The following is a 57,671-nucleotide window of genomic DNA, read 5'->3' as shown; positions in this document are numbered from 1 at the left end:
CACCCCCGCCGGGCTCCGCCGCCAGCAGGGTCAGGCGCAGCAGCCCCGGCCGGTGCAGCGCGAACCCCCGCGCCCGGTCCCGCCGCAGCAGCTGGGGCCAGGTGACGGCGGCCGGGGACCACACGGCGACGTCCGCCTCGGCCCGGGCGTGCAGCACCAGACGCGGCGCGGCGACCCAGTCGAAACAGGCCCGCAGCACACACTCCCGGTCGACGACGGACTGCCACGCCGCGGCGAACCGCGCCACGTCGAGAGGCCCGGACCAGTCCCAGTACAACTGCTCGACCCCACCACCGTCACCGCTGCGGCCCCCGTCACCGCTGCTGCCGCTGCTGCCGCTGTTGTCACCGGTACCAGTACCGGTGCCGGCGGGGGCGGGGGTGAGGGCGGCGCGCAGCAGGGTCTGCTGGTGTCCGGTGACCGGGAGGACCTCCCCGCCCGGCGGGGGCGGCGCCAGCAGGTCGGCCAGCAGGTCCGCGGGCAGCGCAGCATGCGCGCCCGCGGCGGGCGGGGTCAGGCGCAGCGTGTGGTGACCGGGCCGGTGACTGTCCAGCGCGACACCGAAGGCACGGTGGCGCTGCGCGAGCCGGGCGGCGACCGTCTCGGCGTCCGCCGGGCCCAGCGGGCCGCGCAGTTCCAGGACCAGCGGACCGCCCGGCGACAGCGCCACCGGCTCGTGGACCACGGCAAGAACAGCGCCCTGCGGCACATCCTGGCTGCTCATCCGCCCTCCCGGACCCCAAAACCCGCCCCCGCGGCACGGCGGGCCGGCCCCCCGCACCCCTTACCCGGCCAGCAGGACCAGCACGGCCGGCAAAACCGGCAGGACCGGCAAGGACCGCAGGAGCGGCAAGGACCGCAGAGGCGGCAAGGACCGCAGGAGCGGCAGGGGCATGGGAGGCACGGGAAGGACAGGCACGGCGGGCACGGCCACTGCAGGCACAGCCGCTGCGGGTGCGTCCGCTGCGGGTGCGTCCGCTGCGGGTGCCGCGGGTGCGGGCGGGACGGCATCGGGCGGGGTGACGGCGGACGGGCCGGCCGGGCGGTGGGCGCGGGCCGCGGCGCCCGGCCCGCGACGGGCCGGGCGGCGGCGAAAGCTGCCGCCGGGACGTCCCGCGGCGGCGCCCCGCACGGGAACAGACCGCACGGAGGCGGGCCGGGCGGGGGCGGGCCGGGCCGGGTGCGGTGGGGTGGCTGCACGGTGGTTCACGACGCCCGCCTCTCGTCATGTCGGCTGTGCGCCGGAGCTGCCCGGCAGCTGCCAGCCTAACGTCGCCGCAGGTGGGAGGCCTGATTCCTCGAGCGGGTATGGAGCGGGCCGCGAAGCGGTCTCGATTTCCCGCGGCGGACGGCGGGCACTGCTGACCAGATACCGGCCGTGGACGAGATGAGTGGCCAGAACCCACCGCGCCGCGTCGTCCGGCTCGCCGGCCAGGACCGTACGGCCCTGCTCGTCGCGGCGGAACCCGACCGCCGAGAAACGGCGCCGCATGCCGTGCCCGAGCGCCTTGGTGTAGGCCTCCTTGAGGGTCCACAGGTGCAGCAGCCGCAGCGCCCGCTCGTCCTCGCCCAGCGCGGCGAGCTCCGCGGCCTCCTCCGGGGTGCACACGTAGGGGCGCAGCAGCTCGAAAGAGGGCCGGCGGGTGACGGGCTCGGCGTCCACCCCGATCGGCCCGCTGCGGCTGATGCCGACCACGATCAGCTCGTCGGTGTGGGCCAGGCTCACCTCGGCCTCGGCCAGGCCGCGCAGATGCGGGCGGCCGCCCGGCCGGTAGGCGAGGTCGAGGGCGTCCGCGGGGACCTCGAGCGCGGCGGCCGCGGTGTGCTTGAGGACCATCCGGGAAACGGCGAACCGCAGCCGTCCCGCCGGGGCGGCCGTCTGCCGGTAACGCGGCCAGTCACGGCCGAGCAGAGACCGCAGCCCGGGATCCAGCAGCGCCGCCGTCAGCCACTGCCCCCAGGTGGTGTGCACCAGGGCATGGCCCTGCCCGGCAAGCTGGTCGTGCACCTGCTCCCACGGCCCGTCCGGCCCCGCCACGTGCAACAACGACCCCGCCGACAGCCCCGACAGCCCCCCGGACCCCCACCCGTCCGGCACACCCGGCGGCGCACCCGGCGGCGCGCTGGACGGCGCACCGGCCGACAACAGCCCGGCCTGCAGACCGCGCGGCACACCGGACGGCGCACCGGGCAGCGGAACAGGCGAGGTCCCCGGCGGCGGGCCGGACGGCAGTACGGGCAGCAGCGGACCGGGCACCCGCTCTCCCCCGCCCTCCCCCGCCCCGTTCCGCCCCGGCCCCCCAAAACCCGCCCCGGCGGACACGGACCCAGCAGGAACGGCGCCGGGGGGCACGGCGCCGGGGGGCACGGCGCCGGGGGGCACGGCCCCGGGAGATGCGGCCTCCGGGGGCGCGGCCCCGACGGACACAGTCCCGGGAGATGCGGTCCCGGGAGATGCGGTCCCAGGAGGCGTGATCCCGGGAGATGCGGTCCCAGGAGGCGTGATCCCGGGGGGTGCGGTCCCGGGGGGTGCGGTCCCGGGGGGTGTGGTGCTGCCCGGGCCGTCGGCCGGGCTGTGCCCGCTCACCACAGCAGCCGGGTGGCGTACACGTCGCAGTCCACGCCGCGGCGGACGCGGCCGGCCAGTTCCGCCCAGACGGGTCCGCGCGGGTCGGGGGCATCGCCGGGCAGCGGCACGCCCAGCCGTCCCGCGATGCCCGACAGCGCGAGCAGCGCCCAGTGCGTACCGCCCAGAAACAGGCCACGGCCGTCGTCGGCGGCCTCCCTGACACCGAGCACGGCGGCGGCCAGCCACAGCAGGGCCTGCCGGTCCGCCAGCGCCCGCGCCGCCACAGCGCCGGGATCCGCGCCCGCCGTACGGCACGGCCGGCGCAGCGCGCGCTGCTCGGTCAGCAGCCGCCGCGCCAGCGCCCCCAGCGCGACACGGCCCGCACCGTCCGCACCGTCCGCGCGGGCGGCACCGGCGCGCAGCAGACCGGACAGCACCACACGGTCCCCGCCCACGCCGTACCCGCCCGGCTGCGCCCCGACCGGCTCATGCCCGCCCGGGGTGCGCCCGCCCGGGGTGCGCCCGCCCGGGGTGTGCCCGCCCGGGGTAAAGCGGCCGGACTCGTGCCCGTCCGGGGTGTGCCCGCCCCCGCCCCCGGCAGCGGCAGCGGCAGCGGCAGCTGCGACGCCGGGGGCGGGGGCGGGCGGGCCGGCGAGCCGGAAGGGAGCGGGGACCGGGCCGCGGTGCGCGGCGCGGGGCTCTTCGGCCGCCAGCGCCGGCAGGGCCCTGACCAGGCAGGCCTGCCAGTACGCGGCGCCCGCCGCGTCCACCCCGGCCAGGGGAAGGTCACGGGTCAGTTTCGCGAGCATCCCGCCCCCGGTACTGGACGGCCCGTGGCCGCATTCGGCAAGGACCAGTCCCAGCTGCGCCAGTACGTCGGCCAGCACGGTCGGCACCACATAGCCGGCCACCGCACCCAGCAGCCCCGCCCCCAGGTCCGCCCCCAAGTCCGCCTCCGGACCGGTGGCCGGGGCGGCCGGGCGGCGCAGCGCCACACAGGTCAGGCTCTCGCAGGCCAGCAGGTCGGCGAAGGCGGCGGCGAGCACGGGCTGCCACTGCCGCAGGGCCGGCTCACCGCCACCGCGGCCGGCCACGGTGAGCGCGGCCTGGCGCAGCACGCTGCCGGCGGCGGCCACCAGGGCCGCCGGGCCGAGCAGCGCGGCAGGCACCGAAGAGGACACCGGGTGCGCGGGCCACCTCTGCCCGGCCTGCCCTGGGGCATGCCGGGCGGACAACATACCCGGCCCGCCCCACCTGCCCGCGGCATGTCCCAGGGCCAAATCCCGGCGCAGGAGCGGGCGCAGGGCACGTACCCGCTGGTCGGCGGCGCGTACCTGGCCCAGACCGGCCGCCGCAAGAAGCGCGCCCGCCCGCCCGGCCCACCCCTCCTCCACCCCCGCCCCGGCAGACCCTGCAGAGGCGACGGAGGCGACGGAGGCGGAGGACCCGACAGAGGCGGCGGAGGCGGCGGAGAGGGGAGCGGCGGGGGCGGCGAGGGCGGGCAGGCTGTAGGGGTTGGCCGCGTCGAGGGGATCACCCAGCAGCACCTCCAGCCGCAGCGCGGCGAGCGCCACCGGGAGCGGCGGCGCCAGCGCGGCATACCGGTGCGCCAGCGCTCCCGGGACCGGCCCGGCCCGGCGGACAACGCCCCCGCCCCCGCTCCCCGCCTCCTTCCCTGCCGCCGGCACCGCCGGCCCGGACGCCGCGGCGGGCGGCCGAGCGGTGGAAACAGCCGCGGGCGGCAGAGCCGCCGGGGCGGTACGGGCAGGGGCGGGCACGCCGGGCGCGGCGGGCTGGGTGACGGCCATGACCGGCCTCCTGTTCATCTGGTCATCTGGTCATCTGGTCGGCTGGTCGGCTGGTCGGCTGTTCATCGCAGGTCATCCGTTCACCGCAGACGGCGCACGGTGCTCTCCGCATGCCACTTGGCCAGGCCCAGCGTTTCGGTACTGGCGCGCGACAGCCAGGCCCGGACATGGTCACGGGCCTCGAGCAGGCCGGTGCCCGCACCGAGCACCGCGGGGACGGCCTCCTGCCGGAGCATCACCTGGTGGGCCGCGACGACCGTGACCCCGGACGCGTCCGGCAGCAGCGACCACTCGCCGCTGTGGGCGGCGATCAGCTCGGGCGTGCGCGTCTGCTTGTAGACGATCCGCCCGGCGTGCGGGAAACACAGCCGCACCTCCCGCGTGCTCACCGTCCGCCCGCCCGGCACGGCACACATGTCCAGGGACACCACCTGGATCCCCGGCACGTCCTCACGCACACCGGCCCGCTCCACGTGCGGGAGCCGCCCCGGCCAGCGGCCGATCCGGTAGAGGAAGTCGTAGACCAGCTCCGCGGGGCCCCCGATCCGCACCCGGTCCTCGAACGACAGCAGCAGCTCGTCCAGCTGCTCCCACCGCCCGGCCGCCCGCCGTACCGCCGCGAGCCGGCGGTACACATCCGCCTCCGCCTCCCGGCGGGCGCCGTCCGCGGCCGCCACCGGCAGCCCGCGCTCCTGACGCAGGCCCAGCACACACTCCGCCTCACCCGCCGGCCGCACACTCCACACACCCGAGACCACACTGCCCGGCCAGGCGGCGTCCTCCTGCTCGAACACGACCGCCCGGGCACCGGGATGCAGCACCCGCCGGGCATACCAGGAACCAACCCGGCCCCCCAGCACACCCACACCCGCACCCGCGACGTCACCGGCACCCGCACCCGCGACGTCACCGGCACCCGCACCGGCGGCGTCACCGGCACCGGCACCCGCACCCGCACCCGCACCCGCACCCGCACCGGCACCGGCACCGGCACCGGCGGTGTCATCGGCGTCGGCGGTGTCATCCGCCAGCTCCCACATCCGCAGCCGCTCCTGGACCCCGTCGAAATCGAGACGCTCGACATGCACGACCGAGGGCAAGAACACCGGCCAGCGCGCGGCATCGGCCAGCATCCCGTACACGACACCGGCCGGAGCGGCCACCCCCACCGTGTGCTCACAGGCGTGCACGCGCGACGACATGCCGGCCCCACCTCCTCCAGGCGCACCCCCACCCTGCCCCCCACCACTCGAGCCCGCCTCGCGCCCGCCCGGACCCCCACCCCACCCGCCACCCCCCGCCCCGCCGACCGGGCGACAGCGCCCACACCACCCGAACGCCATCCACCGCAGCCGCCACAGCCCACACAGCCGGCCCCAGCAACCCGCACACCACGCACACCCCGGACCGCCCGCACACCACGCACAGCCCGGACCACACGGACGGAACAGGCGGGATGAGCAGCCCAGACAAGACGGGCAGGACGGGCGGCACGGGCGGCACGGGCGGCACGGGCGGCACGGGCGGCACCAGCAGCCCGTACAGCCCGGGTGGCACAGGCCGGACGCGGCGGAGTGAGAACCGGACGGGCGGCACGGGCCGGACAGGCCGGACGGGCCGGACGGGCGGGCGGGGTGAGTAGCCGGACGGCGGGCCACGGACGCAGACCCGGGCGTACGGGGGCCTGCCGGGGGCGGACCGGGACCGGGGCATGCGCCAGGTCCCGGCGGACGGGACCGGGACCTGGACAGAAGCGGAGCCAGAAGAAGGGTCAGCCGGCCGGGGCACGAGGGGCCGGCCGGCCGGGACGAGAGGCGGTCAGCCGACCGGAGCGAGGCGGCCGGTCCCGGCGGGGCCGCTGCCCGGGGAGCCCGGCCCGGCGGAACCGGGAGCAGTAGCGGTGGCGGGTGAGCCGTCCGGCCGGGCCATCAGGATGGAACGCTGCAGCTTGCTCAGCGCCGCCGACGGTTCCAGGCCCAGACTGCGCACCAGGGTCGCACGCAGCCGCTGGTAGGCGTCCAGGGCCTCGCCCCGGCGCCCGGAACGGTACAGGGCCAGCATGTACTGCCCGCACAGGCTCTCGTGGGTGGGATAGCGGCTGACCAGCACGGTCAGCTCCGCCAGCAGCTCACGGTGGCGGCCCAGCCGCAGATCGGCCTCGATACGCTGGTCCAGCGCACACAGCCGGCTCTCCTCCAGCCGTTTGACCTGGGTGACCAGGTGCATCCCGGCATGCACATCAGCCAGCGGCGGCCCGGACCACAGCGCGAGCGCGGCCCGCAGATGCCGGGCCGCCTCGGGGAAGTCGGCAGCGTCCATCGCCCGGTAGCCCAGCCCGGCCAGCCGCTCGAACTCCCGCACATCACTGCCGCCCCCGCCGCTCTTGAGGAGATAACCGCCCGGCACGGTCAGCAGCACGTCCTTGGCCGTACGGGCATCAGCCGCATCCGGCCCGAGCGCCGCGGTGATCAGCTCCCGCAGCTGCAGAATGTACGTCTGCAGCGTGGGCCGCGCACTGCGCGGCGGCCTGCTGCCCCACAACTCCTCACTCAGCATGCCCACCGGCACCATCTGGTCGGCCTGCACCACCAGCAGGGCCAGCACCTGCCGCGGCTTGGGAGCAGTCGGAGTAATCGAAACGCCCTTCTCCCGCACAGCAAGAGTGCCGAGTATGTCGGTATCCACGCCGTCTCCCCTGTCCGTCCACTGCGCCCTGCCCAACCCCTCGGACCCCGCCAACACCCAAACCCCAAACCCAAGCCCCAAACCCAGCCCCAGACACGGCCGGAACCCGCACAGCCCCGGCCCCAAACTCCCGGACCACCAGACCACCGGCACAACCAGACCCCGGACCGACCACCAGGCCCCGGACCGCAGGACCCCAACGCCGCCAAACCCCGGACCACCGGACCCCAACGCCGCCAGACCCGGACCGCCAGACCCCGGACCACCGGGCCGCCGGGTCCGGACCGCCAGACCCCGGACCACCGGACCGCGACACTGCCGGGCCCTGGTCCGCCGGGACCGGGACTGCCGGGCCCTGGTCCGCCGGAGGGCCGGCGGCGGGTGAGCCGCGCCCGCCGTCCGGGATCCACCCGACACACCGAGTAAAAAACAGCATGGACGGTATGTCAATCTCAAACCGGTCGTCTTGTTTTCTCTCCGCCGGTGCTCGAGATCCCCTCGAGAGAACCCGGCTTACCGCACATAAGCCGACCAACCGGGCGTGATTCCGGTGGCCGCGGCCGTCCGGCCAGCGGTTTGACTTCCCCATTGCCGGACCATGCGGTCTGTTTACCTGGGGGTGCGGTCGGTCCCGGCAGCCCGGGGACCGGGCAGCACCGGCAGCCGGCGCGAGGGCGCCACGAGGCCGGGCAGCAGCAGCGCCCAGAACTCCTCCACCAGACGGGGCGAGGAACCCACACGGTGACCGGCGGCCAGCCGGCCGAACCCGGCGACCGAGGCCACCACAGCCACCGCGGCCGCCTCCGGGGACACCCCCCGCGCCAGCTCCCCCGCACCCTGCGCCTCACACAGCAGCGCATACACCCACTCACTCCACCACCGCCCCGGCCCCTCCGCACTCTTGCGCGAAGGATCACCCCCCAGCTCAAACCCCGCCCGCAGCACCGGATCCACCCCCAGAGCCGCCACCAGATCACCACTCACATCCACCAGCAACTGCACCCCCCCGCCCCCCGCCGCCACACCCTCCCGCACCACCAGCCGCTGCACCGCAGCCGTCGCCACCGCCTCCACCTCACGCGCCAGCAGATCCTTGCTCGGAAAATGAAAATGCAACGCCCCCGTACTCACACCCGCCCGCCTGCTGATCACCGGCAACGAAGCAAGCGCATACCCGTCCTCCGCAAACACCTCCGCCGCCGCACGCACCAGAGCCCGACGCGTCCGCACCGCCCGCACCTGCCTGACCACCCCCACCCCTCCTCCCCAGCCCACCACCTACCACCGCCACCCCCGGACACACCCGGACCACCCACCCTACCAAACCGCACGCGCGGTATGTTTACCGGTCCGCAACCCACCCCGGACCACCCCGCCACCGGACCCCACCCACCGGGAAAGAGACCCGCCCCCGCCACACCCCCACACCAGGCCCCGCCACCGGGCCCCGCTGCTACCAGGACACACCACCAGACCGCACCACCGGGGACCCCGCCCGCCGGAAGGGACCCGCCCCACCCGCCCTACCCGGCCGCCCCGCACACCCCGACACCCCGACACCCCGGCCGTGCACACAGCCCCCCACACCACAGACCAGGCACAGCCGCGAAAAACACACGACACCACACGAAGGGCCCCCGCAGGCCCGCCCCACCATCAGCGCCCGCACTCGACACCCACTCGCACCCCGCCGGAACCCCCACCCCACACCCACCCAGACCAGGCCCACACCACAGCCAGACCCAGACCCAGACCCAGACCCAGGGCCAGGGCCAGGGCCAGGGCCAGGGCCAGGCACACAGAAGCAACACCGGCCGGCCAAGACGAGACCACCCACACACGAACAGGCCAGACAGACCCACAGACCAGACAGACCAAACAGGCAGACCGGACAGAGCAGGCCACGCAGGCCAGGCAGACCGGACCGGGCAGGCCGGACCGGGCAGGCCGTGCAGGCCGGACCAGGCGGGCCGGGCAGGCCGCGCAGGCCGGACCGGGCGAGCCGGGGCGGGCCGTGCAGGCCCGGACCGGGCAGGCCGGACCGGGCGAGCCGGGGCGGGCCGTGCAGGCCCGGACCGGGCAGGCCGGACCGAGCGAGCCGAGCGGGCCGTGCAGGCCGGACCGGGCAGGCCGGACCGGCCGGACCGGGCAGGCCGGACCGAGCGAGCCGAGCGGGCCGTGCAGGCCGGACCGGGCGAGCCGGGGCAGGCCGGGCAGGCCGGACCGGGCAGGCCGGGGAAAGCAGGCCGGGGTCAGGCCGGGGCACCGACCCCGTCCACACCCGCCCGCTCCCCCGCCTCCGCAGCCAGCCGCTCCCCCTCCGCAGCCACCTCAGCAGCCCGCGCCGGATCAATCACCAGCCTGCCCAGCACCGCCGGCACCGCCACACTCGGCAGCAGATGCTCAAACAACACACACACCCGCTCCACCAGATCCTCCCGCCCCGACAACGTATGCGAATACACCTGCACCCCCGTCCACGCCGCCGAGAACACCCACGCACTCTCCGCCACATCCACCTGCGGCAACAACTCCCCCTGCTCCCGCGCCTCCCGCAACACCTTCTCCGTCGCATCCAGCCACGTCCGGATCGTCCACGTCCCGAAAACCGCCCCCATCTCCTGCCCCAACGACAACCGCGCCGACGCAGACACCACCGGACGACACCGCATCCGATACGCCAACGCCAACCCCATATCCACCAACTCCTGCAACTTACTCACCCGCGGCGCCAGCACAAACCCCGCAAACTGCTCCCCCAACACCCCCTCCGCCAACGCCCGCTTCGACGGAAAATGAAAATACAAAGCCCCCTTCGTCACCCCCGCCCGCACCAACACCTCACCAATCGTCGCCGCCTCATACCCACGCTCATCAAAAACCGACGCCGCCGCATCCAAAATCGCACGCCGCGTCCGCACCGCACGCTCCTGCCGCACCACAAACCCACCACCCATCAACCCACAACATGCTCCCTGCAACCACCCCAAACCAAACCAGCTAGCCCGTATATTCACAAGACCAAAACCCCCACCACCCCCCAACCACGACCCAACCCGACAACCCGATCCACCCCCCACCGTTACCTTCTTCATGGCTCCGCAACGGGGCCTCTGGCCTTCGGGTCCGGCATGACTTCCTCCCTCCTGTTGCTGATGATCCGGGCGGGGTGTCACCGGGTCCGCAGGCATCGACGGACCGCTGATGAAGGGCGTGAGCACCGGCTCCACCCGAGCCGGAAGAGCTCTCCGTAACGTGGATGTGGCAGCTCGATGCCTTGGCAAGGCCGGACGAAAGCGTGATGGAGGGCCTGCACGTGATCGACACCGGCGACATCGACGTCTTCCTCGGCCTGGACGTCGGCAAGGGCGAACACCACGCCACCGCCGTCACCCCGACCCGGCAGAAGCCGTTCGACAAGCGACTGCCCAACACCGAACCCAAGCTCCGCGAACGGTTCGCCAAACTCCAGGCCGAGCGCGGAACGGTGCTGGTCGTGGTGGATCAGCCGGCCTCGATCGGCGCCCTGCCGCTGGCGGTCGCGAAGGACATGGGCTGCCCGGTCGTCCACCTGCCGGGGCTGACGATGCGGCAGATCGCCGACCTCTACCCCGGCCGGGCCGGCTCGGCCGGACTCTGCACGCTGCCGTGCGACGGCTCGGGCGCGGACCGAACGGTGTGTCCTTGCGAACCCATGTGCGCAGCCGTCTCCCCGGCGATCCCGGGATCCGCAGCCACCGCCGCGTACGTGCGCGTGCCGCCGGACGCGCGGCACAGCGCGACGGCGTCCTTGCGGAACTCCTCCGGATTCCGGATACGGAGACCGGCGTCCCACCCGGACCTCCCTCCCCGGACCATCAAGATCCACTGCCAGGGCGTCCACCCCAAAGGATCAGCCTCACTTCGATCCTGCACCACGGCAGTGCGCTTCCCAGTCGAGAACTGGTCCGCCCTCAACCAGCGGATGAAGGCGCCGCCGGGGGAGGCCAAGAAACCGTCCGGTGGACCTGTTGATGGCGTCGGTGGAGGTTGTCAGCTCTTGTTCAGTGATCGGGTCACGCCCGCGACGACTGCCGTCGTCAGCAGCCAACCCGCCGCGATCAGAGCGTAGGACAGCCATTGCGCGATGCCGCCTCCCTGCCAGTACCAAGCGGTGCGCTGGCCGAGGCCGCCGATGGGGATCAGCAGGTCGAGGGTATAGACGAGGGCGCTGAACGGCGGACCTTGGCCGGGCTGGGTCTGTTTCGGCGACTGGCCCCCGAAGACAACTGTGCCGAGAACGGTCAGAGCCATGATCCACACTCCGGCCAGCCAGGGACGGTAGCCGTACCCGACCAAGGCATCGAGCAGGTGTCCCCACACTCGCCCGGCCGGATGCAGGGTGCTGCGGCGGTGACGCTGTTTGGCCAGCAGCACTCTGCGGGCGTCGTCCTCATGGCCGACCTGCCGGTACCAGCTCGCCAGTTGCTCGTACGGCTGTGGGGCGTAGCCGGGTTCGCGCCGGATCCACTCCACGCGGCGTGTTGCGTCGTACCCTCGTAGACCGTCCTTGGACTGGATGGACGCGTAGCTGAGCCCTTGTAGCCGTACGATGCGCGGCCAGACACCCTCGCCGTCGTGAAGGGCTGTGATCTTGGCACCCCGGAGGTCCACAGCGCCGGAGGGTGGTGTGGCGGGTGTGAAGTGCACATCGCCTGCCTGCATCCGCGAGCAGTCCAGGGCCACGTCCTCGCCGTTGAGGACGGCGCCGTCAAAGGTGAGCTGATCCGATATCTGCGCGCCGCGCAGGCATACAGCCCCCTGTGCGGTGAACCCCTTGGAGAAGACCAGAGTCGAGGCCACGGCGTTGTCCGCGACGAGCGCCGGACCATCAGGGTTGTCCAGTCGGGCTCCCTCCATGAACAGGCCGCCGGGCAGTTGGGCTCCCAGCAGCCGTATCCCGCCGTGCGCGGTGAAACCTCTGCGGCAGAACACCCCGCCTTCCATGACAAGGCCGCCTGCGAACAACGCCCAACGGTCTGATGCCGACAGCATCGCCTCGCCCAGTTTCAACTCGCCTGCGATCCGAGCTCTCATGAGCGAAACCGTGTCGTGGAGAACCGATCGCTGCAGGTTGAGGGTGCCCTCTATCCGGGCCAATGTGGCGTCCATGCCGGGCGCCCGACTGCCGATGATCCCAATCGTCCGGGTGGCCGCTCCATAGAGGCTCGGGCCCTCCTCGAACCAGCAGTCCTCAAACCACAACATGTGGTCGATCTCCGCTCCAGCGAGATCGATATGACCGGTGATCCGCGCGCCGGCCACCCGCAAAGCGGTGACCGCCCCCGGTGGCGCCGCGTTGCCTCCCCGGGCCAATGCTGTCACGACGGCCGCTCGAAGCGTGCGTTCGGGCCCCCAGTCCGCCCCTCCGGCCGGATCGTCTCGGCTCGGCGTGCCCGCGCGCAGGTCCACCTGGCGACCCTCGGGGAAGGCGTCCCACAACTCACGTTCAGGTGGGGTCAGTTCTTCGTATGGCAGCATCGATACAGCGTAGACAGCACAGTCCCGGATGGCGTCGCCGTGACCACTTCCACTGAGACCGCGAGTCTCATCCGCTGGCAACGTTTTCTGAATCGACAGATGTCGAAACAAGATGCTTCCGGATGGGAGACCGCCATGTCCCGTGTCCAGCTCGCCCTGCGCGTTCCCGACCTGGAAGGCTCGATCGCTTTCTGCTCCAAGCTGTTCGGCGCCCAGCCGGTCAAGCGCCGCCCTGGCTATGCGAACTTCGCCATCACCGAGCCGCCGCTCAAGCTCGTCCTCATCGAGGGTCCAGCCGGTGAGGACACCCGCCTCGACCACCTGGGCGTCGAGGTCGAGACCAGCGAGCAGGTGGTGGCGGCGACCTCGCGGCTGACCGACGTGGGACTCGCCACGGTGGAAGAGAACGACGCGACCTGCTGCTGTGCCGTTCAGGAAAAGGTGTGGGTCCGCGGCCCTGGCCGGGAGCCGTGGGAGATGTACGTGGTCAAGGCCGACGCCGACACGTTGACCAAGCAGGAGGGCAGCGTGTGTTGCGCCACTACCTCTGCCGGAATGCCCGACGCGGCGGCATCCGCCTGCTGCTGAGCGCGATCGACGTGCGGCCGTACCTGGATCGGACCGGTTGGTCGCACCCGAGTAGGGCGAGCTCGGGAGGTCAGTGCTCGCCGAAAAGGATCTCCCGGACCTCGCGGGCCGCGTAGTAGACGAGGACGTAGCCGGCGGCGGGGTCGGCCCACCACCAGCCGAGAGCGGAGTTGAGGACGAGACCGAGCAGGACGGCGGCGGCGAGCAGGCCGTCGATCAGGGTGACCCGGCCCTCGGTCTTGAGGACCGGGTTGTCCAGACCCACACCGGTGCGGGCCTTGCCGGCGGCCAGGGTGAACATGACGACGGCGGTCACCGCGGTCCAGGCGATACCGAGGGGCGAGTGGTGCGGGTGGAAGCCGGTGACGAGCACGATGGTGGACTGCGCCAGCAGGTAGAGGGCGAGCAGGGCGAAGCCGAAGCCGATCAGCCGCAGGGCCCGGCGCTGGCGCTCTTCGCCGGTGCCGGAGAGTTCCCAGATCACGACAGTGGACGCGCCGATCTCGATCAGGGAGTCCAGGCCGAAGCCAGCCAGGGCCACTGACCGGGCGGAGATCGCGGCGATGGCCAGCACCACGATGCCGACCACGTTCCAGCCCAGCGTGGCGTACTCCAGGGCGAAACCCCGGCGAAGCAGCATCTGGCGGGAGATCTCGTTCGCGTTGGTCACCACGTGATTCTCACAGGCGGATGCCCGCCGCTGAGTCGGCCGCTCGCGCGGGTGACCGGCGCGCTTGCCGCGTACTCCCTTGGCACGGGACAGAAACACAACCTCGGACCTTCAACGCCCGTGCGTCGCCTGGTCGGCAAGGGGTCTCGAAGGAACATGTCCGAGTACGCGTCGACAGCGCCGGTCAGAAGAAGCCGAACGAACCGTGGCCGCGATCGTGGCCCCGCGGGTGAGGGTCGTCGAATCCCAAGGTGTCGGTGTCCGAACTGCCGCCCGCGAGTCCTGGTTCGTCCCGGTCCTGAAGGGAGATGCCAATGGATTCGGCTGGCAGTTCCTCACCGTCCAGGGGAGGCAGCTTGTCCAGGATGATCACGTCTCCGACCACGGGTTCGTCCTCGTCCGTGATGTCGATCGGTTCCAGGACGGAGTCGACCATCGGCTCGTCGGGCACCGGTTCGTCGGGCGCCAAGTCCTGCCACCCCAGCAGCTCTGCCAACTCCATCACGGACGGGCCGTCGACCTCAGGCGCCGGAACGTCGACGGCTGGGGCCGGTACCAACCCCGCCGCCGGGTGGGACAGTTCAGCGGCGCCCGCGTAATGGCGCAGCAAGTCGGTCAGCTCATACAGGTCGCGCACACTGCGGTTGTGCAGGGCCTCGCCGAGGACGCGGGTCGCGTCGTCGGCGAGGGCCAGGAAGGTGGGGTGCAGGATGTACTTGCCCACCTTGACCGCCGCCTCCAGCGTCTTGTCACCGCGGGCCAGGTCGGTGACAAGGGTGGCGGTCCAGCCCTCGGACGAGGAGTGCGGGAGCATCAGCCGCCCGAGGACGTCGAAGGCATCGGCCGTGCGGCGCTCCCCGAGGTGCAGTACGTCGGACTGGCCCCGCACGCCGGCCGCGCCGAGGTCGGCCTCCGCCCAGCTGTGCGCCCGCACGTGCACGGCGAGAGCGAGAGCGGTCCGGACGAATCCCTCCTGCGCTGCGGCCCCGACCGGCGGGTGGTCCGGCAGGCCGGGCCCCAGCATCGCCTGTGTCTGCCCCGCCAGCTTGCCCAGGGCCCACGTTCGCTGAACCGGGTCCGGAGGGTCCCGCCGCAGCTCACGGGCCGCGTCACGGGCGGCCCTCAGCACCCCGCGGGCCAGCCGGTCGAGGTCCTTGGGCGACGTGGTGGACCACTGACGCGGCCCCGTACGGTCGTCGGCGTTCACGCTGCTCCCCCTCCCCGGCCGGTCCGACGGTACGAGCGGGATAGGCCGGTAAGCCCAGGATGCCCGACCTGATGCCGTTGCTCCAGACGCGGTGCCGAACGCGACAGCGCCTGGACGACCAGGGACAGCTCCGCCCGTCGTTCCAGCACCTGCCGACAGCCCCACCATGCGCTGGAGCGACGGGTGACACTCCCCGCACCGCCCCCTCGGTTCTGCGCGATCCGGCACTCAACCCCAAGCGGTTCTGCTCACGAGAACCGGCTCTGGCACAGCTTTCGCGAGGCGTCAGCAGTGACAGTGCGCTCGTACCAGGATCGTGTCGTGGGGCAGTTGCGACAGGTATGCCTCGCTGCCCGGCCAGACGCTGGGCTCGGGGGGTTCGTGAGGACACGATTCCGGGTCGCAGTACGCGTGAAGGGCGCTTCCGTCGCTCTCTCGCCACCAGCCGTCCATGGTGAGTACGTCCGTGTCCTGCGGAACCCAGGAGAGCTCACGGATGTAGTCGGCACGGCTGCCGCGGAAGCCGATGACGGGATGCTCCGCATAGAACGGGGGGCCTGAATAGCCCAGGCCGAGGCTCCAGGGGTGATCGAGGTATGCCTTGATCAGCGGCTGGGCCTGGTAGGCGGCCACCATGCCGTCGGACCAGGGGCCGCCCGGGAAGGCGTGCGGATCATTTTCCCAACGGTCCACGAAGACCTTGAGGGGCAGGGCCGGCGGGTGTACTCCAGAAAGACGGTGCCACAGGTCCCAGGACGCGGCTGTAGCTCGTTCGGAAGCGGCTTGCGGCCGTGCGAAGTCGAGGAGGGCACGCGGTCCTCCGGCACAGACTCCTGGAGCGCTGGGAGCGGGGATGCCGTCGTATCGGGGCTCGTCGTGGACCAGCCTGGGATCGTCCTCGTGTCCGCGGACGACCGCGAATCCCCGACCGTTGCTGCCGCCATGGATGCGGCGTGAATCCCACATGCCGCGGTCCACGGGGTTGTCACCGTTCTGGTCGAACGGCGCGAGGGCCTCAGTGAGGGCCCCGTCGATGTCGTCCGCGGCTCCGGGCGGCAGACACACCGTCACTGTCAGGCCGGCCATACGCTCTCCCCGCTCTGTCGGCGGACAGCATGATCGCATCAAGTGGCAACGTTCGGCACGCCGAATTGGCGGCGAGCAGGTGTCTCGTCCGTGCGGAGCCAGAATCGGCCCCAGCAGACCACCCGCTTGGCCTCCGCGATGACGCCGTCGACCGGCTTTCCCCCCGGCCCGCCAGAGAAGTTGAGCCAGACCCCGAGAACCGACAGCGGATCTGGTCCACTTCGTGTGGTCGCATGACTCTCGGATACGCCAACAGGATTCGTTTGCGCAGGAGATCGAATCCTGCGTGGCCGAACATCTGGCGCTTGAGCATCTTGATCCGGTTGACACGACCCTCCACGACGCCGGAGTTCCAGGGCGGTGTGAGGCCCGCGGTGACGGCGTCGAGGTCGCGTTCGAGGTGCTGGGCGAAGCTCTGGAGGCTGGACAGTTCGGTGGTGGAGAGAGCCGCTTCGGTCCAGGTCGGCAACTGGTCACCCTGGAGGTGACCGACCATGTGCCCGAAGGAGCGCATGTGCTCGGCAAGTGCCGTCAGCTCGGGGCCATTGGCCAGGACGGCTTTGAGCTGGAGCCGGTCGCCTTCAGGTAGGGCGTCTGGGTGGGTGAGGATCCAGCGCGTATCGGCCCGGGCTGACGGCAGGCGGGGACCGACCGGTTGGAGTTTGCCGCGAAGCGTCCTGCTGACGTAGGCACGGACACTGGCGTAGCCGCGGGGATAGCCCTGTTCCTTGATCTCCTCCCACAGTCTCCCGGCGTTGGTGCAGCCTTCCTGCCAACGCTGATCGAGGTAGGGCTTGTAGTCATCGAGCCTGGTCGCACGGCTTTGCCACTGCCCGGTGAACATCTCCTCCGCAGTGGCGGCACGGGAGAAACGCAAGATCGTGTTGAGGGTCATCCCGAGCTGCCGGGCGACGGACCGCTTGCTGTACCCGGCGGCGAGGAGAGCGTGGATGGTGGCGTGCTTGGCGCGGGTGCGTCGGCGAACCGGTGCCCTGTCGGCCAGGGCCACGCAGCTGGCTCCGCCTCGTCCTGCGGTTCCTCAGGCTGGGCCGGCGTGGGACGCAAGCAGCCATGGTGCCGGTAGACGCACTTCTCAGCGGCTTCGCCCAGGTTGTGCCAGAGATGCCATCGGTCGGCGACCTGGAGGGCCTGCGGGGCGCCGCGGGTGGCACCTTCGGCGAAGAAGGGCACCCGATCACGGCAGACGATCTCGATGCCGGGCCGCTCGGCGAGCCTGGCCGCGAGCGTGTCTGCGTCCCGATCGGGAAGGAGGTCGACCGGGCGACGTGGCTCGACGTCGACGAGCACGGTTCCGTAGACACGGCCCTTGCGCTGGGCGTACTCGTCCACGCGGGGTACTGCGGTGGCGGGGTCCGGAAGCGAGGCGATCAGCCTCAACAGGGTGTTCCGGCTGACCGGAACCTTGAAGGCATCCGCCATCCGGGCACCGGCCCGGCCCGCGAGCGCAAGACCGATCGACACCAGCATCGACCGCAGCCGCTCGGTCGGTCGCCCGAACCTGCGGGTGAGGCCGGGTACTTGCTCGGCGAAGGTCATGCGCTCGCAGGATTCCTCCTCGCAGACGAACCTCCGCACCCGCACCAACACCACGACGAACTTGCCTGCCGTCGGCAAATCACGAGGAAATCGCGGGTAGGAGCCGTGTATTCGCCCCGACCAGCACCCGCACCCCGGACAGGCCGCCCGCCCCGCGATCGTACGGGCCTCGACCCGGACGACGGTAACGATCGCCTTGACCGATTCCACCAACACGCCCTCGATCGAGGAAAACAGCAGCTCGTTCAACTGCGGCAGCACTTCGTTCACGGCGAGGGACTGTCGACCACACCACCATCCAGCCAGGCGAATGCCCGGCGAACTTTAGTGGTCGCAGGCGGTCGGTGCGCGCATGACCGGCTGGCCGCGCATGAACCTGGCTCCACGCATCAGGACCCAGTAGGAATCGATCATCCAGGGAACCGGGAGGCGCTCTACCGGCGGACCGCCGAGATCAGTCCGCCGGGCCGCTCCTCGCGCTGCGGCGGGGTGCTGATCGGACGGCCGTAGGCGGCAGCGCGCTCGCGCAGGGTGTGGGTGTCGGCCTCCCAGCCGTGCCCGGCCAGCCAGCCCACCGGGTCGTCGGGCATCTCCGAGACCCACATGGACGCCGCTGATCCCGGCACGGCGTCCGCGCCGAAGCGCTCGATCACGCCGCGCGAGCCCAACGTCAGCCCCATCCGACTGCCTGCCGCCGACTGCGCGCTGATCCGGGCCAGCAGCAGCTCCACCGCGTCCTCGGGCAGATAGATCAGCAGTCCTTCGGCGATCCACACGGTCGGCACGGCCGGGTCGTGCCCTGCGGCGGCCAGCGCGCCTGGCCAGTCCTCACGCAAATCCACCGCGACGGTGATCCGCTCGCAGCGTGCGACGGCCTGCTCCTGGCGCAGCACCGAAGCCTTGAAGTCCAGTGGCGCGGCGGTGTCGACCTCGAACAGCCGGGTGTCCTCGGGCCAGTCCATCCGGAAGGCCCGGCTGTCCATGCCGGCGCCGAGCAGCACGACCTGCCGGACCCCGGACGCGGAGGCCTGCTGCAACAGGTCGTCGAGGAACTTCGTCCTGATGACGATGGAGAACGACACGGCCAGACGACGGCGTCGCGCGGCCTCGTCATCGGGCAGCGGCAACGAGGAGGGCCACAGGCCGCCGGCGGTGGCGAAGGCCTGTGCCAGTGGGTCGCGGAACAGCGCGTTCTCCCGCTCGGTCTCCAGCGCCCGCACCCTGGCCACCCCCACCGCCGTGGCCCACACTCCCGACGGCTGCACCCGCTCCTGCTCATCAGTCACCGCGCCAGCCTAGATGGTCGATTCCAAGGGGCCTGATGAGGGGAGCCAGGTTCATGCGCGGCCAGTCAGTCATGCACGCACTGACCGCCCGCGACCACTCAAACCACCCTGAGGCGAAGATCAACAGTCACCCTGCGTACGCGACCACACGAAGTGGACCAGAACCGGTTCCCGTGGACAGAGCCACGAGAGACGCTCGGCTCCGTGGGCGCCCGGGCCGCGCCCACTGCACGTCGGCCAACGGCACACCCGGACCGACGACCACGTGATCCAGACAACTACCTACTCACTGGTCGATCCCACGGTCCAGGACGCGGCGGGCCGCCTCCGCCTCTGCCGCGGGCGGCGACAACTCGTCGAGAGTGTCGAGCTCATCGTCCGCCTCCAATTCCCTTTCCCATGCCGCCGCAAGGCGTTCCTGTTCCTCGCGCGGCCTGGCGCCGACGACCTCCTGGTTCTCCGGGTCCAGGGCTGCCAGGAATCGTCCGACCGTATCCGTCGGCATAGGGTGCTCCTCATCTCCTGAAGGGGTGCCGCCCTACGCCAGCATGGCTGAAGCTCTCACGGCCGACCACCCGACACTACTTGGGAGCACTCTCTTGCCCTCTTGACCTGCTCCTGTCGGCCGGCCCAGGAGCGAGCAGCAGGCAGACGGCGACGGACCGGCGAGGGCTGGCGCCCGGGGTGGTGTGCGTCTCGTCGTCGGCCCTCCAGGTCCCGCTTCGTCATAGGCAACGCCGGCGGCCGGATCACCCAGTCGATCATCCACGACCTCGCGTACCTGGCCTTCCTGGCCAAGACGCTGTTCGGCGCGACCGGGCCGCTCTTCGAGGTCGCGATCCTGCACCACACCCGGTGCGGAACCGGATTCCTCGCCGACCCGAAGTTCCTGCGCCGGGCCGCACAGGCGACCGGCATCGACGAATCGGCCCTGAGGGCGACCGAGGCCGCCGAACCGGACAGGACACGTCCGGGAGGACGTGGCGCGCCTGCTCGCATCGCCGCTACTACCGCCCGGGGTGTGCGCCTCCGGACATGTCTGCGCCATCGAAACGGGGCGCGTGACAACGGTCATCGACTCACAGCACCCGCACCAGCACGCGCACCCCGGCCACCACAGCCGGCGACCGCACGCCGTGACGAACAGCAACGGCACCGGACAAGTCGTCCTGAAGTACCGCACCCACGACCATGACCGCTGTCGCGGGCCGGGCCGGGCCGGGCCGGGCCGGGCCGATCGTCCCGCCAACCAGACGACCCTCAGGGGGCGGATCACAGACAGTCCGGAGAACTGCCGAGCCACCTGCACCATGCGACTAGGGACGAACGGGACGCAGCCGGTTCCGTACCCTGGCCGCATGCGCATGCGCCCTACTCTGAGCTGGACCCCCGGCGAAGACCTGCCCGCGGGCACCGCGGATCTGCAGCCAGTCGCCGAGGCACTGAGCCGCGGCGGTGTGCTGGTGCTCAGCGGGGCCGGCATCTCCACGGAGTCGGGCATCCCCGACTACCGGGGCGAGGGCGGGAGCCTGAGCCGGCACACCCCTATGACCTACCAGGAATTCACCGCCGGCACGCAGGCCCGGCGCCGGTACTGGGCACGCAGCCACCTCGGCTGGCGCACCTTCGGCCGCGCCCGCCCCAATGCCGGACACCGGGCCGTGGCCGCCTTCGGGCGCCACGGCCTGCTCTCGGGTGTGATCACCCAGAACGTCGACGGCCTGCACCAGGCCGCCGGCAGCGAGAGCGTCACCGAACTCCACGGAAGCCTGGACCGGGTCCTGTGCCTTTCCTGCGGCGCCCGCAGCCCGCGCCGCGCCCTTGCCCTGCGGCTGGAAGCGGCCAACGCGGACTTCGAGCCGGTGGCCGCGGGAATCAACCCGGACGGTGACGCCGACCTCACCGACGAACAGGTCGGCGACTTCCGCGTACTGCCCTGCACGGTCTGCGGCGGCATCCTCAAACCGGACGTGGTGTTCTTCGGCGAAGCCGTCCCGCCACAGCGGGTCGAACACTGCCGCACGCTGGTCCAGGAAGCGGCCTCACTGCTGGTCCTGGGCTCCTCGCTGACGGTGATGTCCGGGCTCCGGTTCGTCCGCCAGGCGGCCCAGGCCGGGAAACCCGTACTGATCGTCAACCGGGACGTGACCCGGGGTGACCGGCACGCCCTCACCCGCATCGCGCTCCCTCTGGGCACCGCCCTCACCACCGTCGCCGGCCAACTGGGCATCACCGTCGACCACCAGACGGCGTCCTGACAAAGAGTGACGGCAGGGGGACGTCCCGCTCCGCCTGGAGCCGGCCCGGCAACCGGGCAAAGCGCCCGTTGCGGCCGTGCACCCGCGTCGGCACCCCGCGCGTCAACGCCCCCGCGGCCGACGGCGTCTCATCGCCGGCCGTCCCCGTCCCCGGGCTTCCACCCCCACGCGGTGAGCATGCCGGCCGACAGCGCGGCGCACTCGACGGAACCCAGGTAGCGCAGCGCCTCGTCGACGGCCGCGTCGTCGACCAGGCCGGTGGCGAGCATCGCCGCTCTGCTGCGCTCCCACGTGTCCGCCCAGAAACGGCTGATGGGACTACCCGGCAGCAGCGGCGGCACCAGGACCTCGGCAGCAACGGAAGCCAGCCCCGCCGCACGCAGCAGCCGCGGATACGACGGCACCCAGGACACATCAGTGCCGATCGTGGCCCGCAGCCCCTGCCACATCGCCCTCATCGCCGCGCCATAGGGCGTACAGGGTGTCCGGTCCCCCGTCAGGTCGACCGCGTCACTGAGCACCAGCACACCACCCGGCTCGACCAGATCCGCCAGCACTCCGATCACACGCTCGCGCTCGGGCAGATGCATCAGCACGAAACGCGCATGCACGAGCCGGAACCGGCCCCTGACGGCGTCCGGGGCAGTGATGTCGGCCTCCAGCACCTCGAGCCCGGGCACCGGCCGCGCGCTGAGGAAGCGCCCGTCGCGATCCACCGCGAGCACGCCCGCAACCCCCGCCTCCTCCAGGAGCCGGCGGGAGACCGTGCCCGTGCCTGCCCCCACGTCCAGACAGCGCCACCCCGGGCCGACCCCCAGCGCCCGCAGCCGCGCCACGGTGAAGTCGTCGTAGGCAAGAGCACCGAAGTCGATGCGCTCGCCCTCGCCCGCCTGTTCCGGACGGAACACGGCCTCCCCGTAGCGGCCACCGCCCGACGCATCCCCGCGCCCGGCGCCGCTCACGTCGCACTCCGCCCGGCGAGAAACTGCAACAGCGGGGCGTCGAACGCCTTCATGACCAGACCTCTTCACGGGATGGGGCGGTACCGGGCGGCCCACACCGGGACCACCCCACCGATAGTCCGCCGGCAGCCGCCCGCAGCACCCAGGCGCGCCGCGCCTCAGCCAATCGGACCCACGGCACACCACACCGAGACACCCAAGCGCCGCAACCGGGTCAAGATGCACGCGTAGCCGACCTTCGCGGCACTCGGGACACGACAGGCGCCGAGCACCTACCCAGCCCCCTCACTCGACTCAGTGAGGTCACGCAGACTTCGGGCCTCCGGTGACGCCCCTTCCCAGTAGCGCGTCTCGGGCGTGCCCCGCGGATGGACGAACTTGAGCCATCGCGCTCGACCTTGTCCGCACTTTCTCTCACCTCCCGGTGGGCGGAACTCATCGCAGCCCAGAACACCTTGGGGTCAACAGGCTCATCACGCAGCAGCGCCTCATACGCGTCGCCGCGGAGCAGGAGCGCCTCACGCGTCGCCCTGCGCAGGCTCATGCCGGTCGAACTCGGCTCCAGCGTCCTACCGTTGCTGCCGGCGTCCGGCATCGCGATTCAGCAGCACAGGGGCCGCAATCATTGCCCCAGCCCCCAGGACGACTCCCCCAGGGCACCGACCAGGCCGTAGACCGCCGCAAGATGTGTCACGCGGACAGGCTCCCCTGGCAGCCACCGACTGCTAGACGTTTCGATGGCGGGGATCACCTGGCCCCGGACGACGCGTTCGTATGCGTCGGCGTTCTGCTTCGTGGCCCGGCCCGCCACACGCGAGAGGTCATGAGTCGAGTCCAGAGCCGCCCAGGCCCGACCCGACCCGCGTCCCGCCGTCGCCCCTCCTCCACCTCCTCGGCCCCAGAACACGCCCCCGAGGAAAACCCCTGCGCCGGCTGCCGCCCTCCGTCATACGCTGGCGCCCGCTGTCTGTCGAGGGAGGACGCATGGGGATCCGAAGCCTGACCCGTACCGAAGCCGAGCGCCGGGCCGAGCTGTTGAGCATCGAGCGGTACGACGTGGACATTGACCTGACCGCGCTGCCCGACGGGCCCGAGGTCCGCTGCGTCTCGACCGTGGCCTTCACCTGTCGCGAGCCGGGCGCGGAGAGCTTCGTGGACTGCGCGGCACAGGTGCTCAGCGCCACGCTCAACGGCACCGCGCTCACCCCGACCGGTGACGGCCGCATCCCGCTGCCCGCGCTGGCCGGACACAACGTGCTGCGCGTGGAGAGTGTCCAGGCCGACACGGCCACGGGCGAGGGCGTACACAAGGCTGTCGACCCCGCGGACGGCGAGGTCTATGTGTGGATGAGCTTCGAGCCGGACGAGGCCCGGTTCGTGTGGGCATGTTTCGACCAGCCCGATCTCAAGGCCCCGCACGCCTTCACGGTCACGGCCCCGTCCGCATGGACTGTCACCAGCAACTCCGGGGAGGCGCGCATCGAGGAGCTGGGGAAAGCCCGCCGCTGGATCTTCCCCGACACCCCTGCCCTGGCCGTGTACAACACGGTCGTCAATGCGGGCCCCTTCCACGAGATACGCCGCGAAACCGACGGCCACGACCTCGGCCTGTACGCCCGCCGCTCGCTCGCCGGCGTCCTCGACCGCGACGCCGACGAGATCTTCACCCTCACCCGCCAGGGCCTGGCCTTCTTCGGCGAGGCCTTCACGATGTCGTTCCCGCAACGGAAGTACGACCAGGTGTTCATGCCTGAGTTCGGCGGAGCGATGGAGAACTACGGCTGCGTGACCTGGTCAGACGCCTTCCTGCGGCGGGCCGATCCGACGCCCGCCGAGCGGGAGCTGCTGGCCAAGGTGCTGCTGCACGAGATGGCCCACATGTGGTTCGGCAACATCGTCACCATGCGCTGGTGGGACGACCTCTGGCTCAACGAGGCATTCGCGGAGTTCGCCTGCCACTGGGCCGCCGAACGCGCCACCCGCTACACCGACGCCTGGGCCGGCCACCTGGTGGGCGACAAACTCAAGGCCTATCTCGCCGACCAGGGCCCCGTCTCCCACCCCATCCACCAGCCCATCCACGACGTCGCCCAGGCCGCGTCGATCTTCGACAACATCACCTACCCCAAGGGCGCGTCCGTCCTGCAGCAGCTCATGACGTACGTCGGCGAAGAGCACTTCCGGGCCGGCATGGCCGCCTATTTCGCCCGCCACGCATGGGGCAACACCACCCTCCAGGACCTGATCGACGAGCTCTCGGAAGCCAGCGGGCGCGACCTCGACGGCTGGCGCTCGGCCTGGCTCGCGACGGCCGGCACCGACCGCTTCTCGCTGGAGCGGGACGGCGAACAGGTCACCCTGGTGGCCGCCGCGACCCCGCGCCCGCAGGTGCTGGCCGTGGGCGCCTACCGCCGCAGTGGCCAGGCATGGGAGCGTACGGCGCTGGTGCGCATCGAGGTGACTGGCACCCGTACCGCCGTCGCCGGCCTGCCGCCCGCCGCGGACCTCCTGCTCATCAACGACGACGACCTCACCTTCGCCACCACCCGCCCCGACTCCGCCACCAGGGACGTTCTCTTCTCCCAGGCCGCACAGCTGCCCACCGCCATCTCCCGCGGCGTGGCCGCCGCCACCGTCTGGGACATGCTCACGACCGGCGAGGCCACGGCTGCGGAAGCCGGGCAGTGCCTCACCGAGATCCTCGCCGCCGAGACCTCCGACGCGGTGATCGAGCCGTGTCTGACACTCGCAGCCGACATCGCCGAACTCTGGGCCCCGCCCGCCGAACGCCCCGCGCTCACCGCCGCGGTCGCGGCCGCCTGCCGGCGCCTCGCCGCCGATACCGGCCGCCGCCAGGTCGCGCTGCGCGGCCTGGCCCGTACCGCCACCACTCGCGACGACCTCGCCTGGCTGCGCGAACAGGCAGGCGACGACGTGGACCTGCACTGGCGCACTCTCGTTCGCGAGGCGGAACTCGGCTCGGACGTCGCGCCCGAATCCGCCCGACTGCTCGCGCGCGACCCTGACCCCGACGCCTGGATCCGTGCCCTCACCGTGCGCGCCGCGCTGCCGGACGCAGCCGCCAAGGCCGAGGTCTGGCAGAAGGTCACCGTCGACCGCGCCGTGCCCGTGCACGCGGTCGGCCAGGTGGCAACGGCCTTCTGGCGTCCTGACCAGGACACCCTCCTCGCCCCCTACGCCCAGCACTACCTGGACGCCATCCCCCAGCTCGACCAGGGCGGAATGATCCCCGCGATGGTCTACACCAGCCGCCTCTTCCCGCCGTACGCCATCGACGACTCCTACATCGAAACCGTCCAACAAGCCTGCGAGAATGCGGCTCCCGTGGTCCGTAAGACACTCCTCGAACGCTCGGACACGGTCCGGCGCATGCTCCGGTCCCGAACCCGCACCGCCTGACCAGGCCGCCGGACGAGCCTGCGCCCCGCCGTCAACGATGGCGGGGCGCAGACATCCATGAACTCCCGTACCAGGCAGCCCAGTTGGCGTCGCCAGCGACCTCGACGTCACCGGCAACAGGTCGTCACCCCGGGCCGCCGGGGACACGCAATCCCCGCGAAACCACCGCCCTGGCGCGAGTGCCACCCTCAACTCCCCCAGGCACCCACCGGTTACGGCCACGGCGCTGCCGTCCGGGCTCAGCACCACGTCCTGCACGGCGAGTGGACTGTCGGTTGTGCCGTGGGTGGCTTCGTTGATCTCCAGGAAGAGCGTTTGGCGACCGGTTCCGGAGGCAGTGGGTGATCACCTGGCTCACGGATCTCGATGAGGAACGGCGGCACTGTCGTGTCCACGAACGTGGGACAGCCAGCTTCTCGTCAGACCGGCCGGCCATCGAAGGGGTCGCCGGAGCCGGGCTTGAACGTCGTGCCGAGGTCGTACCGCGCGATCCCGAACGGCTGGCAATCGGCATCGGCAAGGACTCGGCAGAGGAACTCAGAGGTGGACATGTCGTGCCGATCCCATCCGCCGACGTCATTGGACCGCGCAAGGACGGGGCAACCGCCCGGCCGCTCGGCATCGATCAGCCAGAAGTTCCGATGTCCCTCAACCCCCGAGAGCCCCGAGAGTTCGTGAAAACTGAAGGGTTCTCGGCAGGAACCCACGGGTCCGATACCGGATTTTTCGCCGAGAAGGCCCGGGTTCACGACGAACCTGGGGTGCGGGCCAGCTACAGAGGTCGGTAGGTGCCGTAGTTCCCGGCAAGGGACGTAGCGGCGGCTTCGGCGACATCGGAGCGGGGACTGGAGAGGCATGAGGTGAGGAAACCTGTCTTCGACAAAGTCGAGGACGTAGGTGACGGTTTCCTGATCCCGGACGAGCCGGAGCATGGCCACGGCCTGCAACGCTCCGTCCACAAGCGTCTCGTCACTGGTACCGACCAAGAACCGGGCTGACCAGCAGGATACGGACTGGCGCAGGCTCTACGGGCTGCGCTCCGGGGCCGAGGGCACCGTCGAGGAGTTCGTGGCCGGACATCGAGGACGCCGGTGCCGTTACCGCGCACTGGCCAAGACGCACGTCCAGCACGTCCTGACCGCACTCGCGATCAACGTCGAGCGACTGAGCCCGCGGGACAACGCCGATCTCGGCCATCCACTTCGGCGGACAGGGGGTGGGGCTGTTCCGCGGGCGCCGGGAGCGATCCAGCAGACCGGGCACGCCGTCCTGGTCGAACCGCCGCCGCCAGTGGGCGATCCGCCGAGCACCTCACGAACAGCCCGTAACGGTCCGCCGAGAGCCCGAAAAGCAGGAGTTCCAGGCAAGACAACAGCAGCTGACCGTACGACCGCCGGTCGCCGCGGCAGCGGCGAACCCCAGGGCGTCCACGTTCTCGTCGATGGTCGGGATCCGCTACGCCTTCATCGCGATCTTCAAACGATCCTTGGACGGGGCTGTCGATGACGGACCGGGGCAACCGCCCTGCCGTCCTGGGTGTGCCTCTTGGCGGGTGCGCGCCGCGCGCGACAGGGCGAGCATAGGAGGGCTGGGGACCGCACCACGGAGCGGAGTGTGAGGCAGGAAGGCATCCGATGCAGCGCAGCAAGACGGCCAGGATCGTGATCGTCGGAGGGTCCGTGGGGGGTCTCGCGGCCGCCCATGAGCTGATGGCCATCGGTGCCGAGGCCGCCGTGTACGAGCGTTCCGCGGGCAGGATGGAGGCCCGCGGTGCCGGGGTCGTCATGCAGCCCGAGGTGGAGGCTCTGCTCGTTCGTCTGGGCATGTCGGCACGGGAGGTGAGCGTCAAGCTGCGGGAGCGCCAGCAGCTCCACCTGGGCGGTAGGGCCACCCGGTACGAGGCTCCCCAGCTGATGACTGCCTGGGACACCCTCTACCGGGTGCTGCGCGAGCCTGTCGCCGGGCTCTGCTACCGCCTGGACAGCGCCCTGAGGCGGGTATGGGTGACGGGCTCCGAGGTCACGGCCGAGTTCACGGACGGGTACAGCACCGTGGGTCACTTCCTGGTGGGCGCCGACGGGATCGGCTCGGCGACGCGCCGACTACTCGATCCCGCCACGCGCTCCTCGTACGCCGGCTACGTGGCCTGGCGGGGGCTTGAGCCGGAATCAGCTGTACCCAGTGATCTGTTGGAGGTGCTGACGGGCCGGTTCACGTTCTTCGGCTCGGACGGCCTGCAGATGCTGTGCTACCTGGTTCCGGGCCCGGACGGCGAGCTGGCGGAGGGCTCCAGACGGGTCAACTGGGTGTGGTACATGAACGTGCCCGAGCGCGATCTGCCGCGGCTGCTCGCGAGCCGGTCCGGGAAGCCCTATGCCACGTTCCTGCCGCCCGGAGAGATTCTCCCGGAGGTCGCGGCGGAACTCGCCGCCACGGCGGACGCGTCGCTTCCGGCGCAGTTCGCGCAGCTCGTGCGGCTCTCGGACGTCTTCATGCAGCCCGTCTTCGACCTGGCGCCTCATCGCATGGTCGCCGACCACGCGGCTCTGATCGGTGACGCTGCCGGTACGGTGCGCCCCCACACGGCCTCCGGAACTTCGAAGGCCTTCGCCGACGCGGCCGGTCTCGCGGCGGCCCTGCGTGGCTGGAGTCCCGATCAGGACCTGCCGGCCAGTCGGCTCGCCGACTGGGAACAGGAGCGGCTCCTGCACCTGGTTGCCCTGTCGCGCGCCGGAATCGACCTGGCCGGCCGGTCATCGCTCGGGACACCCGGCAGCCGTCGCTTCTTCGTCTCCCCGTGAGTTTTCGCATTGCCCCATCGCCCGGACGTGCGCCACCAGCCACGGGGCGGTGCCGAACGCACGTGTCGAGGACGTGTGGATGCCGATGGCAAGGGGAGCCGGTGCCTCACGCCCCGGGTCCCGGATCGCTTCGCGCGGACGACTCGGTCGCGGCACGCATGATCGCCCGCCGGATGGGTTCGTACCCGGTACAGCGGCAGATGTTGGACTCGACGAGGCCGTGGACGCGCTCCGGGTCCTCGCCGATGGTGGGGTCGGCCTCCAAGGCGCCGGCGGCCACCATGAGGAAGCCGGGGGTGCAGAAGCCGCACTGCAGCGCGTGCTCGGCGGAGAAGGCCCGCTGGAGCGGGTGGGGTTCGCCGTCGGGTCCGGCCAGTCCTTCCACCGTCCGTACCGAGCTGCCGTCGCACTGCACGGCCAGCATGAGGCAGGACCGGACGGCCGCACCGTCCACCAGCACCGTGCAGGCCCCGCAGACGCCGTGTTCGCAGCCCAGGTGTGTGCCCGTCAGGCCACAGTCCTCGCGCAGTGCGTCGGCCAGAACGCGCCGTGGCTCGACATCGAGTGGGTAGGTCTCGCCGTTGACCGTGAGCGTGATCTTCACGAGGAGACTCCTTCCGCGGCCTGTCGCAGCGTTCGGCCGACCAGCACCGCGATGGCGTGCCGTCGGTACTCCAGGTCGGCGTACGGCTCGGCCAGCGGTGAGGCATCCTGTTCTGCGGCGATGCGGCCCGCGCGCTCGAACGGGTGTCCGTCGGGCAGCCGGTGACCGGGGAGGGGCGAGCCGGCCTCGGCGCCGGTCAGCGCCTGCTCGGCGGCGCGTGCCCGCACTGGCCGGTCGGCACAGTTGACCAGCCCGATCCGCGCCCCCTCGATCACCCCGTCGCGCATGGTCAGCGCCGCGGCCACGGCCACCTGCGCGAAGCAGAAGTGGGTGCGCCGGTGCTCGATGAAGCCGACCCCGGTGTCCTCGCCGAGCAGGGGGAACCGTATCGAGGTGATCAGCTCACCGGGTCGGCGCGCCGTCTGGAGGGGGCCTCGGAACCAATCGCGAGCCGCTACCTCACGGGCATCGTCGGAGCGCTCCAGCCGGATGTCGGCGTCCAGGGCGGTGGCGATGGCGCACCACTCGGAGGCTGGATGGCCCCAGGCCAGGCTGCCCACCATCGTGCCGCGGGCGCGGATCGGCGGGTGGGCGATGTTGACGACGGCGAGCGAGAACAGCCTGCCGAGCGGCCCGGGTACGGACCGCGGGGACTCGAAGCGGCCATGGCGGACGAGCGCGCCCACCTCGACCGCGCCGCCGTCGGCGTCCAGATGGTCCAGGTCCGTGATGCGGTTGATGTCGACCACGAGGTCAGGGCGTATGCGCTGCAGGTGCATCTCCAGGATGAGGCTCTGCCCGCCGGCCAGGACCCTGACGTCCCGTCCGGTGTCGGCGAGGGCGTCCAGTGCCTCCTGCGTGGTGCGCGGCGCCACGTAGTCGAAGGCGGCGGGCTTCATGACGCCTCCCGGAGTCTTGGCGCCCGGGCCGCTCGCCAGACCACGTCCGGGGTGAGCGGCATCTGCAACAGGCCGGGGTCGGCGAGTTGCAGTGCGTCCGCCACGGCGTTCACGATTGCGGCCGGCGTGCCGATGCACCCCGACTCGCCGGCACCCTTGGCGCCCAGTGGTGTGCTCGGGCTCGGTGTACAGGTGTCCTTGACCGTGATCGGCGGGATCTCGGTGGCCGTGGGGAGCAGGTAGTCCAGGAGCCCGTTGGCGAGCTGCGGAACACCGTTGTCGTCGAACGGGATGCCCTCGTACAGGGCCTGGCCGATGCCCTGCACGGCCGACCCGAACGCCTGCCCCTTGACCACCACCGGGTTGAGGACGACCCCGCAGTCGTCCACGGCGACCACGCGGAGCACATGAACCACGCCCAGCTCGGGGTCGACCTCGGCGACCACCGCATGCGCCCCGAAAGGAAAACCCATGCCCGACTCGAAGCGGTCGTCCACGCGCAAGGGACCGGTGGTCTTCACCAGTTCACCGAGATCCATGGCCGCACCGCCCGACGCCGGAGACACCGCACCGTCGGCCCAGACGACCTCCTCGGCCGGCAGCTCCCACAGCCGCGCGGCCCGCGCGCGGGCCTCCTCGACGAGGAGACCGCAGGCGTGCTGCAGGGCCGCGCCCGCCACCTGCGCCGACCGGCTGGCGAAGGAGCCGAGGCCCTCGGGCAACTCGTCCGTGTCCCCTTCCACCAGCCTGACCCGCGTCTGATCGACGCCGAGGGTCTTGGCCACCAGCGCCGGGAAGGTCGTCTCATGGCCCTGACCGCTGGGAGCCGCTCCGCACCGGGCGACGATCACGCCGTCCTCCCGCGCTTCGAGTGCGGCGAACTCGTGCAGACCGCCCGGCTCACCGCCGGAGCGCTCCACATAGCAGGACAGGCCGATGCCCAACGGCAGCGCGTCCGGATCGGCACGGCGTCGAGCCTGCTCCGCACGCCAGTCCGTGTAGCCGAGCGTCTCCAGGGCCTCATCGAGTGCCGCGGCGTAGCCACCGCTGTCGTACGTCCGCCCGGTGGGTGTCTGGTAGGGGAAGCTCTCCGGTGCGATGAAGTTGCGCCTTCGCAGCTCCACCGGATCCATTCCCAACCTGCTGGCCAGCAGGTCGATCGACCGCTCCAGCGCGATCGTCGCCTCCGGCCGGCCCGCGCCCCGGTACGGGTAGGTCACCATCGTGTTGGTGAGCACCGAGCGGAGCGTGGCGTGCACGCGCGGCGTACGGTACGGGCCCGTCGCCATCCAGCAGGTCTGCATGGGCAGCCCCACGCCGAGGTGGGGATAGGCACCCACGTCGGCGTCGACGGCCAACTCGTAGGCCAGCAGGTTGCCTTCGGCATCGGCGGCGAGCCTGACCCGCTGGTCCTGGCCCCGCCCCCGGGTGGCGGTCAGCATGGACTCCAGCCGGTCCTCGATCCAGCGCACCGGACGTCCCAGCAGCACCGCGAGGTAGGCCACCGCGACGAACTCGGGGAACGCCGCGCTCTTGGAACCGAACGCGCCTCCTGTGTCCGGCACCACGACTCTGATCCGCTCCGTCGGCCATCCCAGCAGAGCAGCCAGTTCCCGGCGCAGCCGATGGGGCATCTGGTGCCCCGACCACACCGTCAGCCGGTCCCCCTCGGGCACGGCCAGGATGGTCCGGCACTCCATCGGCGTAGGCATCAGCAACTGCTGGCGGTAACGGGCCTCCACCACCACATCCGCCCCCTGCCACACCGACTCCTCGATCGGCTCCCCGGCCTCGCCCGCGAAGGCGACGTTGCTCATGCCCTCGAACAGGCGCACCGAGTCGTCCGCGGCCTCCGCCGGGGTCACCACAGCGGGCAGCGGGTCGATCGTGAAGGTGACCTCGGCCGCTCCGTCCTCGGCACGGTAGCGGTCCTCCCCGACCACCACCGCGACGGCCTCGCCCGGGTATCGGACCCGCTCCTTGACCAGCACCGGCCACTCCCGCCCCGCCACTGCCTCCTCCGTCGACAGCCTGGCCAGCAGCGTGTACGGGACCGGAGGAAGGTCCTGGAGGTCCGCGGCGGCGTGCGCGCAGCACGGCAGCTCCGCAAGATCCACCGCGGACCAGGCCCCCACGACCCCCGCGACCTGGCGGGCACCTGTGCAGTCCACCTCCCGCAGCTCTCCGTGGGCCACCGGACTCCTCACGAACGCCGCGTCCAGACACCCCGGCACCGACAAGTCGGCGACGTACCGGCCCCGGCCGGTGAGCAGCCGTTCGTCCTCACGCCTCGTCCACCGCTCCATGAAGACCTCCGCTGGCCCCTCTCCCAGGCTAGAGCAGGGCCTGCCACTCGTCGCGCCGACCGTGCACGGCTGCTCCGACGCCCTCACCAGGAGGAACACCGGCCCGCCACCGCGTCCCCCTATGACGATGACGACGATTACTTGGGCTGTCGGGATCCGCGCCGCCCCGGAACACCTTGAACGCCCGGCGCTCGTGCCTGGGAGAGCAGAGGGACCTCGAACTTGGGGTCGTGCGTCATGGCGCACACCACGGTGCGACGATCGGTGCTGGTGCCCGCCAGGTACTGGTGCGGCCAGTCGACCACGATCTCGTGGGCCTCCGGGAAGCGCTCGGGCGTCATGAAGACCGGTCGTGCGTCACAGACCGTGACCCGGTACCCAAGGAAGGCTCCGAGTCCGGCCACGGCCGCGGCGTGGCCGTTCGCTCCGAAGACGGGCAGCCGGGGGCGTGGTGCCCACGCCTCCACCAGGACACGGATCGTGGCCTCCGGACCGAGGTCGTAGGAGCGTACGACGGTTTCGGTGAGGCCGAGCAGAGCGCGCGTGTCGGCGCCAGGACCGCGGCGTCCAGGTCCGGCCGGCCCATGTCTCCTCGCCGCCCGTCGGGCAGCACCACGAGTGAGCGTCCCACGAGGCCGGCCGGTCCCGACATCACCCGTGCGACGCTGACGGGTTGCTCGGCCGCCACGGCCCGATGCGCCGCGGCCAGGGCGTCGGCGGTGTCGTCCGCCACGCGCTGTACGAAGACCTCGATCTCGCCTCCGCAGGTCAGCCCGACGGCGAACGCGTCGTCGTCCGCGTACCCGAAGGACGCGAGTCGGGAGCGGCCCGAAGCGAGTACGTCGCGCGCCAGTTCGTACACGCTCGCTTCGACGCAGCCGCCGGAGACGCTTCCCAGCACGGTGCCGTAGCCGTGCATGCAGAGGGCCGAGCCCGGCCGCAGGGGGGCGCTGCCGCGTACCGCGACGACGCTCGCCACCGCGTACGCGGAACCGGACGACCGCCACTCCAGGAGTCGGGCTGCCAGGTCTCTCATCGGGATCTCCCGGATCACACGCCCAGGAAGGCGCGGCCGTTGGCTTCGAGCACTGACGCGTCCAGGCCCTGGGACAGCAGGTAGCCGACGGGATCGGGCTGGGCCATGTCGAAGGGGTAGTCACTACCGCACAGGATCCGCTCCGGGGAGCTGTGCGAGCGCAACAGCCGCAGTACGTCGGGGTCATGGGTGACCGTGTCGAAGTACAGCCGGGTGAAGGTGTCACTGGGCAGGCAGTTGCTTCCCGCGCGTACGTCGGCGCGCGAACGCCATCCGTGGTCCCAGCGGCCCACCAGCGCCGGTGCGCAGCCTCCGCCGTGGACGAAGCAGATGCGCAGGCCCGGGAGTTGTTCCAGAACACCTCCCAGGAGGACCGAGGCCACAGCGGTGGTGGTCTCGACCGGGTTGCCGATCAGGTTGACGAGATAGTGGTGCCCCCATTCCGGGCGAGGGAGCTGCATGGGGTGCACCAGGACCGCGAGGCCCAGTTCGGCGGCGATGGTGAGCACCTCGCGCGGTACGCCGTCCGCGTAGGAGCTGCCCTGAACCAGCGGTGGTACGGCAACGCCGGCCACGCCGTCGGTTCCCGCCAGTCGCGTCAGCTCCCGCCGCGCGGCCGCGGTGTCGTCCAGCCGGACCAGGCCCAGACCGACGAGTGTGCCGTCGGCGCGGGCGACGGCCTCGGCGAGCTGCTCGTTGTACGCGGCGACGTAGTCGTCGGACTGTTCCGGAGCATGCACGGGGAAGGCGAAGGGAGGTGCGGAGATGGCCCGGGCGCCGATGCCCGCCTTGTGGGTGTCGGCAACAACGGCGTCGGTGTCCGTCATGGCCGCGGTGGCGAACGACAGCGGGATGTCACCGAGGAAGAGTTCGCCGCCGCGATCGTTCATACCGCCGTAGGGGTTGCCCGGCGGCAGACCCAGCAGATCCCGCGGCAGCCAGTGGGCGTGGACGTCGATGACACCTGTGCGAAGGTCACTGCTTTCAGACATGGTTGCTCCTGGTGTGCTGCTTCCGCTCCTGGGCGGCGCGGGTGATGGCCCGTTTGATGGGCTCGTAGCCGGTGCACTGGCAGAAGTTGGAGCCGACGATGCCTTCGACGGCCTCCGGGTCGTCACCGAGGTCGGGGTTGTCTTCCATCGCGCCGACGGCGACCATCAGGAACCCCGGGGTGCAGAAGCCGCACTGGAGCGCGTGCTCGGCGGAGAAGGCCCGGGCGAAGCTGCCGACCATGGTGCCGCGGGACCGGATGGGCGGATGGGCGGATGGGCGATGTTGACGACGGCACGGGCGAGCAGCGTGCCGAGAGGTCCCGGTACCGCCTGCGCCGACGCGAACGTCGCGTGGCGTACCAGGGCGCCGACCCGAACCGCCCGGTCAGTCTCGTGCGACTGCCCGCTGGAGGCCGCCCCGCGGCGCGCGGTGACCGTGCCGTCCTCGTGCGCCTCCAGGCTGCCGAACTCGTGCAGACCGCCCGGTTCTCCCCCGGAACGCTCGACGTAACAGGACAGGCCGATACCGAGGGGCAGGGCGCCCGGATCGCTGCGCCGCTGTTCCTGTTCGGCGCGCCACTTGCCGTAGTCGACGGTGTCGAGAGCGGGGTCGAGAGCGGCGGCGTAGTTGCCGCTGTCGTAGCGCCGGCCAGTGGGCGTGTCGTACGGGAAGGCCTCGGGCGGGATGAAGTTGTGCCTGCGCAGCTCGGCCGGGTCCATTTCCAGCCGGGCCGCCAGGGCGTCCATCGCCCGCTCGACGGCGATCACCGCCTCGGGCCGCCCGGCACCCCGGTAGGGGTACGTCATGACGGTGTTGGTGAGCACCGAACGCAGGGTGGAGTGCACCTGGGGCGTGGTGTAGGCGCCGGTGGCCATCCACACCGTCTGCATCGGCAACCCCGCGCCCAGGTGCGGGTAGGTGCCGACATCGGCGTCGATCGTCAGCTCGTGGGCCAGAAGGCGGCCGTCGGTGTCCGCCGCGAGCCGGACCCGCTGGTCCTGCCCCCTCCCCCGGGTCGCGACGAGCATCGACTCCAGCCGGTCCTCGATCCACCGCACCGGCCGCCCGAGACGCACGGCGAGGTAGGCGACGACGAACTCCGGGAACGCGGCGTTCTTGGAACCGAACGCGCCACCGGTATCGGGCACGATCACCCGGATCCGGTCCGTGGACCAGCCGAGGGGAGCCGCCGGCTCACGTCGCAGCCGGTGCGGCATCTGGTGTCCGGACCACACCGTCAGCCGGCCGGCCTCGGGCACGGCGAGGATCGTCCTGCACTCCATCCGCATCGGCATGAGCAGTTGCTGCCGGTACTCGCCCTCCATCACGACGGGCGCGTCCCGTCAGACGGCCTCGTCGATGGGCCGCCCGGCCTCGCCGCGCAGGGCGATGTCGGACAGCCCGTCGAACAGCGGCACGGTGTCGTCCGCCGCGGCCGACGGCGTCACCACGGCGGGCAGCGAGTCCATGCGTACGGTGACCTCGGCAGCCCCGTCCTCAGCGCGATAGCGGTCCTCCCCGAGCACGACCGCCAGGGCCTCCCCGGGATGGCGCACCCGTTCCTTCACGAGCGCCGGCCACTCCCGACCGGCCACGGACTCGTCGTTGGACAGCTTCGCCAGCACGGTGTGCGGCACCGCCGGCAGATCCGGGAGGTCCGGGGCCGCCCAGGCCCCCACCACTCCAGGAACCTCCCGAGCGGCCGTGCGGTCGACCTCTCGCAGCACGCCGTGCGCGACCTGGCTCCTGACGAAAGCCACGTCCAGGCATCCCGGCACCTCAATGTCGGCGACATAGCTCCCTCGACCGGTCAGCAGCCGTTGGTCCTCACGCCTCATCCAATGGCCCATAACCACCCACCTCGCCTGTTGAAGCCATCGTGAGCGGCCGTTCGTCGTACCGTGGCCGCAATCCTTTCCGTACCCGCAGCGCGGATGTCGTGCGAATTACGCTATTCCCATCGAGCGGAACACGACACGCGAGAGGCCGTTCTTGTGCGCTTTGGCGCCAGGGCCTGTGCGCTCCTGGACACATTGCGCGCGTCCCCTTCAAGCACTCTGCGCAGTCCGCGTATTCGAAAGCGCAGAGTGACCGCGCTGTATCACACGCGGTGCCGGGACGGGAGGTCCGCCACGAGTACGTACCGCTGACAGAGATCAGAAGTCCGGATACGCATGCGATGTGCCCGTTCCTGAACGGACCCGGCTATCGCGTGCACATTCCCGCACTGCACGGCGCTCACCCGGAAATTCCGTGGACCGGATTCGCGGACTGGGCGCGCCGCGCGTTCGCTTGAGCGCCCGACAGTGCGCTGGTGAACTTCCCTGCGTGCAGCGAAAGACAACTGGCTCGGATAGTTGTCGCTACCGTAGCAATGGCACCACGAAACGACCATCGCGGATCATTCGAGCGGAGGTCTTCGTGGAATCCTGGACGAAGCCCCTTTTGAAAATGTGGAAGTGGCAGGCCGACGCCGCGTGCCGCGGCATGGACAGCTCCGTCTTCTTCCCGCCACCGGTGAGCGGGGCCCCGCCCGCCGACGGCGGGAAGAGGCAGCGCGTGCGATGTGCAGGTCCTGCCCAGTCAGTTCTGCCTGTGGTCTCTTCGCCGAGACCTCTCGCCAGGCCTACGGCGTCTGGGGCGGTCTCACCGAGGCGGAACGGCAAGAAAAGGCCCAGGACGTCCGACGCTGCTGACGCGTCCGGCAGTCGACGGGGGCGTACTCCCAGAGTCATCTGTTCTGGAGATAACCGATATCGAGATCCATCGCGCTCGACGGGGAAGCTCCAGGAGGTGTCGCGCGCTTAGTCCGGGTGAGCGCGGCAAGGAAGCCGCTCGACCACCGACACCGCGTCATCGGCGAGCCAGGTCTCCGGCTCGTCCGCCACGAAGAAGGTTCCATGTCCCAGTCATCCGATCTCCGCACATCTGGTCCGCGCACGTCACACCGCGCCGCGACCGGCGCGCACGCTCCTCACGGCGTCCCCGGCTGGCTGGTCGCGCTACTGGCCGTCGCCTCCGGCATGACCGTCGCCAACCTCTACTACGCTCAGCCCCTGCTCGCCTCGCTGCGCGACGTCTTCCACATCACCACGGCCACCGCGGGCGTCCTCATCACGCTCACCCAGGTCGGCTACGTGATCGGCATGATCTTCCTGGTCCCGCTCGGCGACCGGCTGGAGAAGCGCGGCCTGATCACCGCCCTGCTGACGGTCACCACACTCGCCCTGGTGGCGGCCGGTCTCGCGACCGGGTTCCCGATGCTGCTGGTCGCCTCCCTGATCAGCGGTGGCACCTCGGTCGTCGCCCAGATCCTGGTCCCGTTCGCGGCGAGCCTCGCCCCCGACCACGCCCGCGGCCGGATCGTCGGCCGGGTGATGAGCGGCCTGCTCACCGGCATCCTGCTCTCCCGTACCCTCAGCAGCCTGGTGTCCGACATCGCCGGCTGGCGCGTCGTCTACCTCGGCTCCGCCGTCCTGATGGCCCTCCTCGCCGTGGCCCTGCACTTCGCACTGCCCAAGCACGCACCCACCACCACCGTGCCGTACCACCACGTGCTGCGCTCCACGGCGGCGCTGGTGCGCACCCACCCCGCACTGCTGCGCCGCGGCCTCTACCAGGCGGCGATGTTCGGCGCCTTCAGCGCCTTCTGGACCACCATCTCCTACGTCCTGACCGGTCCGGGCTTCCGCTACACCCCCGTCGGCGTCGGTATCTTTGCCCTCGTCGGAGCCGCGGGTGCGGGCATCGCCCCGCTCGCCGGACACTGGGCCGACCGCAAGCTCGCCCGCCCCATGACCGGCCTCGCGTTCGCCGTCGCCGCCGTGGCCTTCGCCGTTGCAGGCTTCGGACAGCACAGCATCGTGCTGCTCGCCCTGGCCGCGATTTTCATCGACATGGCCGTACAGACCACTCTGATCCTCGGCCAGCACACCATCTACCAGCTCGACCCCAGCGCCCGGTCCCGCCTCAACTCGGCCTTCATCGCCACCTTCTTCCTCGGTGGCGCCCTCGGCTCCCAGCTCGGCTCGATCGCCTACCGCGCCGGCGGCTGGGGCGCGGTCAGTATCATCGGCGCGGCCCTGCCGCTGCTGGCGCTGCTGTACTGGCTCACCGAACGCCGCGCCGCCGGACGGAAGACCGTCCCGGTGTCCAGCTGAGCCACAGAGACGTGAGAAAGCGGTTCACTCCGCACCCGGTGCGGTCCGCACGGACGGACCGCACCGGGTCGTCCGGCTCTCCGCTCACCGGCAGAGCCGTGCGCCCGCCGAGGCGGAGCACCACGTGGAAGTGGTGGGACTGAAATGATTCCGGCGGTGGTGTTCGCCGGGGTGGCCGCCGGCAGTAACGCGGTGGGAACCGTGCTGCAACGGCGAGCGGCTCTGGAAGTACCCGACTCTTCGGCCCGGCTCGGTCTCGTCCGGCATCTTCTGCGCAGTCCGCTCTGGTTCGGCGGAATCCTGGGGGTCGTCTCCGCCGCGTTCTTTCAGGCTCTGGCCCTGAGCACGGGGACGCTGGCAGCGGTACAGCCGGTCTTCGTCCTCGAACTTCCCCTGGCTCTCCTGGTCGGCAGCGCGGTCTTCCGCGTCAGAGTGTCGCGCAGGTCGTGGTTCTGCGTGGTGTGTATTTTCCTGGGCCTGGCCGTCGCCCTGTTCTGCGCCTTCGCTTCGGGAGGGCGCTCCCAGGTTCCAGGACTGTGGTGGGTGCCGGCGCTCGCCGCTGTCGGCGGGGCCGGCACCGCACTTGCCCTGGCCGGGCTCCGGCGTCCGCACGGTCTGGCGCGCGCCGCCTGTCTGGCGGCTGCGGCCGCGACCGGCAACGCGCTCACCGCAGCGCTGGTCAAGTCCGCGATGGACACTCTCGTCAGGGACGGGGTTGTGGCGTTCTTCCGCGCCTGGCAGACCTTCGGCTTCGCCGCCGTCAGGTCGCTCTCCGTCTTCCTGCTGGGATACGCGATGCACTTCCAGCACTGGGCGGCCGCGGTGGCATGCCGATCTCGCAGAGTGCCGTTGGCGAGTGCGTGGTGGCCGTGGGGGACGGTGACCCGGAAGGTGTAGGCCGCTTTGTCGTCGGGGCGGTCGTTGCAAGGAAACCACGAGGGCGCACCCAGGGGCTGGGAGGCCACGAGAGTGCCGTCGTGCGGGTCACCGGTGCGGTCCCAGCCGATCTGTCCGAACGGCGAGCGCAGCGGGGCCGGTCGGCCGCGGTAGCCGACCTCCACGGTGAACGGGGTGCCTGCGGCGAGCGCGTGCGAGCCGGTCAGGTACAGCTTGTCGCCTTTCTGCCTGGGCCTCGCCGGAATGCCGTTGACACGGGCGGTGTGGGCGGTCAGGCGGGCGAGGTCCAGTTCCACCCGTGCGAGTGGCCGGTCTGCAACGGCGTGGATGTGTGCGTGGCCGTCGAGCGTGCCGCTCGACGGGTCGTACGCGAGGCGCAGGTCGTAGGAGAGGGTGTAATGGTCGTACGTGCCGTGACTCGAAAAGTAGCGGTTCTCTGCCCCGGCCTCGTCGAGGGGACCGTCTGCGGCCGTTGCGGCGAGCGGAATCAGGGCCGCGCCCCGCAGGAGGGCACGACGACTGCAATGGGTCATGCCTCACCGGTCCCGGCCGACGGCGGTACGGGGCGCGCGGCCGGTTCGCCCGCGATGGGGTTGCCGGCCCAGCGGGTGCCCGCGGGCACCGTCTCGCCGCGCATCACCAGCGAGGCGGCACCGATGGAGGCGCCCGCGCCCACGACGGTGCCGGGCAGCACGATGCCGTGCGGGCCGAGCGAGGCACCGGCGGCCAGGTGCACGGTGTCCATCCGCATGATGCGGTCGTGGAAGAGGTGGGTCTGCAGCACACAGCCGCGATTGACGCTCGCACCGTCTCCCAGGGTGACAAGGTCGGTTTCCGGCAGCCAGTAGGTGTCCAGCCACACACCGCCCCCAATGCGCGCGCCCAGACTGCGCAGCCACCAGTTCAGGACCGGGGTGCCCAGGAAGTCGCGGGCCATCCACGGCACGGCCACCGACTCCACGAACGTGTCGAAGAGTTCGTTGCGCCACACGAACGACGACCACAGCGGGTGCTCACCGGCCCGGAAACGGCCCACCAGCAGCCATTTGGTGCAGGTGGCAGTCAGCAAGGCCGCCAGGCCCGCGCCCAGCAGCAGCGGTGCGCCGACGAGTGCCGCCAGGAGCAGACCGCCGTGGGTGAAGGCGTCCTGTTCGCCCAGCAGTACGCATTCGGCGAGGGCGGTGCTCGCCATCAGAGGCAGCACGCGGCACATCTCCACCAGCGCGCGGGCCACAACCAGCCGCCGGGGCGGGGCGAACGTACGCTCCGGATCGGCCGCCGTCGCCACCCGCGGCAGCGGCAGTGCGGGTCGCCCGAGCCAGGACATACCCACCTCGCCGTGCGCGGGCATGTCGGAGAGCACGCCCACCAGGCTGTGGTCGGGCACCGTACGGCCGGGGCCGACGATGCCGGAGTTGCCGACGAACGCCCGTGTGCCTATGCGCACTTGCCCCAGCCGCATCCATCCGCCGCGTACCTCGAACGGTGCGACGAGCGTGTCGTCCGCGAGGAACGCACCGTCCTCGACGTGCAGCAGCGACGGCAGCGGCAGCACCGTCGAGATCTCGGCGTTCCGTCCCACACGCGCCCCGAGCAGCCGCAGCCAGTGCGGCGTGGCAAGGCTCGCGTACAGCGGGAAGAGGCCCCCGCGGGCGCCGTCGAGCAGACGGGTGACCAGCCACACCCGCCAGGCGACACCGCCGTCCGCGCGGTGTACACCCGGCGTGATCCCCCGCCCCAGGCCCCGCACCACCAGCGCGAGGACCAGTACCCAGCACACGGTCGTCATGACCGTGAACAGCGGAACGGCCGCCAGCAGGCGGAGCGCCGCGGTCGGCAGGGCCGACGCGTCGCGCACCAGCTGGTACGTGACCAACAGGGCCGGTAGAGCTGCCAGGAGCGGCAGCAGCGGCGCCGCTGCCAGGGACAGGGCGTAGGCGATGTTCCAGCGGCGTCGGCGCACGGTCGGCGGGGCGGGCCAGCCCTTGCTCGCGATACGTTCGGCCGGGCCGGCCGGCCGGGCCGGGGAGCCCGTCCAGCACTCACCGTCGGGGATCCGCCCGTCCAGGCAGGCGCCGGCCGTGAGTTCCGCGCTTCGGCCCACGACCGCCCCCGGCAGCAGCATGCTGCGGTGGCCCACACGGGACCCCGCCCCCAGCGCCACCGTCCCTACATGCAGCGTGTCGCCGTCCAGCCACCAGCCGGAGAGGTCCGCCCCCGGCTCGATGGCGGCCCCCTCACCCAGCTCCGCCAGACCCGTCACGGGCGGCATCGCGTGCAAGCGCACGTCCCGGCCGGTCGTGCAGCCCAGCAGGCGTGCGTACAGAGCAGCCCACGGCGTACCCAGCAGGGACGGGACGCCGAAGGCGGCCACCGCCCGTTCGGCGCTCCACAGACGCAGGTGGACGCCGCCGCCCCGCGGGTAGGCCCCCGGGCGGACGGAGCCGGCTAGGGCACGCGCCAGGCCCGCTCCGGTCATGCATCGTGACGGCGCGCTGAACAGCACCGCCCATGCCACCGCCACCAGCCACCACGGGGTGTGCGGCACCCAGGCATGCGGCGCCACCTCGCCAAGTACGTTGTCCGCCATCGCCAGCCCGGTCAGCAGACGCAGCCCCGTCACCCCGTACAAGGCCGTCTGGACCAGAATCTGCACCACAAAGGCCCGCCGTGGCACGGGCCGCACCACCCGTACCGCCTCGGTCGCACCAGACAGCGAGTCCAGATGCACGGCCATATGGCACAGCACCGGATACCGGTACAGATCGGCGACCGAGACACCCGGATGGTGCACGCGCAGCATCGAGGCCATCCGCGCCGCGGTCAGGCTGGTGCCGCCCAGCGCCACGAAATCACTGTCCGGGCCGGGACGTACACCCAGCAATTCCTCCCAGATGTCCGCGAGCCGTGCGGCCGTCCCCGCCAACTCCATCGCCGGGCCGGCAGGACCGTCCCCGCCACGCTCACCGCTGGGCGGAAGGGGCAGCGGCCAGGGCAACGCCTTACGGTCCACCTTGCCCGACGTGCGTGTCGGCAACTCCGCGACCTCGGCAAGGACCGGTACCAACTGCTGCGGCAAACGCTCCACGAGCAGCGCACGGGCCTTGTCGCTCTCGAAGGCCGAGCCCCGGCCGTCCGCGGTCAGTTGGGGTACCAGGTAGCCCACCAGCACCTGGGTACCGGCCGACGTCGTCTGCACGGCCGCCGCCGCGCCGCGTACCCCCGGCAGGGCGCTGAGCGCGGCGTCTATCTCACCGAGCTCGACGCGGCGGCCGCCCAGCTTGACCTGGTCGTCGGCGCGCCCGACGAAGATCAGGCCGTCCGCGTCGGCCCGCACCATGTCACCTGTACGGTAGGCACGCGTCCAACCCAGCGCGGGGCAGGGCCCGAAGCGGTCGGCGTCCTTGACGGGATCCAGGTAACGGGCCGTGCCCGCACCGGCGATGACCAGCTCGCCCTCCTCCCCGAACGCCACCGGCTCCCCCGTCTCGTCCACCACGGCCAACTGCCAGCCCTCCAGTGGCAGCCCGATCCGCACCACGTGGCCCGGCTCCAGGGGAGCCGCACACGCGACCACGGTGGTCTCCGTCGGCCCGTAGGTGTTCCACATCTCCCGTCCAGGCGCGGCGAACCGCTCCACCAGCCCCGCGGTACACGCCTCGCCGCCCAGTATCAGCAGCCGCACCCGGCTCAGCGCCTCGACCGGCCACAGCGTCAGCAGCGTCGGAACCGTCGACACCACCGTGATGCCACGCTCGACCAGCCAGCCGCCGAGTTCGTACCCCGCTCGCACCAGCGAGCGGGGCGCCGGCACCAGACACGCGCCGTGCCGCCACGCCAGCCACATCTCTTCACAGGAGGCGTCGAAGGCGACGGACAGCCCCGCCAGCACCCGGTCGCCGGGGCCGGGCGGCCGCTCCCGCAGGAACAAGCCCGCCTCGGCGTCCACGAACGCCGCGGCCGATCGGTGGGTAACGGCGACGCCCTTCGGCGCGCCCGTCGAGCCAGAGGTGAAGATGACCCACGCGTCGTCGTCCAGGCCGGGTCCGGGTGTCGTCCGGCCCGCCGCAGTGACTCCGACCGGCTCCACGAGCCCCTCCGGCTGTGGGTACGGCCCCAGCACCGCGCACACGCCCGCCTCCCGGAAGACGGTGGCGGCCCGCTCCTCGGGATCGTCCGCGTCAACCGGTACGTAGGCGGCGCCGCACCGGAGCACCGCCAGGATCGACAGATACAGCTCCGCCGTACCCGAAGGCACCCGTACACCGACCCGGTCACCGGGGCCTATCTGCCGCCCCGTCAGGTTCCGTGCTCGGCGTACGGTCTCCTCGCGCAGGTCGCGGTAGGAGAGCACCGCCGCTCCCGTGTCCACAGCAGGCGCATCCGGAAACGCTGCTGCCGTGGCATCCAGGACGTCGATCAGCGTACGTGGCGCGGCAGCCTCCCCGGAGCGGTAGACGGCTCGGCCGGCCAACTCCGTTGACGGGCCAAAAGACGGTTCCTCACGGGACCAGGACATCAACATGCCTCAGTTGTTCTGTTCGCTACGGACAGGTCGAAATGACCTCGGACATTCGCCTCGGAAGACGGCATCCATCCACCACGGGTTCGCTGCGAAACCGATAGATCGTCAAATCGAACACGCCGCGCAACGGCCTTGCCTCCCGTACCCGAAAGCAACCGCAACGACAGTCACCCACCGGCCGCTACCAACTCATGGGAAATAATTGGCAAGACCCCAAAATTGTTTTCGATGCGTGCAGGCGCACGAGCGCCCCTCATGCCATTACTCAGTTCTTACTGAAATCTCGCCGTGGAAAGAAATTTCTCACCTGGCCGAAAGGCCAATTCCCGGAATTTGGCCAAAGGTTCACCACCGCCCGCCCATGAGACAGGCCGCGGGGTGGTCATGGGCGGATGAGCTGGGTTTCGGCGGCGCTCAGGTCTGTGGCTGGGGTGGGCGGGGGGCCGGCGGGCGCTGTCGCCGTCACTGTCGCTGACCTTGACCAGGACGGCGACCAGCAGCCAGTTGGCCACCAGCGCCGAGCCGCGCTGGGCCAGGAACCGCAGGGCCTTGCCGATGAGCGGGATCCGGTCGGTGACGCCGGTCAGGCCGAGTTCCTCGCCGACGGTGGTGAGGATGAAGTCGCCGCGACCGGCGAACCAGATGGGTTCAGGGTGGCCCTGACCGAGGCCGGTGCCGAGCATTCCACCGGAACCGAAGCTGAACAGGGCCTGGGCGGTTCGGTCCGAGACCCGACCCGTCGGCGAAGACCAGGGCCCCGGCCTCGAGGGCACCGACGAACGCCGCGCCCGACACGCCCAGACCGCCCAGCCCGGCGAGCGCGACATCCCCCGGGGCTGATGACCAGAACGGCGCCGGGCGAGGCGCCGTAGGAGACGCCGAGGACGATCGGATCGGCGAGTGGGTTGGATGCCAGGGTCTGGAGGACCGCCCCGGCGACGGCCAGGCCCGCGCCGACCAGCGCGAACAACGCGGCCAGGGCGACGCGGGGCGCCCGGAAGGTCCACACGATCTGGTCCGGCGCCGGGTCGCCGGTGCCGCCCCGGCCAGTGATGTGACACTGCCAGGGCGGCCGGTCGAGGCCGCCCCGTTTCACCGACGGACGGACGATGCCGCCGCGTCGGAGCTCAGGCCGCTTCGTTCCCGGCCGGCGATCCCGTGGTCGGCAGCGGGTCGGGAATCGTGAGGTCCGCGATGCCGTCGGCCAGATGGACAATGAGGTCGGCCTGGACGGTCAGGCGCAGGTCGTGGGTGATGAGGAAAGTAGTGCGGCCCGCCGTGAGGCGTCGCAGGGGCGCCATGATGCGCGCGATGGACGCGTCGTCGAGTCCGGCGGTGGGCTCGTCGAGGACGACCACGGGCGCCGTGCGGAGCATGGCCCGCGCCAGCGCGATCCTGCGGCGCTGACCGCCGGAGAGGTTGTTGCCCCGTTTGCCCACGGGCGTGTCGTAGCCCTCAGGCAGCGAACTGACGAACCCGTGGGCGTCGGCCGCGACGGCGGCGGAGCGCACCTCGTGCTCGCTGGCGTCGGGACGGCCGTAGGTGATGTTCTCGTGGACCGTGCCGTCGAAGAGCATGCTGTCCTGGGGCAGCAGGGTGATGTGCCGGCGCACCTCGTCCACCGGGAGTTCGGAGATGTCCCGGCCGTCGAGCAGGATGCGGCCCTGCGAGGGCTCGTGGAAGCGCAGCAGCAGCTTGCCGAGCGTGGATTTTCCCGTACCGCTGGGTCCGGTGACCGCGACCAGCAGACCTGGGGTGATGTCCAGATGGACCCGCTGCAGCACGGGGCGGGCGGTGCCGGGGTAGGAGAAGCCGACGTCCTGGAAGGTGACGCCGCCACGAACCGGTTCGGCGAGCGGCGGGACGTCCGGACGGGGTGCGGTCTCCGGGACGGGGCCGGTGCGCAGGACCTCGATGAGGCGTTCGCAGGCAGCGGTGGCGGATGAGGCGCTGACGAGGAGTTCGCCGAGTTCCTGTAGGCGCGGGTGGAGGTAGCCGAGGTAGGCGGCGAAGGACAGCAGGCCGCCGACGCTGAGGTGCTGCTCGGAGATCTGCCAGGCGCCGGCGCCGATCACGGCCAGCACGCTGAGGGTCTCCAGCAGTTCGCTCATCGGCCCGTACACGGACGACAGCCGGATCTGCTGAAGCCCGGCGCGCATCCAGCCGCGCCCCTCGCGGTGTATCTTGCTGCGCTCCGCCTGCTGACGGCCGTACGCCTGTACCAGGGGCATGTTGGCCAGACTCTCCTCCAGCAGGGAGGCCAGCCGGCCGTTGCTGTCGCGTTCCGCGCGGCTGGCGGTGCGCATCAGGGCGCCGAACACCCGGGCGCCGACCCAGATCAGCGGAGCGGCGGTCAGGGTGATCAAGGCCAGTTGCCAGCTGGTCCAGAAGGCCGCAGCGGCGAAGACGACGGCGCCGACAGCTGAGGTGATCAGCTCGACGGGTGCGGAGGCAACCAGCGACTCGACGGCCTCGACGTCTCCGGTCAGCCGGGAGACCAGGTCGCCGGTGCCGTACCGGTCCAGGGCGTCTGGTGGGACTTGCTGGAGGTGCTGGAAGACCCGGTCGCGCAGACCGAGCAGGAAGTGCTCGCTGGTCCAGCCCGCAAGGTAGCTGCCCGCCACTGAGGCCGCCGCGCCCGCCGCGGCGAGGCCGAGCCACAGGGCGGCGGGCCCCCAGAAGGCGGCGAGGTCGCCGGGGGCCAGCACGTCGTCGGTCAGTTGGCCGACGATGCCGATCGCGGCCGCGTCGCACCCGGCCGACACCACCAGCAGCACGGCAGACACCAGCACGGCCGCGCGGTTGACGCTGACCAGGGGCCAGAACGTCCGGAACGCGGCCAGGGGCGAGATACGGGCGTGGCGCATCCGGGCAGGTGCCCGGGCCCCTGCCACGGACATGGTGATCGGTGCTGCGGCGCGCATGGCTGATGCTCCCTGGGCACTGCCCAATCCGACAGCGTGCCGGGATCCGTTCCGCTCCCGATTGCACGGAAGGACCCCGGCACGATCTGCCTGTGTGGTCGTGTCGCTCGACGCGCGGTTACTTGGCGTGCTTCTTGTGCTTGCGGTGGTGCTTCTTCTTGTGGTGCTTGGCCTTGGCGGCGCCGACTTCCTTCTTCTTGGCCTTCTTGGCCAGCGTGATCTTGGCGAAGGACACGGTGATCTCCTTCCTAAAGACCCGTCAACAGACTTTGGCCGCTGCTGACTTGGTCTGGTGTGGCACCTGTTAGTACGGGGACGGCCGATGCCTCATTCAAGAAGGAAGGTGAGTGTTGAGTTACATTCTCTTACCGAATCCCCGAACACGGAAAAGACCGCGAAGCCGTTTCTCGAATGATCTTGGAACGTGTGGGGCGAATAAGGTTCGCGGTCGGGTGATGTTCCGGCTGCTCGCGCATGAAGGCAGACACCTCTCGGTAGCTCAAGTACCTCTTCTGTCTGCTCCTCCGTCAGGATCGGTGCTGGTCACGTCCCTTGCGATGGTGTGGTCGGCGTATTCGGCGACGTAGATGGCCGTCCTGCTGCCTTCGGACACGTAGCGGAGGGGGAAGACGGCTCATTCGTCGTGCATCTCGCTGAGCACGGCGGTGACCAGTCGTTCGAGCGCGGCCGGGTCGGGGAAGACCTGCACGACGTCGGTGCGGCGCTTGATCTCGCGATTGATCCGCTCCGGCGGATTTGAGGGCTGGATCTTTTTCCAGTGGGAGATGAGGGAAGCGGCGAAGGCGGTCAGATCCTCCTTGGCATCCATGAGCATCTGCCTGACCTTGGGGAACTGCTGCCCGAGCTTGTCGGACACCGCATCGAGCTGGTGGTGAAAGGCTTCGAACGGTAGCCACGACGGACCAGCTTCTTCATCCTCCAGGCACCAGCAGACACCTCCGATGCGTGGGACCGCCAGGTCAACGGCGCCGGAGACGACGCCGGCCTCACCTTCGCCTGCCGGTTCCTCCCCCTTCCCCTGGAGCAACGACTGGCCGACGATCAGGACACACGGCTGGACCACCGTGACCGTTGACAGTCAGTATTCGGTAGCAGGACACCGACCGGTGGCGCCGCCGCCAGGGACACCACACCGGGGAGCTGACGAAGACGAGGCGGGAGTGGGACCCCAGCCCCGAGGACCCCCAGTCTTCGGGCGAGGAGGCAGCCCCGTTGATCACGGCGCGGAGTCCTTCGTGTTGCGCGCCGCGGCGTACGCCTGTGCCGGGGTCATCGCCACCCCGTTGAGCTGAACGGTCTTGTACTGGCTGACCTTGGCGCACTTGGACTCGTCAGCGGTCTGGGCATGGGCGTTGGATACGGCGGCGTTGGTGTCGGCCGGGGCGGCCGACGAACTGCCCGAGTACGTTGTGCCGGAGGGCCAGTCGCTGCCGATGACCAGAGTCAGTCCGTGCGCACTACCCTCGGTGAGCTGCTTGGCGGGCAGCTTCAGGGCGGAGGCCACCGTCTGTGCCTCGGCCGTCTTGCCGGGGCCGTAGGTGAGCGTGGTGGTCGCGGCCTGTTCGGGCGCGTTGCTGGTGCTGGTGCTGGTGCCGGAGCTGAAGCCCTTGGCGATGAGGGCGGAGGCGACCACCGAGGCACGCCCGCCGGTAGTGCTGCCGTTCTCCACCCGGACGGCGATCTGCGAGGCCGGCACCGTGGCCGTCGCGGAGGGCGAGGCGGACGCCGTCTTCTTGTCGCTGCCCGAGCTCAGGGACTGGTCGTTGGCGATGGAGGCGAACAGCGACTTCGCGCCCGAGCCGACGACGACGCGGTCAGCGTTGCTCGGGTCGGGAGCGGTCTGCATGGTGGTGAACGTCATCCGCTTCGACGGGACCTTGTCCAGGTCGGTCGCCAGACCGATGAGTTTGCCGACGCTGCCCAGGCCGGTGTCCACGGTCAGGGCCTTGGTGGCGGCGTCGGCCAGCGAGTAGACCTTGGCGGGGTTGGCCAGCGTGCCCGCACTCTTGAAGTTGCGGATCATCGCGCTGAGGAACAGATGCTGGGAGACGGTCCGGCCCAGATCGCTGCCGTCACCGAAGCCGTGCCGGGAGCGGACGAACTCCAGCGCCGCCTCGCCTTTGAGGGTGTGGGGGCCCTTGGCGAGCTTGAGGTGCGAGTAGGTGTCGTAGACGTTGTCGCTGACGCACACCGACACCCCGCCCACCGCATCCGACATCTTCACCACGCCGGAGAAATCGAGCATCACGAAGTGGTCGATGGGTATGCCGGTCAGCTGGTGCACGGTGGTGACCTGACAGGCCGGCCCGTACTGCAGGGCGCTGTTGATCTGCCCGTAGTAGCCGGGCGTCGACTGGCCGCTGTCCGGGTCCTTGCAGGCGGGCACATGCGTCATGGTGTCGCGCGGCACACTCATCACGGTGGCGTTGGAGCGGTCGGCGGACACGTGCACCACCATCTCCACGTCCGCGTTGTGCCCGGGCGTCGAACTGGCCGAGCCGCAGCCACCGCCCAGCTTGCAGTCGGCCGCGTTGCTCCGCCCGTCCGAACCGATCACAAGGATGTTGATCGGTGTACGGCCGAAGGCGTCGGCCTTCTCCTTGCCATTGGCGCCGTCATCGATCGACACGCTGTGGATGTTGCCGTTCAGGTGCTGCCACAGCCACGTCCCGGTGCCCGCGACGACCAGGATCAGCGCGGACACCGTGAACAGGGCTATGCGGCCGAGCCGCTTGCGCCGGGCCGCGGGTTTGGCCAGCCGTCCCGACCTACGGCCCTGAGACTGAGGCGCCTGCCGGGCCGCAGCCCGGCCGCCCTGCGGCAGCCTGGCAGGCCCGCTGTCGTCCGCCCTCCGCGGGCGGGGCGGAGCGGCGGAGCGGCCGCGCGTCGTCTGGCGAACCGAGCCCCCGTCCCAGGAGTCGCCCATTCCCTCTCCCTACGCTCGTCGCCGACGCCAACCGCCGGCGCGGCGGCCCGACAGCACGGACCCCGGTCCCGCTCGTAGGGGAGCACCCTCGGTTGGGATAATTGCGCAATATAGCAACTGTCGCTGATGGCACCGGCACCTTCTCCCGCAATTCCGCTCAGCGAAAGATCCGGTTGGCGAACTGCGGCACCGGCGACGGCACCTCTGGCCAGCCATAAGCCCCGTCCGAACGCAGACACCGAAGGGAAGGGGGGACTGGACGACGTCCACAGCGCCTCGGCCCGAGGAAGAACTGACGGACGTCACCAATGCGTTGCGCGAGGCGGCCGATGGCAGCCGGGATGACACACCGACCGGAGACACCGACCGAGGGCCGGCGCCAAGGAGGCACTGTCCGAACCGGCCGCACGCGCGCACGCACGCATGCAGTTCGACTCCAACGCCACCTGGCGCAGCGACCGGAATCCTTCGAGGCGGACCGTCAATCGAGACGATGACCGCTTCTGGGCCTATCCGGGTAACCGCTGGTCTCAAGCGCTGGGCATCAGCCCATGAGACCGCACGCCACCTCACGACGCTTCGAACCTACCGCTGCGGCTTCCACGCAAAGGGCGGGCCGCTGCGGCACGGCTTCGACGCGGTCGGCCGCCGACGAGTCGGCAACAGGAGGCTCAGTGTGCCGTGTGGCCCTCCGTGGTCGGCCGAGCTGTCGCGGTCTCGCCGGGAGCGGACTGGATGACGCGGGGCGCCTCCGCGACGGAGGAGGACGCATCCTCGGCCGGGGCGGCCGACTGGGCGGTGCCGTCGTCCTTCATGGCCTTGGCCTCACTCTTGAGAATGCGCATCGACTTGCCCAGCCCTCGGGCGGCCTCGGGGAGCTTCTTCGAGCCGAACAGCAGGATGATCACGATCGCCACGATCAGCAGGTGCCAGGGTTCCAGTCCGTTGCGGAGCATCTGGCCCCACCCCTTCTCTTCACCGGACAGTGGCGCACGCCGGATCGGCGTACCATCTGCCATCATTGCCACATTGCGCAACTGTACAACCATGGGATGGGGCCCGTCGTCCCCTCCGTATGAGTCGCACGGACGAGGGCACGCCCATGACCGCCATGGGGGATGAGAACACACCCTCCGGCCACCGGCGCCGGGCGGAGCCGCCCCGGCGCGCGGATCTCGCGGCGGCCACGCGGGACGCAACCGCAACCGCAGCCCGTGGACAACAGCGCTCCTCGGCATCATGCCGGTGGCGGGTATTCCCCTGCCGTTCGTCTCCTACGGCGGCTCGTCGATGTTCGCGGTGTGGGTGGCGACGGGGCTGTTGCAGTCGATCCGGGTGCAGCGCCCCATGTCGGCGTAGAAGGTTGGCGCGGGAAGGCTGAGACCGCGCCGGAAAGGGGAACTCCCCTGAAGGCCGGCCCGACCGATGCCGCCGAGGCGGCGTTCTGGTACTACCGGCCCTGGACGGCGCCTCGGCCTCCCCACTGCACGCTCACGACGTCACCCTCACCTGCCCCCAGGGCGACTACATCGACGAGGCGGCCTTCTTCGACCGATGCGTTTCGCGGAACAGCGTGAGCAGCCGCTGTTCCGCGAGGTGATCGGCGGTCGGGAACACTGCGGAGGTCTTCGCGTCTCACCACGGAGTCCAACGGGTGGTGAGGTTGCGCTCATGACGTGCCCGGGCCAGAGCGAGCCCGGCGGCATAGAGCGCCAGGACGACGGCGAGGAGCAGGTAGTACTGGAACGGCAGCGTGCTCAGGCCGAGCACCGGCCCGAGCGGTGAGGGCGGCAGCGCGATGCCGATGACGGCCAGTGCGGCCGCGGACCAGCCGACCGGGCCGAGCGCGCGGCCCTCGATGAGTCGGCGTCCGCTGCGCAGGAGCACCATCACCAGGGCCTGGGTGATCAGGTTCTCGGTGAACCAGCCGGAATGGAAGACGGCTTCGTCGTTCCCGGTGCCGGGGCCGTGCAGGGTCAGGGCGAGGACGGCGAAGGTGGCCAGGTCGGCAACGGCGTTGAGGACGCCGAATCCGGTGATGAACCGCAGGACATCGCGCGGGCTCAGGACCGTCGGGCGACGCAGCACCGACGGGTCAGGACGGTCGAATGCGAAGGCGAGCTGGGCCGTGTCGAAACACAGGTTCTGCACGAGTACCTGAGCCGGGAGCATCGGCAGGAAAGGCAGCAGCAGACCCGCGGCGAGCATCGCGATGATGTTGCCGACGTTCGATGACAAGGTGATACGCAGGTACGTGGCGATGTTGCCGCCTGCATACCGGCCCGCGCTGATGGCGTGGTCTATCGCGGTGAGGTCCTTCTCGGCGAGCACCACGTCGGCGCCCTCCCGCGCGACGTCCGCGGCACCCTGCGGCGCGATGCCGACCTCGGCCGCGCGTAGCGCCGGCAGGTCGTTGACCCCGTCCCCCAGGAAGCCCACGGTGTGTCCGCCGGCTCCCAGCGCGGCGGTGATCCGCGCTTTGTGCTCGGGGGTGCAGCGGGCGAAGACCGTCGTACGGCGGGAGAGTTCTGCGAGTTCGGCGTCGGTAAGGCCGTCGATGCGGTCGGCGCACCGGACTGCGTCCGGACCCAGAGGGATGTTCAGGTCGCGGCAGGCGCGGGCGGCGGTCCCGGGGTGGTCACCCGTGAGGATCTTGACGGTGACACCCCGGTCGGCGAAGCCCTTCATGGCTTCGGCGGCGGTGGGTGCAAGGGCGTCATGCAGGGTGACGAAGCCGCAGAAGGCCAGGCCGCGTTCGTCGGCGGGTGTGTAGTCCCGCATGCTGGCCGGGCGTTCAGCGGTGGCGACCGCCAGGACACGCAGTCCGTCTTCCGCCTCGCGGGACGCCAGCGCCGTCAACCGTTTACGCTCTTCCTCCTCCAGGGTGCAGCGCTCCAGGACGGCTTCGACGGCTCCCTTGACGACGAGCGTGTGCATGCCGAGGCGGCCGGTGGTACGGACAACGGCGGTGGACAGGCGGCGTGCCGGGTCGAAGGGCAGAGCCGCCACCCCGTCGTACGACAGGAGCTCTTCCTCGGCAACCGCGTCCAGGAGCGCCTCGTCGAGTGCGTCCGGCTCGGGCAGGTCGGCGAGTTGCAGGGTCCACCAGCCATTGACCGCAGCCCAGTGCAATACGTCGGGGGCATCACGCCCGTCCGCGTCCAGGGCACGGTCGACGACCGGCCGGTCCTGGGTGAGGGTGCCGGTCTTGTCCAGGCACAGCACATCCACGGCGCCCAGATCGTGCAGCGCCGGGAGCCGCTTGACGATCACGCCGTGCGTGCGGGCCAGCAGCGACGCGCCTCGGGCCAGACAGGTGGTGACGACAACCGGCAGCATCTCCGGAGTCAGCCCGACCGCCACCGCGACGGCGAACGGCACCGTCTCCAGGCCGCGGTCGCGCAGCGCGGCGTTGGCCATCAGCACCAGCGGCGGAGTCAGCAGCATGAAGCGGATCAGGATCCACGAGATGCCGTGCACCGACCGGTCGAAGGCACTCGCCTCGCGCTGCCCGGCCGTACGTCCGTGGGCGGCCGCGAGTTGCGTGTCCGCTCCAGTCGCGACGACGACCGCGGTGGCACTGCCAGAGGAGACGCTGCTGCCCTGGAAGCACAGCTGCGGCTGCTCGAACATCCCGATGCCGTCCGGGTGGAAGATGTCCGCGGCACTCTTCACGACGGGCGCCGATTCCCCCGTCAACGCCGCCTGATGGACGGTCAGTCCGCTCGCGCGCAGCAGTCGCACATCTGCCGGGACCAGATCGCCCGCGCCGAGCTTGATGATGTCGCCGGGGACCAGCTCATCCACAGGAATCTCCCGGGCCGACGGAGCCACGTCCTCGGCGGCCCGCCGCAGCACGGTGGACGTGCTGGCGACCAACTCGCGCAGCCCGGCCATGGACCGGTCGGCCCGGCGCTCCCCGGAGGCCCGCAGCGCGCTGCTGACCACAACCAGCAGCAGAATCACACAGGCAGTGGACCAAGCGAAGACGGCGGCGGACACGAGACCGAGGCAGAGCAGCACCGCGGTGAACGGATCGCGCAGACTGCGCACGACGAGCCGTGCCCAGGAGGCGTCCTGCCGTGCCGGGAGCAGGTTCTCCCCGGAGCGGACCAGGCGGACCGCCGCCTCGTCGTCCGTCAGCCCGCGCGGCCCGGTGTCCAGCTGCCGCAGGACCTGCAGTGCCGTCGCCACGCCGAACGACGAGTCGGCCGTCTCGCCGGCATGCGCCACCCCAGGTGCCGACACAGTCCCGGACAGCGGCGCTTCGGCGCCCTGTCGCGAGGCCGAGGCGAACCTAGGCACCGGTCCCGTGCAGCCGACGCCCCGACGCCTCTTGGGCTCGCGCGGCCAACTGCCCGACCATCACCCGGACGACGGTCACCACGTGCGGGTCGTCGACGTAATAGATCTGCCGCCGGCCTTCACGGCGAGCACGCACGAGGCCGGCGAGTTTCAGCTTCGACAGGTGCTGGCTGACGGCGGGCAGGGCGCCGCCCACCCGGTTGGCCAGGTGAGTGACGTCGCACTCGCCCTCGGAAAGGGCCCACATGATGTGCAGCCGAGCCGTCGAAGCAAGCAGTCCGAAGGCGGCGGCCGCCGCCCCCAGCACCTCGGCCGAGGGGTCCTGAACGCTACCGCCGAACTTCGCCACGGTCCTCTCCCGCCCACACTCACGTCACACCCAACGCACATCTGAGCACCCAGTGTAGGCGCCGACGCGTCGGCATCCGGCCGCGCCGGGACACCCGGCCGTCCTCAACGGGACGGCCGCGCGGCGTCGGGAGTCCTACGGCTAATCCTCGTAGTAGTTGTTGACGACCACTTCGGGCTCGTCGTCGTCGAACGCCTCGTTGAGCAGCGCGCCGCCGACCAGCCCGGCCGCACCGGCGCCGATGAGCGCGCCCGCACCGAAGCGGCGGCCGCCGCCCTGCTGCTGACCGTGATCATGGTGATCGCCGTACTGCTGGGGATAGCCCTGCTGGGGGTAGCCCTGGGGCGCGGTCTGCGGGTAGCCCTGCTGGGGCGGGGTGTAGAACGGCGGCGCGGTGGTCTGCACGCGCTGCGCGCAGCCGCCGCACGTCTGCACCGGCCGGGGCACACCCCACTGCGGGGACCACGCCACCGTTGTCATGCCGGGGCCGTGGTTGGGATCGAAGAAGCACGTCACGAAGGAACTCCCTGTCGGTTGTGGTGGCGCAGCGGCCGTCGGCGTCATGGGGGAAACAACGGTCGGGGTCGGCGTGACGACGGGCGGCGGCGGTGCGTACGTGCTGGTAGCCGCGCCGGCAGACGCAGGAGCCGAGGTCCCGCGCAGGACGTCCACGCCGTAGTCGGTGGCAATGCCGGCGAGCCCAGAGGCGTATCCCTGGCCAACGGCACGGAATTTCCAGTCCGCGCCGTGCCGGTACAGCTCACCGAAGACCAGCGCCGTCTCAGACGACAGCCCCCCGGCCGCCAGGTCGTAGCGAGTCAGCTCGGTGCTGCTGTCCCGGTCCAGGACACGGATGTGGGCGCGGTGCACCTGCCCGAAGTTCTGGCCACGGGCCGCACCCTCGTACAGGGACACCGGAAAGACGATCTTCGCTACCTCGGCCGGCACCCGGGCGAGGTCGACCTGGATCTGCTGCTCGTCCCCGCCGTACGGAGCACCGCTGCCGGAGTGTCGGACCGAACCGTCCGGACTGCTGATGTTGTTGAAGAAGACGAAGTGCTCGTCGGACAGCACCTTCCCGGACTGGTCGCACAGCAGCGCGCTCCCGTCCAGCTCGTAACCGGTGCCCGCCTGCCAGCCCAGCCCGACCGTGACCGCAATCAGGCCGGGAGCCTGCTTGCTCAGCGACACATTGCCGCCCTTGGCCAGGAACACACTCATTCTCATTGGACTCCTCCGCAGCCGCTTCGGCTTCCCGTACTCATCATGATCAACGCCAACCCATCCCTTCCGGTTCCATGATTGCGCAACTGAGCAATACATCATCACCGGTCTGGTGTGTCCGCCACCCTCCCGACCCGACCCCGCTGGAGGACAACGACGCGGGCACCAACGGCTGGATCGTCCGCGGGCTGCCGACCGGAGCCATCGCCAAGATCCTGCTTCCAGGCCGTGCCGCGGGCAGCCTGATCGCAACCACACTCATCGGTATCGCGGGCGCATTGGGCGCGGCGATCGGCGGCTCATTCGTCCTGCTCATCGGCTACCGCGCCCTGTTCGGCAACTCGCGCGAACGAGCGGGCCCTGAATACCAACCGGCCGCAGGTGGGGGGCGATGACGGTCAGAAGGTCCTGGAACGTGCGCCCTGCGGCGGGCTCACCGATGGCCTTCGGCTGCCAGCCCGGCCCGGCCCGGCCCGGCCCGGTGGAGCTTGGCCATGATCTGGGCCGCGAACAAGCCACGCCACTGAGCGTGTAGCGGGCGGGGTCCTCGCCGGTGGCGGTCCCCGCAAGCGTGAGGGCCGGCCTTTCGTGCGGATGCCCGCCGCGGACGAAGCAGGACTCGCCGCGCTCACGATGCGTAAGGTGCTCGACGGCGAACACAACCGGAAGGCGGTTCCGGCCGGCTTCATCACCGCGCTCCCGACCGACGACGGGAACTGCTGGACGGCGCCGAAGACGAACCGGAGGACTGACGCGACATCGGGGCCTTCGTCTCCCTTCTCCTCGTCCGGCCGTTGACCGCCTGGCCCATCGCCGCCCGGCCGAACACCGCCTCCATCCGCGAGCCACGCCGCTGCAGAGAGGCAGCGCGACACCCAGGGCGCCGGAGCGTCACGGCGCGGCACCACACCAGATGATTGCCATATTGCGCAAGCATAGAACTCTGGGGCGGGACGGGACGGTCCACTCCGTGCGACTTCCGTACGTACTCCGGCGGACGAGGGGCGCGCGTATGCCGACCAGCCATCAAGCGCCGACACATCGCGGCCGGAGCCATCGCTTCACAGCGCCCCCGTCTTCGCGCCACCGGTCCTCCCGCGGCGATGTACGCAGGCGCAAGCGCGGGCAGCGCAGGCGGATCCGGACGCTTGTGGCCACTGGCGCGTCACTGCTCGTACTGCTCACGGCCGGGATGGGCCGGCTCTGGCTGACGCTGACCGGCACCATCGACACGTTCGACGCGAACGGCGTCTCCAACAGCCGCCCCAACGCCGGACCCAAGGGCGACAACGTCCTGGTCATCGGCTCCGACGGGCGCGTCAACGGCAACAGTGCGTTGGGAGGCGGCAACCAGCACGACGTGGGCCGCTCCGACACAGCGTTCCTGCTGCACGTCTACGGCGACCACCAGCACGCCGTCGCGGTATCGATCCCACGTGACACGCTGGTCACGATCCCGCCGTGCCGCCTGCCGGACGGTTCATGGACCTAGGTTCAGAGCAACACCATGTTCAACGCGGCCTATTCGGTCGGGCAGGCCGCCAAGGGCAACCCAGCCTGCACCCAGAACACCGTCGAGCAGCTGACCGGACTGCGTGTGGACCACACGGTCGTCGTCGACTTCAAGGGGTTCGCCAGGCTGACCGAGGCGGTCGGCGGGGTGACGGTGTGTGTACCGCAGGACGTCTATCAGAAAGATCTCAATCCGAACCGCACCACCCGCGGCCAACTCCTCTTCCACAAGGGCGAACAGACCCTCTCGGGGCAGAAGGCGCTCGACTACGCGCGAATCCGGCATGGCATCGGGGACGGCTCCGACATCGGGCGAATCAAGCGTCAGGCAGGCGTTCGTGGCCAGCCTGATCAAGAAAATGAAGGGGGCTGGGCTCACCCCGACTAAGCTTCTGCCCCTCGCTGATGCCGCCACCAAATCGATGACCGTCGATCCCGGCTTGGGGACGGCGAACAGGCTGGTCTCCTTCGCTATGGCAGTCAACAACCCGGGACTGAAGTCCCGGGCTTGCACAACGGGCGCCACTGGCTGTGGTGCTGCGTTTGCGTCCTGTCCCACTCACGGGTGCGGGA

The 57,671-nt window shown here is 70.9% G+C and carries 42 protein-coding genes and 9 pseudogenes (1 of these 51 running past the window's edge); 12 read left to right on the top strand and 39 right to left on the bottom strand.

Annotation, left to right across the window (positions count from 1 at the left end):
- From ACZ69M_RS43905 to ACZ69M_RS43875, 7 genes are all read right to left on the bottom strand, one after another.
- A protein-coding gene (locus ACZ69M_RS43905) for a condensation domain-containing protein (RefSeq protein ID WP_470059048.1) crosses the window boundary here: on the bottom strand, positions 1–724 show its start. 1,451 nt of this gene lie to the left of the window's left edge; only the first 724 of its 2,175 coding nucleotides appear in the window; its start codon is at positions 722–724; its stop codon lies off the left edge, out of view.
- Positions 725–1,225: 501 nt separating this feature from the next.
- Positions 1,226–2,257 (bottom strand): 4'-phosphopantetheinyl transferase family protein, encoded by a 1,032-nt coding sequence (locus tag ACZ69M_RS43900; RefSeq protein WP_470059046.1) that lies wholly within the window; start codon positions 2,255–2,257, stop codon positions 1,226–1,228.
- 326 nt (positions 2,258–2,583) lie between these two features.
- Positions 2,584–4,377 carry a hypothetical protein gene (locus tag ACZ69M_RS43895; RefSeq protein WP_470059045.1) on the bottom strand — a complete coding sequence of 598 codons (1,794 nt, stop codon included), beginning with the start codon at positions 4,375–4,377 and terminating at the stop codon, positions 2,584–2,586.
- 80 nt (positions 4,378–4,457) lie between these two features.
- A complete protein-coding gene (locus tag ACZ69M_RS43890; RefSeq protein ID WP_470059043.1) occupies positions 4,458–5,579 on the bottom strand; it encodes an SRPBCC family protein in 1,122 nt (373 codons plus the stop codon).
- 616 nt (positions 5,580–6,195) lie between these two features.
- The gene (locus tag ACZ69M_RS43885; protein ID WP_470059041.1) at positions 6,196–7,062 is read right to left on the bottom strand and encodes an AfsR/SARP family transcriptional regulator; all 867 of its coding nucleotides are present in this window, start codon (positions 7,060–7,062) and stop codon (positions 6,196–6,198) included.
- A 609-nt stretch (positions 7,063–7,671) separates the two neighbouring features.
- Positions 7,672–8,313 (bottom strand): ScbR family autoregulator-binding transcription factor, encoded by a 642-nt coding sequence (locus ACZ69M_RS43880; protein WP_470059039.1) that lies wholly within the window; start codon positions 8,311–8,313, stop codon positions 7,672–7,674.
- Between the two features lie 1,001 nt (positions 8,314–9,314).
- The gene (locus tag ACZ69M_RS43875) at positions 9,315–10,004 is read right to left on the bottom strand and encodes a ScbR family autoregulator-binding transcription factor (RefSeq protein ID WP_470059037.1); all 690 of its coding nucleotides are present in this window, start codon (positions 10,002–10,004) and stop codon (positions 9,315–9,317) included.
- A 359-nt stretch (positions 10,005–10,363) separates the two neighbouring features.
- Here ACZ69M_RS43875 and ACZ69M_RS43870 point away from each other — a divergent pair.
- A pseudogene (locus ACZ69M_RS43870) lies at positions 10,364–10,684 on the top strand (IS110 family transposase); the annotation flags it as partial.
- A 48-nt stretch (positions 10,685–10,732) separates the two neighbouring features.
- On the opposite strand, the pseudogene ACZ69M_RS43865 reads toward ACZ69M_RS43870, so the two are convergent.
- Together ACZ69M_RS43865 and ACZ69M_RS43860 are read right to left on the bottom strand one after the other, a co-directional pair.
- Positions 10,733–10,920, bottom strand: a pseudogene (locus ACZ69M_RS43865) (transposase); the annotation flags it as partial.
- Between the two features lie 174 nt (positions 10,921–11,094).
- Positions 11,095–12,582 carry an oxidoreductase gene (locus tag ACZ69M_RS43860; RefSeq protein WP_470059035.1) on the bottom strand — a complete coding sequence of 496 codons (1,488 nt, stop codon included), beginning with the start codon at positions 12,580–12,582 and terminating at the stop codon, positions 11,095–11,097.
- Between the two features lie 135 nt (positions 12,583–12,717).
- Between ACZ69M_RS43860 and ACZ69M_RS43855 the strand changes: the two genes are divergently transcribed.
- Complete coding sequence (locus tag ACZ69M_RS43855; protein ID WP_470059225.1) at positions 12,718–13,170, top strand: ArsI/CadI family heavy metal resistance metalloenzyme; 453 nt, start codon at positions 12,718–12,720, stop codon at positions 13,168–13,170.
- 70 nt (positions 13,171–13,240) lie between these two features.
- Here the strand turns inward: ACZ69M_RS43855 and ACZ69M_RS43850 are convergent, their stop codons facing one another.
- From ACZ69M_RS43850 to ACZ69M_RS43820, 7 genes are all read right to left on the bottom strand, one after another.
- Positions 13,241–13,840 carry a cation diffusion facilitator family transporter gene (locus tag ACZ69M_RS43850; RefSeq protein ID WP_470059033.1) on the bottom strand — a complete coding sequence of 200 codons (600 nt, stop codon included), beginning with the start codon at positions 13,838–13,840 and terminating at the stop codon, positions 13,241–13,243.
- Between the two features lie 184 nt (positions 13,841–14,024).
- Positions 14,025–15,047 (bottom strand): hypothetical protein, encoded by a 1,023-nt coding sequence (locus tag ACZ69M_RS43845; RefSeq protein ID WP_470059031.1) that lies wholly within the window; start codon positions 15,045–15,047, stop codon positions 14,025–14,027.
- 285 nt (positions 15,048–15,332) lie between these two features.
- Positions 15,333–16,133: a hypothetical protein gene (locus ACZ69M_RS43840; RefSeq protein ID WP_470059029.1), complete on the bottom strand. Its 801-nt coding sequence runs from the start codon at positions 16,131–16,133 to the stop codon at positions 15,333–15,335.
- Positions 16,063–16,977 carry an ISL3 family transposase gene (locus ACZ69M_RS43835; RefSeq protein WP_470059223.1) on the bottom strand — a complete coding sequence of 305 codons (915 nt, stop codon included), beginning with the start codon at positions 16,975–16,977 and terminating at the stop codon, positions 16,063–16,065. Before ACZ69M_RS43835 ends, ACZ69M_RS43840 begins: the two co-directional genes overlap by 71 nt.
- Before the next feature lie 47 nt (positions 16,978–17,024).
- The gene (locus tag ACZ69M_RS43830) at positions 17,025–17,960 is read right to left on the bottom strand and encodes an ISL3 family transposase (RefSeq protein ID WP_470059027.1); all 936 of its coding nucleotides are present in this window, start codon (positions 17,958–17,960) and stop codon (positions 17,025–17,027) included.
- Between the two features lie 164 nt (positions 17,961–18,124).
- Entirely contained in the window at positions 18,125–18,940 is an 816-nt protein-coding gene (locus tag ACZ69M_RS43825) for a class I SAM-dependent methyltransferase (protein WP_470059221.1), read from the bottom strand.
- A gap of 322 nt (positions 18,941–19,262) precedes the next feature.
- On the bottom strand, positions 19,263–19,481 hold the full coding sequence (locus ACZ69M_RS43820; protein ID WP_470059025.1) for a hypothetical protein: 219 nt from the start codon (positions 19,479–19,481) through the stop codon (positions 19,263–19,265).
- 853 nt (positions 19,482–20,334) lie between these two features.
- Between ACZ69M_RS43820 and ACZ69M_RS43815 the strand changes: the two genes are divergently transcribed.
- A complete protein-coding gene (locus tag ACZ69M_RS43815) occupies positions 20,335–21,234 on the top strand; it encodes an NAD-dependent protein deacetylase (RefSeq protein WP_470059023.1) in 900 nt (299 codons plus the stop codon).
- 128 nt (positions 21,235–21,362) lie between these two features.
- On the opposite strand, the gene ACZ69M_RS43810 is transcribed toward ACZ69M_RS43815, so the two are convergent.
- A complete protein-coding gene (locus ACZ69M_RS43810; RefSeq protein ID WP_470059021.1) occupies positions 21,363–22,196 on the bottom strand; it encodes a class I SAM-dependent methyltransferase in 834 nt (277 codons plus the stop codon).
- Between the two features lie 984 nt (positions 22,197–23,180).
- Here ACZ69M_RS43810 and pepN point away from each other — a divergent pair.
- On the top strand, positions 23,181–25,616 hold the full coding sequence (pepN, locus tag ACZ69M_RS43805; RefSeq protein WP_470059019.1) for an aminopeptidase N: 2,436 nt from the start codon (positions 23,181–23,183) through the stop codon (positions 25,614–25,616).
- Between the two features lie 419 nt (positions 25,617–26,035).
- On the opposite strand, the gene ACZ69M_RS43800 is transcribed toward pepN, so the two are convergent.
- On the bottom strand, positions 26,036–26,365 hold the full coding sequence (locus tag ACZ69M_RS43800; RefSeq protein ID WP_470059017.1) for a hypothetical protein: 330 nt from the start codon (positions 26,363–26,365) through the stop codon (positions 26,036–26,038).
- 181 nt (positions 26,366–26,546) lie between these two features.
- On the opposite strand from ACZ69M_RS43800, the pseudogene ACZ69M_RS43795 reads away from it, so the two are divergent.
- Both ACZ69M_RS43795 and ACZ69M_RS43790 read left to right on the top strand, forming a co-directional pair.
- Positions 26,547–26,723 (top strand): annotated as a pseudogene (locus ACZ69M_RS43795) (hypothetical protein); the annotation flags it as partial.
- Positions 26,724–27,250: 527 nt separating this feature from the next.
- Positions 27,251–28,417, top strand: a complete 1,167-nt coding sequence (locus ACZ69M_RS43790; RefSeq protein WP_470059016.1) for an FAD binding domain-containing protein — start codon at positions 27,251–27,253, stop codon at positions 28,415–28,417.
- A gap of 106 nt (positions 28,418–28,523) precedes the next feature.
- Here ACZ69M_RS43790 and ACZ69M_RS43785 read toward each other — a convergent pair whose 3' ends face one another.
- The 9 genes from ACZ69M_RS43785 to ACZ69M_RS43745 form a co-directional block, all read right to left on the bottom strand.
- Positions 28,524–29,021: a (2Fe-2S)-binding protein gene (locus ACZ69M_RS43785; protein ID WP_470059014.1), complete on the bottom strand. Its 498-nt coding sequence runs from the start codon at positions 29,019–29,021 to the stop codon at positions 28,524–28,526.
- On the bottom strand, positions 29,018–29,920 hold the full coding sequence (locus ACZ69M_RS43780) for an FAD binding domain-containing protein (RefSeq protein WP_470059013.1): 903 nt from the start codon (positions 29,918–29,920) through the stop codon (positions 29,018–29,020). Before ACZ69M_RS43780 ends, ACZ69M_RS43785 begins: the two co-directional genes overlap by 4 nt.
- The gene (locus tag ACZ69M_RS43775) at positions 29,917–32,226 is read right to left on the bottom strand and encodes a xanthine dehydrogenase family protein molybdopterin-binding subunit (protein WP_470059011.1); all 2,310 of its coding nucleotides are present in this window, start codon (positions 32,224–32,226) and stop codon (positions 29,917–29,919) included. Before ACZ69M_RS43775 ends, ACZ69M_RS43780 begins: the two co-directional genes overlap by 4 nt.
- Before the next feature lie 137 nt (positions 32,227–32,363).
- The gene (locus tag ACZ69M_RS43770; RefSeq protein ID WP_470059009.1) at positions 32,364–32,630 is read right to left on the bottom strand and encodes an XdhC family protein; all 267 of its coding nucleotides are present in this window, start codon (positions 32,628–32,630) and stop codon (positions 32,364–32,366) included.
- Complete coding sequence (locus ACZ69M_RS43765) at positions 32,564–33,262, bottom strand: XdhC family protein (RefSeq protein ID WP_470059008.1); 699 nt, start codon at positions 33,260–33,262, stop codon at positions 32,564–32,566. The genes ACZ69M_RS43770 and ACZ69M_RS43765 overlap by 67 nt, the downstream gene beginning before the upstream one ends.
- A 14-nt stretch (positions 33,263–33,276) precedes the next feature.
- Positions 33,277–34,254, bottom strand: a complete 978-nt coding sequence (locus ACZ69M_RS43760; protein WP_470059006.1) for an amidohydrolase family protein — start codon at positions 34,252–34,254, stop codon at positions 33,277–33,279.
- On the bottom strand, positions 34,247–34,495 hold the full coding sequence (locus ACZ69M_RS43755) for a 2Fe-2S iron-sulfur cluster-binding protein (protein ID WP_470059004.1): 249 nt from the start codon (positions 34,493–34,495) through the stop codon (positions 34,247–34,249). The genes ACZ69M_RS43760 and ACZ69M_RS43755 overlap by 8 nt, the downstream gene beginning before the upstream one ends.
- A complete protein-coding gene (locus ACZ69M_RS43750; RefSeq protein ID WP_470059002.1) occupies positions 34,420–35,583 on the bottom strand; it encodes a xanthine dehydrogenase family protein molybdopterin-binding subunit in 1,164 nt (387 codons plus the stop codon). Before ACZ69M_RS43750 ends, ACZ69M_RS43755 begins: the two co-directional genes overlap by 76 nt.
- A 15-nt stretch (positions 35,584–35,598) precedes the next feature.
- The gene (locus tag ACZ69M_RS43745; RefSeq protein WP_470059000.1) at positions 35,599–36,093 is read right to left on the bottom strand and encodes a hypothetical protein; all 495 of its coding nucleotides are present in this window, start codon (positions 36,091–36,093) and stop codon (positions 35,599–35,601) included.
- Positions 36,094–36,819: 726 nt separating this feature from the next.
- On the opposite strand from ACZ69M_RS43745, the gene ACZ69M_RS43740 reads away from it, so the two are divergent.
- The 3 genes from ACZ69M_RS43740 to ACZ69M_RS43730 all read left to right on the top strand — a co-directional run bounded on the left by ACZ69M_RS43740 (position 36,820) and on the right by ACZ69M_RS43730 (position 39,312).
- Positions 36,820–36,951 (top strand): WhiB family transcriptional regulator, encoded by a 132-nt coding sequence (locus tag ACZ69M_RS43740; protein WP_470058998.1) that lies wholly within the window; start codon positions 36,820–36,822, stop codon positions 36,949–36,951.
- 327 nt (positions 36,952–37,278) lie between these two features.
- The gene (locus tag ACZ69M_RS43735; RefSeq protein WP_470059219.1) at positions 37,279–38,415 is read left to right on the top strand and encodes an MFS transporter; all 1,137 of its coding nucleotides are present in this window, start codon (positions 37,279–37,281) and stop codon (positions 38,413–38,415) included.
- A gap of 144 nt (positions 38,416–38,559) precedes the next feature.
- On the top strand, positions 38,560–39,312 hold the full coding sequence (locus ACZ69M_RS43730) for a DMT family transporter (protein WP_470058996.1): 753 nt from the start codon (positions 38,560–38,562) through the stop codon (positions 39,310–39,312).
- Here the strand turns inward: ACZ69M_RS43730 and ACZ69M_RS43725 are convergent.
- The 8 genes and pseudogenes from ACZ69M_RS43725 to tatA form a co-directional block, all read right to left on the bottom strand.
- Positions 39,294–39,845: pseudogene (locus ACZ69M_RS43725) on the bottom strand (M1 family metallopeptidase); the annotation flags it as partial. The gene ACZ69M_RS43730 and the pseudogene ACZ69M_RS43725 overlap by 19 nt on opposite strands.
- Positions 39,842–43,831: a Pls/PosA family non-ribosomal peptide synthetase gene (locus ACZ69M_RS43720; RefSeq protein ID WP_470058994.1), complete on the bottom strand. Its 3,990-nt coding sequence runs from the start codon at positions 43,829–43,831 to the stop codon at positions 39,842–39,844. The gene ACZ69M_RS43720 and the pseudogene ACZ69M_RS43725, both read right to left, overlap by 4 nt.
- A gap of 278 nt (positions 43,832–44,109) precedes the next feature.
- Positions 44,110–44,664, bottom strand: coding sequence for an FtsW/RodA/SpoVE family cell cycle protein (locus ACZ69M_RS43715; protein WP_470058992.1), 555 nt, complete (start codon positions 44,662–44,664; stop codon positions 44,110–44,112).
- A 65-nt stretch (positions 44,665–44,729) separates the two neighbouring features.
- Positions 44,730–44,846 (bottom strand): annotated as a pseudogene (locus tag ACZ69M_RS43710) (iron chelate uptake ABC transporter family permease subunit); the annotation flags it as partial.
- Positions 44,847–44,964: 118 nt separating this feature from the next.
- Positions 44,965–46,761, bottom strand: a complete 1,797-nt coding sequence (locus ACZ69M_RS43705) for an ABC transporter ATP-binding protein (RefSeq protein WP_470058991.1) — start codon at positions 46,759–46,761, stop codon at positions 44,965–44,967.
- A gap of 637 nt (positions 46,762–47,398) precedes the next feature.
- Positions 47,399–47,650, bottom strand: a pseudogene (locus ACZ69M_RS43700) (transposase); the annotation flags it as partial.
- Positions 47,651–47,998: 348 nt separating this feature from the next.
- Complete coding sequence (locus ACZ69M_RS43695) at positions 47,999–49,708, bottom strand: LCP family protein (RefSeq protein WP_470058989.1); 1,710 nt, start codon at positions 49,706–49,708, stop codon at positions 47,999–48,001.
- A 671-nt stretch (positions 49,709–50,379) separates the two neighbouring features.
- Positions 50,380–50,664, bottom strand: coding sequence for a Sec-independent protein translocase subunit TatA (gene tatA / locus ACZ69M_RS43690; protein WP_470058987.1), 285 nt, complete (start codon positions 50,662–50,664; stop codon positions 50,380–50,382).
- A gap of 274 nt (positions 50,665–50,938) precedes the next feature.
- Between tatA and ACZ69M_RS43685 the strand changes: the two are divergent.
- Positions 50,939–51,067: pseudogene (locus ACZ69M_RS43685) on the top strand (FtsW/RodA/SpoVE family cell cycle protein); the annotation flags it as partial.
- Between the two features lie 276 nt (positions 51,068–51,343).
- On the opposite strand, the gene mgtA reads toward ACZ69M_RS43685, so the two are convergent.
- The 3 genes from mgtA to ACZ69M_RS43670 all read right to left on the bottom strand — a co-directional run bounded on the left by mgtA (position 51,344) and on the right by ACZ69M_RS43670 (position 55,583).
- The gene (mgtA, locus tag ACZ69M_RS43680) at positions 51,344–53,941 is read right to left on the bottom strand and encodes a magnesium-translocating P-type ATPase (protein ID WP_470058985.1); all 2,598 of its coding nucleotides are present in this window, start codon (positions 53,939–53,941) and stop codon (positions 51,344–51,346) included.
- Between the two features lie 64 nt (positions 53,942–54,005).
- Positions 54,006–54,362: an ArsR/SmtB family transcription factor gene (locus ACZ69M_RS43675; protein ID WP_470058983.1), complete on the bottom strand. Its 357-nt coding sequence runs from the start codon at positions 54,360–54,362 to the stop codon at positions 54,006–54,008.
- Positions 54,363–54,503: 141 nt separating this feature from the next.
- Complete coding sequence (locus ACZ69M_RS43670; RefSeq protein ID WP_470058981.1) at positions 54,504–55,583, bottom strand: TerD family protein; 1,080 nt, start codon at positions 55,581–55,583, stop codon at positions 54,504–54,506.
- Positions 55,584–55,729: 146 nt separating this feature from the next.
- Between ACZ69M_RS43670 and ACZ69M_RS43665 the strand changes: the two genes are divergently transcribed.
- Positions 55,730–55,981, top strand: coding sequence for a GlsB/YeaQ/YmgE family stress response membrane protein (locus tag ACZ69M_RS43665; RefSeq protein ID WP_470059217.1), 252 nt, complete (start codon positions 55,730–55,732; stop codon positions 55,979–55,981).
- On the opposite strand, the pseudogene ACZ69M_RS43660 reads toward ACZ69M_RS43665, so the two are convergent.
- Positions 55,965–56,141, bottom strand: a pseudogene (locus ACZ69M_RS43660) (TerD family protein); the annotation flags it as partial. The gene ACZ69M_RS43665 and the pseudogene ACZ69M_RS43660 sit on opposite strands and share 17 nt — an antisense overlap.
- A gap of 457 nt (positions 56,142–56,598) precedes the next feature.
- On the opposite strand from ACZ69M_RS43660, the pseudogene ACZ69M_RS43655 reads away from it, so the two are divergent.
- Positions 56,599–57,671 (top strand): annotated as a pseudogene (locus tag ACZ69M_RS43655) (LCP family protein); the annotation flags it as partial.

It is taken from the genome of Streptomyces sp. NPDC107454 (genome assembly GCF_055582885.1).
The sequence above is the reverse complement of the archived record's forward strand: the minus strand, read 5'-3'. Positions and strand labels throughout refer to the sequence as shown.

Bases quoted from the DNA above. Each gene is read 5' to 3' on its own strand.
- ACZ69M_RS43755 (WP_470059004.1), bottom strand. From the start codon at position 34,495: ATGGTCGGCAGCTTCGCCCGGGCCTTCTCCGCCGAGCACGCGCTCCAG.
- ACZ69M_RS43780 (WP_470059013.1), bottom strand. From the start codon at position 29,920: ATGAAGCCCGCCGCCTTCGACTACGTGGCGCCGCGCACCACGCAGGAG.
- tatA (WP_470058987.1), bottom strand. From the start codon at position 50,664: ATGCTCCGCAACGGACTGGAACCCTGGCACCTGCTGATCGTGGCGATC.
- ACZ69M_RS43790 (WP_470059016.1), top strand. From the start codon at position 27,251: ATGCAGCGCAGCAAGACGGCCAGGATCGTGATCGTCGGAGGGTCCGTG.
- ACZ69M_RS43855 (WP_470059225.1), top strand. From the start codon at position 12,718: ATGTCCCGTGTCCAGCTCGCCCTGCGCGTTCCCGACCTGGAAGGCTCG.
- ACZ69M_RS43695 (WP_470058989.1), bottom strand. From the start codon at position 49,708: ATGGGCGACTCCTGGGACGGGGGCTCGGTTCGCCAGACGACGCGCGGC.
- ACZ69M_RS43740 (WP_470058998.1), top strand. From the start codon at position 36,820: ATGTGCAGGTCCTGCCCAGTCAGTTCTGCCTGTGGTCTCTTCGCCGAG.
- ACZ69M_RS43670 (WP_470058981.1), bottom strand. From the start codon at position 55,583: ATGAGTGTGTTCCTGGCCAAGGGCGGCAATGTGTCGCTGAGCAAGCAG.
- ACZ69M_RS43745 (WP_470059000.1), bottom strand. From the start codon at position 36,093: ATGAGGCGTGAGGACCAACGGCTGCTGACCGGTCGAGGGAGCTATGTC.
- ACZ69M_RS43890 (WP_470059043.1), bottom strand. From the start codon at position 5,579: ATGTCGTCGCGCGTGCACGCCTGTGAGCACACGGTGGGGGTGGCCGCT.
- ACZ69M_RS43815 (WP_470059023.1), top strand. From the start codon at position 20,335: ATGCGCATGCGCCCTACTCTGAGCTGGACCCCCGGCGAAGACCTGCCC.
- ACZ69M_RS43895 (WP_470059045.1), bottom strand. From the start codon at position 4,377: ATGGCCGTCACCCAGCCCGCCGCGCCCGGCGTGCCCGCCCCTGCCCGT.
- ACZ69M_RS43735 (WP_470059219.1), top strand. From the start codon at position 37,279: ATGACCGTCGCCAACCTCTACTACGCTCAGCCCCTGCTCGCCTCGCTG.
- ACZ69M_RS43835 (WP_470059223.1), bottom strand. From the start codon at position 16,977: ATGTTCACCGGGCAGTGGCAAAGCCGTGCGACCAGGCTCGATGACTAC.
- ACZ69M_RS43775 (WP_470059011.1), bottom strand. From the start codon at position 32,226: ATGGAGCGGTGGACGAGGCGTGAGGACGAACGGCTGCTCACCGGCCGG.
- ACZ69M_RS43730 (WP_470058996.1), top strand. From the start codon at position 38,560: ATGATTCCGGCGGTGGTGTTCGCCGGGGTGGCCGCCGGCAGTAACGCG.
- ACZ69M_RS43840 (WP_470059029.1), bottom strand. From the start codon at position 16,133: ATGGCCGGCCTGACAGTGACGGTGTGTCTGCCGCCCGGAGCCGCGGAC.
- ACZ69M_RS43760 (WP_470059006.1), bottom strand. From the start codon at position 34,254: ATGTCTGAAAGCAGTGACCTTCGCACAGGTGTCATCGACGTCCACGCC.
- ACZ69M_RS43720 (WP_470058994.1), bottom strand. From the start codon at position 43,831: ATGTCCTGGTCCCGTGAGGAACCGTCTTTTGGCCCGTCAACGGAGTTG.
- ACZ69M_RS43765 (WP_470059008.1), bottom strand. From the start codon at position 33,262: ATGAGAGACCTGGCAGCCCGACTCCTGGAGTGGCGGTCGTCCGGTTCC.
- ACZ69M_RS43820 (WP_470059025.1), bottom strand. From the start codon at position 19,481: ATGCCGACGGATACGGTCGGACGATTCCTGGCAGCCCTGGACCCGGAG.
- ACZ69M_RS43860 (WP_470059035.1), bottom strand. From the start codon at position 12,582: ATGCTGCCATACGAAGAACTGACCCCACCTGAACGTGAGTTGTGGGAC.
- ACZ69M_RS43715 (WP_470058992.1), bottom strand. From the start codon at position 44,664: ATGTCGCGCTCGCCGGGCTGGGCGGTCTGGGCGTGTCGGGCGCGGCGT.
- pepN (WP_470059019.1), top strand. From the start codon at position 23,181: ATGGGGATCCGAAGCCTGACCCGTACCGAAGCCGAGCGCCGGGCCGAG.
- ACZ69M_RS43705 (WP_470058991.1), bottom strand. From the start codon at position 46,761: ATGCGCGCCGCAGCACCGATCACCATGTCCGTGGCAGGGGCCCGGGCA.